Annotated in this window: 59 protein-coding genes (2 of these 59 cut by a window edge); 37 read left to right on the forward strand and 22 right to left on the reverse strand. The window is 72.4% G+C overall.

The window, feature by feature from the left end; all coding sequences use genetic code 11:
- Positions 1-226, forward strand: partial view of a leucyl aminopeptidase family protein gene (locus FFT21_RS07980; protein ID WP_137813118.1) — the end only. Its footprint begins 1277 nt before the window's first position; 226 of the gene's 1503 nt are visible here — the last part of the coding sequence; its start codon lies off the left edge, out of view; the stop codon is at positions 224-226.
- On the opposite strand, the gene FFT21_RS07985 is transcribed toward FFT21_RS07980, so the two are convergent.
- Positions 217-1143: a LysR family transcriptional regulator gene (locus FFT21_RS07985; RefSeq protein WP_225978197.1), complete on the reverse strand. Its 927-nt coding sequence runs from the start codon at positions 1141-1143 to the stop codon at positions 217-219. The two genes, FFT21_RS07980 and FFT21_RS07985, sit on opposite strands and share 10 nt — an antisense overlap.
- Positions 1144-1206: 63 nt before the next feature.
- On the opposite strand from FFT21_RS07985, the gene FFT21_RS07990 reads away from it, so the two are divergent.
- Positions 1207-2481: an MFS transporter gene (locus tag FFT21_RS07990; protein WP_225978198.1), complete on the forward strand. Its 1275-nt coding sequence runs from the start codon at positions 1207-1209 to the stop codon at positions 2479-2481.
- Here FFT21_RS07990 and glgA read toward each other — a convergent pair.
- A complete protein-coding gene (glgA, locus tag FFT21_RS07995) occupies positions 2430-3614 on the reverse strand; it encodes a glycogen synthase (protein WP_137813119.1) in 1185 nt (394 codons plus the stop codon). The two genes, FFT21_RS07990 and glgA, sit on opposite strands and share 52 nt — an antisense overlap.
- Positions 3615-3760: 146 nt before the next feature.
- Between glgA and glgC the strand changes: the two genes are divergently transcribed.
- Positions 3761-4978, forward strand: a complete 1218-nt coding sequence (gene glgC, locus FFT21_RS08000; RefSeq protein WP_137813120.1) for a glucose-1-phosphate adenylyltransferase — start codon at positions 3761-3763, stop codon at positions 4976-4978.
- A 7-nt stretch (positions 4979-4985) separates the two neighbouring features.
- On the opposite strand, the gene FFT21_RS08005 is transcribed toward glgC, so the two are convergent.
- Complete coding sequence (locus FFT21_RS08005; protein WP_225978199.1) at positions 4986-5636, reverse strand: O-methyltransferase; 651 nt, start codon at positions 5634-5636, stop codon at positions 4986-4988.
- A 248-nt stretch (positions 5637-5884) separates the two neighbouring features.
- On the opposite strand from FFT21_RS08005, the gene sigE reads away from it, so the two are divergent.
- The 4 genes from sigE (at position 5885) to tatB (ending at position 9833) form a co-directional block, all read left to right on the forward strand.
- Positions 5885-6490, forward strand: a complete 606-nt coding sequence (gene sigE / locus FFT21_RS08010) for an RNA polymerase sigma factor SigE (RefSeq protein ID WP_137813122.1) — start codon at positions 5885-5887, stop codon at positions 6488-6490.
- A 139-nt stretch (positions 6491-6629) separates the two neighbouring features.
- Positions 6630-7451, forward strand: a complete 822-nt coding sequence (locus FFT21_RS30510) for a zf-HC2 domain-containing protein (RefSeq protein ID WP_137813123.1) — start codon at positions 6630-6632, stop codon at positions 7449-7451.
- A gap of 264 nt (positions 7452-7715) precedes the next feature.
- Positions 7716-9341 carry a trypsin-like peptidase domain-containing protein gene (locus FFT21_RS08020; protein ID WP_137813124.1) on the forward strand — a complete coding sequence of 542 codons (1626 nt, stop codon included), beginning with the start codon at positions 7716-7718 and terminating at the stop codon, positions 9339-9341.
- Between the two features lie 78 nt (positions 9342-9419).
- The gene (gene tatB / locus FFT21_RS08025) at positions 9420-9833 is read left to right on the forward strand and encodes a Sec-independent protein translocase protein TatB (protein WP_137813125.1); all 414 of its coding nucleotides are present in this window, start codon (positions 9420-9422) and stop codon (positions 9831-9833) included.
- A gap of 135 nt (positions 9834-9968) precedes the next feature.
- Here the strand turns inward: tatB and FFT21_RS08030 are convergent, their stop codons facing one another.
- On the reverse strand, positions 9969-11102 hold the full coding sequence (locus tag FFT21_RS08030; RefSeq protein WP_137813126.1) for an Mrp/NBP35 family ATP-binding protein: 1134 nt from the start codon (positions 11100-11102) through the stop codon (positions 9969-9971).
- Positions 11103-11285: 183 nt separating this feature from the next.
- On the opposite strand from FFT21_RS08030, the gene FFT21_RS08035 reads away from it, so the two are divergent.
- Positions 11286-11777 (forward strand): MarR family winged helix-turn-helix transcriptional regulator, encoded by a 492-nt coding sequence (locus FFT21_RS08035; protein WP_225978200.1) that lies wholly within the window; start codon positions 11286-11288, stop codon positions 11775-11777.
- Between the two features lie 53 nt (positions 11778-11830).
- Here FFT21_RS08035 and FFT21_RS08040 read toward each other — a convergent pair whose 3' ends face one another.
- The 3 genes from FFT21_RS08040 to FFT21_RS08050 are packed head-to-tail and all read right to left on the reverse strand — an operon-like array spanning position 11831 to position 14191.
- Positions 11831-12403, reverse strand: coding sequence for a DUF1003 domain-containing protein (locus tag FFT21_RS08040; RefSeq protein ID WP_137813128.1), 573 nt, complete (start codon positions 12401-12403; stop codon positions 11831-11833).
- Between the two features lie 51 nt (positions 12404-12454).
- Positions 12455-13747, reverse strand: a complete 1293-nt coding sequence (locus tag FFT21_RS08045) for a magnesium transporter MgtE N-terminal domain-containing protein (RefSeq protein WP_137813129.1) — start codon at positions 13745-13747, stop codon at positions 12455-12457.
- 39 nt (positions 13748-13786) lie between these two features.
- A complete protein-coding gene (locus FFT21_RS08050) occupies positions 13787-14191 on the reverse strand; it encodes a hypothetical protein (RefSeq protein ID WP_192909425.1) in 405 nt (134 codons plus the stop codon).
- Positions 14192-14343: 152 nt separating this feature from the next.
- Here FFT21_RS08050 and FFT21_RS08055 point away from each other — a divergent pair, with 152 nt between their 5' ends.
- From FFT21_RS08055 to FFT21_RS08090, 9 genes are all read left to right on the forward strand, one after another.
- Complete coding sequence (locus tag FFT21_RS08055) at positions 14344-15309, forward strand: HpcH/HpaI aldolase/citrate lyase family protein (protein WP_225978201.1); 966 nt, start codon at positions 14344-14346, stop codon at positions 15307-15309.
- Positions 15310-15481: 172 nt separating this feature from the next.
- Positions 15482-15655: a hypothetical protein gene (locus FFT21_RS28810; protein ID WP_153816546.1), complete on the forward strand. Its 174-nt coding sequence runs from the start codon at positions 15482-15484 to the stop codon at positions 15653-15655.
- Positions 15656-15923: 268 nt separating this feature from the next.
- Complete coding sequence (locus FFT21_RS08060; protein WP_137813130.1) at positions 15924-17120, forward strand: acyl-CoA dehydrogenase family protein; 1197 nt, start codon at positions 15924-15926, stop codon at positions 17118-17120.
- A gap of 156 nt (positions 17121-17276) precedes the next feature.
- Complete coding sequence (locus tag FFT21_RS08065) at positions 17277-17810, forward strand: YflT domain-containing protein (RefSeq protein ID WP_192909433.1); 534 nt, start codon at positions 17277-17279, stop codon at positions 17808-17810.
- A gap of 211 nt (positions 17811-18021) precedes the next feature.
- Entirely contained in the window at positions 18022-19320 is a 1299-nt protein-coding gene (locus FFT21_RS08070; RefSeq protein ID WP_137813132.1) for an ABC transporter substrate-binding protein, read from the forward strand.
- Between the two features lie 111 nt (positions 19321-19431).
- A complete protein-coding gene (locus FFT21_RS08075; protein ID WP_137813133.1) occupies positions 19432-20391 on the forward strand; it encodes a carbohydrate ABC transporter permease in 960 nt (319 codons plus the stop codon).
- Positions 20391-21236 (forward strand): carbohydrate ABC transporter permease, encoded by an 846-nt coding sequence (locus FFT21_RS08080; protein WP_137813134.1) that lies wholly within the window; start codon positions 20391-20393, stop codon positions 21234-21236. Before FFT21_RS08075 ends, FFT21_RS08080 begins: the two co-directional genes overlap by 1 nt.
- A 6-nt stretch (positions 21237-21242) precedes the next feature.
- Positions 21243-22427, forward strand: coding sequence for an ABC transporter ATP-binding protein (locus tag FFT21_RS08085; RefSeq protein ID WP_137813135.1), 1185 nt, complete (start codon positions 21243-21245; stop codon positions 22425-22427).
- 330 nt (positions 22428-22757) lie between these two features.
- Complete coding sequence (locus FFT21_RS08090; RefSeq protein ID WP_225978202.1) at positions 22758-23843, forward strand: hypothetical protein; 1086 nt, start codon at positions 22758-22760, stop codon at positions 23841-23843.
- Between the two features lie 130 nt (positions 23844-23973).
- Here FFT21_RS08090 and FFT21_RS08095 read toward each other — a convergent pair whose 3' ends face one another.
- Genes FFT21_RS08095 through FFT21_RS08105 form a run of 3 tightly spaced genes read right to left on the reverse strand, consistent with a single transcriptional unit; the run spans position 23974 to position 25270 of the window.
- Positions 23974-24195 (reverse strand): hypothetical protein, encoded by a 222-nt coding sequence (locus FFT21_RS08095; protein WP_137813136.1) that lies wholly within the window; start codon positions 24193-24195, stop codon positions 23974-23976.
- Between the two features lie 45 nt (positions 24196-24240).
- Complete coding sequence (locus FFT21_RS08100) at positions 24241-24426, reverse strand: DUF397 domain-containing protein (RefSeq protein ID WP_137813137.1); 186 nt, start codon at positions 24424-24426, stop codon at positions 24241-24243.
- The gene (locus FFT21_RS08105) at positions 24359-25270 is read right to left on the reverse strand and encodes a helix-turn-helix domain-containing protein (RefSeq protein ID WP_192909426.1); all 912 of its coding nucleotides are present in this window, start codon (positions 25268-25270) and stop codon (positions 24359-24361) included. The genes FFT21_RS08100 and FFT21_RS08105 overlap by 68 nt, the downstream gene beginning before the upstream one ends.
- Before the next feature lie 56 nt (positions 25271-25326).
- Between FFT21_RS08105 and FFT21_RS08110 the strand changes: the two genes are divergently transcribed.
- A complete protein-coding gene (locus FFT21_RS08110) occupies positions 25327-25605 on the forward strand; it encodes a PDDEXK family nuclease (RefSeq protein ID WP_137813139.1) in 279 nt (92 codons plus the stop codon).
- Positions 25606-25626: 21 nt separating this feature from the next.
- Here FFT21_RS08110 and FFT21_RS08115 read toward each other — a convergent pair whose 3' ends face one another.
- The 5 genes from FFT21_RS08115 to corA form a co-directional block, all read right to left on the reverse strand.
- Positions 25627-26010, reverse strand: coding sequence for a type II toxin-antitoxin system VapC family toxin (locus FFT21_RS08115; protein ID WP_137813140.1), 384 nt, complete (start codon positions 26008-26010; stop codon positions 25627-25629).
- Positions 26007-26402, reverse strand: a complete 396-nt coding sequence (locus FFT21_RS08120; protein ID WP_137813141.1) for a type II toxin-antitoxin system Phd/YefM family antitoxin — start codon at positions 26400-26402, stop codon at positions 26007-26009. The genes FFT21_RS08115 and FFT21_RS08120 overlap by 4 nt, the downstream gene beginning before the upstream one ends.
- Positions 26403-26539: 137 nt before the next feature.
- Entirely contained in the window at positions 26540-27385 is an 846-nt protein-coding gene (locus FFT21_RS08125; protein ID WP_137813142.1) for a ParB N-terminal domain-containing protein, read from the reverse strand.
- A gap of 67 nt (positions 27386-27452) precedes the next feature.
- Positions 27453-28109: a metallophosphoesterase family protein gene (locus FFT21_RS08130; RefSeq protein WP_137813143.1), complete on the reverse strand. Its 657-nt coding sequence runs from the start codon at positions 28107-28109 to the stop codon at positions 27453-27455.
- A gap of 347 nt (positions 28110-28456) precedes the next feature.
- Positions 28457-29542, reverse strand: coding sequence for a magnesium/cobalt transporter CorA (corA, locus tag FFT21_RS08135; RefSeq protein WP_137813144.1), 1086 nt, complete (start codon positions 29540-29542; stop codon positions 28457-28459).
- A 470-nt stretch (positions 29543-30012) separates the two neighbouring features.
- Here corA and FFT21_RS08140 point away from each other — a divergent pair, with 470 nt between their 5' ends.
- Both FFT21_RS08140 and FFT21_RS08145 read left to right on the forward strand, forming a co-directional pair.
- Positions 30013-30522 (forward strand): MaoC family dehydratase, encoded by a 510-nt coding sequence (locus FFT21_RS08140; RefSeq protein ID WP_137813145.1) that lies wholly within the window; start codon positions 30013-30015, stop codon positions 30520-30522.
- Positions 30519-31640, forward strand: coding sequence for a DUF2332 domain-containing protein (locus FFT21_RS08145; protein WP_137813146.1), 1122 nt, complete (start codon positions 30519-30521; stop codon positions 31638-31640). Before FFT21_RS08140 ends, FFT21_RS08145 begins: the two co-directional genes overlap by 4 nt.
- 42 nt (positions 31641-31682) lie before the next feature.
- Here the strand turns inward: FFT21_RS08145 and FFT21_RS08150 are convergent, their stop codons facing one another.
- A complete protein-coding gene (locus tag FFT21_RS08150; protein WP_192909436.1) occupies positions 31683-32108 on the reverse strand; it encodes an NUDIX domain-containing protein in 426 nt (141 codons plus the stop codon).
- A 151-nt stretch (positions 32109-32259) separates the two neighbouring features.
- Here FFT21_RS08150 and FFT21_RS29110 point away from each other — a divergent pair, with 151 nt between their 5' ends.
- The 6 genes from FFT21_RS29110 (at position 32260) to FFT21_RS08175 (ending at position 36081) form a co-directional block, all read left to right on the forward strand.
- On the forward strand, positions 32260-32418 hold the full coding sequence (locus FFT21_RS29110) for a hypothetical protein (RefSeq protein WP_192909427.1): 159 nt from the start codon (positions 32260-32262) through the stop codon (positions 32416-32418).
- Positions 32419-32511: 93 nt separating this feature from the next.
- A complete protein-coding gene (locus FFT21_RS08155) occupies positions 32512-33072 on the forward strand; it encodes a PH domain-containing protein (RefSeq protein WP_137813147.1) in 561 nt (186 codons plus the stop codon).
- A gap of 178 nt (positions 33073-33250) precedes the next feature.
- A complete protein-coding gene (locus FFT21_RS08160; RefSeq protein ID WP_137813148.1) occupies positions 33251-34111 on the forward strand; it encodes a PHP domain-containing protein in 861 nt (286 codons plus the stop codon).
- Between the two features lie 5 nt (positions 34112-34116).
- Positions 34117-34737, forward strand: a complete 621-nt coding sequence (locus tag FFT21_RS08165) for a MarC family protein (RefSeq protein WP_137813215.1) — start codon at positions 34117-34119, stop codon at positions 34735-34737.
- 63 nt (positions 34738-34800) lie between these two features.
- Positions 34801-35634 (forward strand): RecB family exonuclease, encoded by an 834-nt coding sequence (locus tag FFT21_RS08170; protein ID WP_137813149.1) that lies wholly within the window; start codon positions 34801-34803, stop codon positions 35632-35634.
- Positions 35635-35658: 24 nt separating this feature from the next.
- Complete coding sequence (locus FFT21_RS08175) at positions 35659-36081, forward strand: hypothetical protein (RefSeq protein ID WP_137813150.1); 423 nt, start codon at positions 35659-35661, stop codon at positions 36079-36081.
- A 521-nt stretch (positions 36082-36602) separates the two neighbouring features.
- Here FFT21_RS08175 and FFT21_RS08180 read toward each other — a convergent pair.
- The 3 genes from FFT21_RS08180 to FFT21_RS08190 form a co-directional block, all read right to left on the reverse strand.
- Complete coding sequence (locus FFT21_RS08180) at positions 36603-37493, reverse strand: alpha/beta fold hydrolase (RefSeq protein ID WP_225978203.1); 891 nt, start codon at positions 37491-37493, stop codon at positions 36603-36605.
- Positions 37494-37579: 86 nt separating this feature from the next.
- Complete coding sequence (locus FFT21_RS08185) at positions 37580-38971, reverse strand: Rv3212 family protein (protein WP_137813151.1); 1392 nt, start codon at positions 38969-38971, stop codon at positions 37580-37582.
- An 82-nt stretch (positions 38972-39053) separates the two neighbouring features.
- The gene (locus FFT21_RS08190; RefSeq protein ID WP_371856743.1) at positions 39054-40811 is read right to left on the reverse strand and encodes a DEAD/DEAH box helicase; all 1758 of its coding nucleotides are present in this window, start codon (positions 40809-40811) and stop codon (positions 39054-39056) included.
- Between the two features lie 233 nt (positions 40812-41044).
- Here FFT21_RS08190 and FFT21_RS08195 point away from each other — a divergent pair, with 233 nt between their 5' ends.
- Together FFT21_RS08195 and FFT21_RS08200 are read left to right on the forward strand one after the other, a co-directional pair.
- Positions 41045-41728, forward strand: a complete 684-nt coding sequence (locus tag FFT21_RS08195; protein WP_192909428.1) for a ferritin-like fold-containing protein — start codon at positions 41045-41047, stop codon at positions 41726-41728.
- 130 nt (positions 41729-41858) lie between these two features.
- On the forward strand, positions 41859-42089 hold the full coding sequence (locus tag FFT21_RS08200) for a DUF3107 domain-containing protein (RefSeq protein ID WP_137813152.1): 231 nt from the start codon (positions 41859-41861) through the stop codon (positions 42087-42089).
- Between the two features lie 153 nt (positions 42090-42242).
- Here the strand turns inward: FFT21_RS08200 and FFT21_RS08205 are convergent, their stop codons facing one another.
- Together FFT21_RS08205 and FFT21_RS08210 are read right to left on the reverse strand one after the other, a co-directional pair.
- Entirely contained in the window at positions 42243-42575 is a 333-nt protein-coding gene (locus FFT21_RS08205) for a DUF4873 domain-containing protein (RefSeq protein ID WP_137813153.1), read from the reverse strand.
- 77 nt (positions 42576-42652) lie between these two features.
- The gene (locus FFT21_RS08210; RefSeq protein ID WP_225978204.1) at positions 42653-43432 is read right to left on the reverse strand and encodes a TetR/AcrR family transcriptional regulator; all 780 of its coding nucleotides are present in this window, start codon (positions 43430-43432) and stop codon (positions 42653-42655) included.
- A gap of 194 nt (positions 43433-43626) precedes the next feature.
- Between FFT21_RS08210 and FFT21_RS08215 the strand changes: the two genes are divergently transcribed.
- Together FFT21_RS08215 and FFT21_RS08220 are read left to right on the forward strand one after the other, a co-directional pair.
- On the forward strand, positions 43627-44550 hold the full coding sequence (locus FFT21_RS08215; RefSeq protein ID WP_225978205.1) for an alpha/beta fold hydrolase: 924 nt from the start codon (positions 43627-43629) through the stop codon (positions 44548-44550).
- Complete coding sequence (locus tag FFT21_RS08220; RefSeq protein WP_137813156.1) at positions 44547-45443, forward strand: AurF N-oxygenase family protein; 897 nt, start codon at positions 44547-44549, stop codon at positions 45441-45443. Before FFT21_RS08215 ends, FFT21_RS08220 begins: the two co-directional genes overlap by 4 nt.
- A gap of 49 nt (positions 45444-45492) precedes the next feature.
- Here FFT21_RS08220 and FFT21_RS08225 read toward each other — a convergent pair whose 3' ends face one another.
- Positions 45493-46128, reverse strand: coding sequence for a TetR/AcrR family transcriptional regulator (locus FFT21_RS08225; RefSeq protein ID WP_137813157.1), 636 nt, complete (start codon positions 46126-46128; stop codon positions 45493-45495).
- Between the two features lie 193 nt (positions 46129-46321).
- On the opposite strand from FFT21_RS08225, the gene FFT21_RS08230 reads away from it, so the two are divergent.
- From FFT21_RS08230 to FFT21_RS08260, 7 genes are all read left to right on the forward strand, one after another.
- Positions 46322-47335, forward strand: a complete 1014-nt coding sequence (locus tag FFT21_RS08230) for an alpha/beta fold hydrolase (RefSeq protein WP_137813158.1) — start codon at positions 46322-46324, stop codon at positions 47333-47335.
- Between the two features lie 259 nt (positions 47336-47594).
- Positions 47595-48641 carry a DUF3152 domain-containing protein gene (locus FFT21_RS08235; protein ID WP_225978206.1) on the forward strand — a complete coding sequence of 349 codons (1047 nt, stop codon included), beginning with the start codon at positions 47595-47597 and terminating at the stop codon, positions 48639-48641.
- Positions 48642-48840: 199 nt separating this feature from the next.
- Positions 48841-50007 (forward strand): adenylyltransferase/sulfurtransferase MoeZ, encoded by a 1167-nt coding sequence (gene moeZ, locus FFT21_RS08240; RefSeq protein WP_192909429.1) that lies wholly within the window; start codon positions 48841-48843, stop codon positions 50005-50007.
- Positions 50008-50105: 98 nt separating this feature from the next.
- Positions 50106-50903 (forward strand): TIGR02569 family protein, encoded by a 798-nt coding sequence (locus FFT21_RS08245; RefSeq protein WP_137813161.1) that lies wholly within the window; start codon positions 50106-50108, stop codon positions 50901-50903.
- A gap of 369 nt (positions 50904-51272) precedes the next feature.
- Positions 51273-53399 (forward strand): molybdopterin oxidoreductase family protein, encoded by a 2127-nt coding sequence (locus FFT21_RS08250; protein ID WP_225978207.1) that lies wholly within the window; start codon positions 51273-51275, stop codon positions 53397-53399.
- Entirely contained in the window at positions 53396-54865 is a 1470-nt protein-coding gene (locus FFT21_RS08255; protein ID WP_137813162.1) for an FAD-dependent oxidoreductase, read from the forward strand. The genes FFT21_RS08250 and FFT21_RS08255 overlap by 4 nt, the downstream gene beginning before the upstream one ends.
- Before the next feature lie 163 nt (positions 54866-55028).
- Positions 55029-55548, forward strand: partial view of a nitrate/nitrite transporter gene (locus tag FFT21_RS08260; RefSeq protein ID WP_137813163.1) — the beginning only. Its footprint extends 866 nt past the window's final position; the window shows 520 of its 1386 coding nt (coding positions 1-520); its start codon is at positions 55029-55031; the stop codon falls past the right edge of the window.

Genomic DNA, 55548 nt, shown 5'->3' on the forward strand with positions numbered 1-55548 from the left:
CGCCGACGACGTCCGCGGCGACCTCGCCGACGTGCGGCAGGCCCCGCCGGGACCGGGCGGCATCACCGCGGCGCTGTTCCTGCGCGAGTTCACCGCCGGGCTGCCCTGGGCGCACCTGGACATCGCCGGACCGGCCCGCGCCGACCGCCCGTACGACGAGGTGGTGCCGGTTGGCACCGGGTTCGCCGCGCGCACCCTGGTGGAGCTCGCCGCCTCCTACGCATGAGCCGCTCCGCCGGCCGGCCGGAGGGAGATCGCGAAGTCGCGGAACAGCCGGGCGGCCGGGGGCAACGGGCGGCCGCCGGCCCACACCAGGCCGACGGTGCGGGTCGCGGCGGGCCGCAGCGGCACCTCCGCCACCGCGTCCGGCGGCGCCGGCTCGGCGGCGGGCAGCAGGGCGACGCCGAGACCGGCGGCGACCAGGCCGCGCACCGTGTCCACCTCGTCTCCCTCGAATCCGAGGGCGGGCCGGAAACCCGCCGCGGCGCACAGCTCGTCGGTGATCTGCCGGAGGCCGTAGCCGGGCTTCATGCCGACCAGCGGTTCCCCGGCCAGCTCGGCGACGGCGACCCCGTCCCGGCCGGCCAGCTCGTGGTGCCGCGGCACGGCCAGCACCAGCGGCTGCCGGTAGAGCGGCGCGGCGCGCAGGTCCGGCTCGGCCGGCAACGGTGAGGTGAGCGCGAGGTCGGCCGCGCCGGCCCGGACCCGGCCGAGCATCTCCTCGTGCGCGGCCTGCATCAGGGTGAACCGCACTCCGGGGTGGCGCTTGCGGAAGGCGCGCAGCAGCTCCGGCACGTGCACTCCGCCCATGGTGTGCAGGAACGCGAACACCACCCGGCCGCGCTCCGGGTCCGCCTCCTCGGCCGCGCGCCGGCAGCCCGCCTCCACCGCCGCCATGGCTTCCTCGGCGGCGTCCGCGAGCAGTTCGCCGGCCCGGGTCAGCCGCACACCGCGGCCCACCCGGACCACCACCGGCGCACCCAGTTCCCGGCCCAGCTCGGCCAGCCACCGGCTGACCGTCGGCTGCGGCACGCCCAGCGCGTCCGCCGCCCGGGTGACGTGCTGCTCCCGGGCCAGCGCGCGGAGCGCGGCCAGCCGCGGCGCGATGGCCCTGGCCAGGGTTTCCGCCATCTCATGCGTCACAGTATGAATACTGCCAGAAAACCGTATTGGACGTATGGGTTCGGGTTTTCTAGCGTCGACCACGTGGCGATTACTTCGGCTACGCAACCATCGGCGCTGCCGCATGCCCGGCGCATGGTGGTCGGGGTCGCCGCCGCGGGGTTCGCGGTGTTCGCTCTGCTCTACGCCACCCAGCCGGTGCTGCCCCAGCTCGCCGCCGAGTTCCGGCTCGGGCCCGGCGGCGCGTCCATCGCCGTGGGGGCGGCGACCGGCGCGCTGGCGCTCGCGGTTGTTCCGGTGGCCATGCTCTCCGAGGTGGTCGGCCGGCGGCCGGTGATGGTCACGTCGGTGGTACTGGCCGCCCTGCTCGGCCTGGCGTTGCCCTTCGCGCCCGGCTTCGGCGTGCTGGTCCTGCTGCGGGTGGTGCAGGGCGTGGCCATCGCCGGGCTGCCCGCGGTGGCCATGGCCTACCTCGCCGAGCAGGTGGCGGCCGCCCGCGCTGGGGCGGGGGTGGGCGCGGCCATCGGTGCCATGGTGGCCGGCAACAGCGCGGGCGGCATGGCCGGCCGGCTGGTCGCGGGCATCGCCGCGGGTCCGCTCGGCTGGCGCGTTGCGGTGGGTCTGGTCGGGGTGTTCGGCGCGGTGTGCGCGGTCGTCGTGGTCCGCGCGCTGCCGCCGGACGCCGCGGCCCGGGCCGGCGGCACCCTGGGGGAGCATCTGCGGCGCACCGGGGCCGGCCTGCTCGCCGCGCTGTCCGACCGGGTGCTGCTGGCCCAGTACGCGATCGGCGCGCTGGCGATGAGTTCGTTCGTCGCGCTCTACAACGCGGCCGGGTTCCGGCTCACCGCGCCGCCGCTGGACCTGCCGCCCGCGGTGGCCTCACTGGTCTTCCTCGCCTACGCGATCGGCGGGGTCAGCTCCGCACTCGCCGGGCGGCTGGCCGACCGGTGCGGCCGGCCGGTGGTGCTGCTGGCCGCGCTGGCCGTCGCCGCGCTGGGCGCGGTGCTGACCGCGCCGGACCGGCTGCCCCCGCTCATGCTCGGGTTCGCGCTGGTCACCGCCGGTTTCTTCGCCGCGCACTCGGTGGCCGGCGGCTGGGTGGGCGCGCGGGCCCCGGAATCCGCCCGCGGCCAGGCGTCCGGCACCTACCTGGCCGCGTACTACCTGGGTAGCAGCGTCGGCGGCGGGCTGGGCACCCAGGCTTACCAGGCGTGGGGCTGGTTCGGCCTGGTCGGCCTCGTGTGCGCCTGGTTCGCGCTGGCCGCACTCGCCGTGCTGGCCGCCCGCGGTCCGGCCCGCGCGGCGGTTCAGCCCTGGTCCTCGCCGCGCAGCGAGTCCTTGCCCAGCAGCGAGCGGTAGACCGCGACGGTCCGCCCGGCCACCGAGGACCAGGAGAACTCCCGCTCGGCCCGCTCCCGGCCGGCCTCACCCATCACGGCGGCCCGGTCCGGGTCGGCCAGCAACTCGTTCACCGCGTCCGCGAGGCCGTCGCGGTAGGCGTCCGTGTCGTGCTCGTCGAGGTGCACCAGCAGCCCGGTCCTGCCGTCCTCGACCACCTCGGGAATCCCGCCCACGTCCGAGGCCACCACGGCGGTGCCGCAGGCCATCGCCTCCAGGTTGACGATGCCCAGCGGCTCGTACACCGAGGGGCAGACGAACACCGTGGCGTGGCTGAGCACCTGGCGCAGTTCCGCCGGCTGCAGCATGCGCTGGATCCAGAACACTCCGGGGCGGGCGGCGGCCAGTTCGGACACCGCCACCCGGGTCTCCTCGGCGATCTCCGGGGTGTCCGGGGCGCCCGCGCACAGCACCACCTGGGCGCGCGGGTCGATGCCGTGCGCGGCGGCGATCAGGTGACCGACGCCCTTCTGCCGGGTGATCCGGCCGACGAAGGCCACCGTGGGCCTGGCCGGGTCGATACCGAGCCGTTCCAGCGCGTCCGTCTCGGTGACCGGGTGGTAGGCGGCGGTGTCGATGCCGTTGCGCACCACGTGTACCCGGGCCGGATCTAGGGCGGGGTAGCAGTTCAGCACGTCGGCCCGCATGCCCTCGCTGACCGCGATGACCGCGTCGGCCGCCTCGTACGCGGTGCGCTCCACCCAGGATGACACCCGGTACCCGCCGCCGAGTTGCTCGGCCTTCCACGGCCGGCGCGGCTCCAGGGAGTGCGCGGTGACCACGTGCGGCACTCCGTACAGCAGCTTGGCCAGGTGCCCGGCCAAGTTCGCGTACCAGGTGTGCGAGTGGACCAGGTCGACGCCGGCCACGCCGGCCACCATGGACAGGTCCACGGACAGCGTGCTCAGCGCGGCGTTGGCCCGCTCCAACCCGGCCGCCGGGGCGTGCGAGTGCGCGTCGGTGCGGGGGCCGCCGAAGCAGTGCACGTCCACATCGACGAACTCGCGCAGGTGCGGGACGAGGAAACCGACGTGCACGCCGGCTCCGCCGTAGACCTCGGGCGGGTACTCGCGGGTGAGCAGTCCGATACGCACAACGCCGAACGGTAGCCGTGCGCCCGCCGTGACACATCCCGCCGGATCGGCGCGGCGCCGGCCGGCAGGTAAACACGGTGGCACCCCGCGGTTGGCGGGCGTGCGCCGGTGGCCCGAGCCGAATTCGCCGGATAGGGTCGAACATCGTGAAGGGCCTGCCACATGTCCTGGGGATCGTGCTCGCCGGTGGCGAAGGCAAGCGACTGTGGCCCCTGACCGCAGACCGCGCCAAGCCGGCCGTGCCGTTCGGCGGCAACTACCGGTTGATCGACTTCGTGCTGTCCAACCTGGTCAACGCCGGCTTCGTGCGGCTGTGCGTGCTCACCCAGTACAAGTCCCACTCGCTGGACCGGCACATCTCCACCACGTGGCGGCTGTCCAGCGTGCTCGGGCAGTACATCACCCCGGTGCCGGCCCAGCAGCGGCTCGGACCTCGCTGGTACACCGGCAGCGCGGACGCCATCTACCAGTCGCTGAACCTGGTGCACGACGAGAACCCGGACTACATCGTCGTGTTCGGCGCCGACCACGTGTACCGGATGGACCCGGCGCAGATGGTGGCCAGGCACATCGAGAGCGGCGCCGGGGTGACCGTCGCCGGTATCCGGGTGCCCCGCGCCGAGGCCAAGGCGTTCGGCTGCATCGACTCCGACACCTCCGGCCGGATCACCGGCTTCCTGGAGAAGCCCGCCGAGCCGCCGCATGTGCCGGACGACCCGGAGGTCACCTTCGCCTCCATGGGCAACTACGTGTTCAGCACCGACGTGCTGCTGGACGCGCTGCGGGCGGACGCGGCCAACCCGGACTCCGACCACGACATGGGCGGCGACATCATCCCCATGCTGGTCGAGCGGGGCGAGGCGGCGGTCTACGACTTCGACGACAACGACGTGCCCGGCGCCACCGAGCGGGACCGCGGCTACTGGCGCGACGTCGGGACCCTGGACGCCTACTACGAGGCGCATATGGACCTGGTGTCCGTGCACCCCGTGTTCAACCTCTACAACCAGGCGTGGCCGATCCGCACCGCCACGCCACCGCTGCCGCCGGCCAAGTTCGTCAACGGCGGCACCGCGGAGGACTCGATCGTCGGCCTCGGCTCGATCATCTCCGGTGCCACCGTGCACCAGTCGGTGGTGAGCGCGGACGTGGTGGTGGACAGCGGCGCGCGGGTGGAGGGCAGCGTGCTCATGCCGGGCGTGCGGATCGGCAAGGGCGCGGTGGTGCGGCACGCGATCCTGGACAAGAACGTGGTGGTCGCGGACGGCGGCAAGATCGGCATCGACCCGGAGGTCGACCGCGGCCGGTACACGGTGAGCGCCGGCGGCGTGGTCATCCTCGGCAAGAACGCCCGCGCCGCATGACCAGCCGCTAGGCCACCCTGGCGGCGACCAGCAGGCCGTCGCCCACCGGCAGCAGCGCCGGGGCCAGCCGGTCGTCCTCCCGGACCAGATGGGTCACCTCGCGCAGGGCCGCCGTGTCCGGGTCACGCACGCTCTGGTCAACCACCCGGCCGCTCCACAGCGCGTTGTCGAACGCGATCACGCCGCCTGGCCGCAGCAACCGCACGCCGTGCTCGGCGTAGCGCGGGTACTCGGTCTTCAGCGCGTCCACGAACACCAGGTCGTAGCCGCCGTCGGTGAGCCGGGGCAGCACGTCCAGCGCGCGGCCCATGATCAGCCGGGTGCGCCCGGCGCCGAACCCGGCCGCGGTGAATGCCTGCCGGGCCGCCCGCTGGTGCTCGGGCTGCACGTCGATCGAGGTGAGCACGCCGTCGGCGGCCATGCCGCGGAGCAGCCACAGCCCGCTCACCCCGGCCCCGGTTCCGACCTCCACCACGGCCCTGGCCTGCAAGGCGGCGGCCAGGAAGCGCAGCGCCGCGCCACCGGCGGGGCCGATCGGCGTGCAGCCCAGCTCCCGGCCCCTCGCCCGGGCCGCGCGCAGCACGTCGTCCTCGGCGAGGAAGCCCTCGACGTAGTCGCGAATCGCCGGCCCTGCCGCGATCGGCGTTTCAGGCGTCACGAACATGCAGGCTAACCGCGCGCCGGCGGAATCGGGGTGAACGCGTCGAAACGGTGACCCCGTGCCGGTGACCGGCCGCGCATGCGTTTCTCAGGGTGCTCTTAGCCGGCTCTCACCCTGGACATATCCGGGCGCAGCAGAGTAGGGGGCGTGGGCGTGGCCTTCGCTACCCGGGTGGGAAACCGGGAACAAGCCGGCCGCGCTCCGCGTTGAGGGGAAGACACCAGCCCAGGAGGTGGGTTACTCGGATGCGCACCCAGTCGACCTCGCCGGAGTCCATCGCGGCTGCCGCGAGCACGACGGTCGCCCCGATCGACGAGGCGGCGTGGTCGCCACCCTCGTGGGACGAGGTCGTGCGCGAGCATGCCGACCGCGTCTACCGGCTGGCGTTCCGACTCACCGGTAACCAGCACGACGCCGAGGACCTCACCCAGGAGACGTTCATCCGGGTGTTCCGATCGCTGGCGTCCTACAAGCCCGGCACCTTCGAGGGCTGGTTGCATCGGATCACCACGAACCTGTTCCTGGACATGGCCCGGCGCCGCTCCCGGCTGCGGATGGAGGGCCTCCCGGAGGACACCGACCGGCTGGCCGGCGACAATCCCAGCCCGGAGCAGGTCTACTCGGCCACCCACCTCGACCCCGACCTGCAGGCCGCGCTGGACGAGCTCCCTCCGGAGTTCCGCGCGGCCGTCGTCCTCTGCGACGTGGAGGGGCTGTCCTACGAGGAGATCGGCGCCACCCTGGGGGTCAAGCTGGGCACCGTGCGGAGCAGGATTCACCGGGGCCGGCAGGCCCTGCGGGCGGCCCTGGAGCGTCGGCAGCGGCAACGTGCGCGGGAGGAGTCCCCATGACGGTGTCATGTCGCGGCACGACCGCGGCCGCGCGTGGACTCGCGGAGGACTCGGTGGCCGTTCGGAGTCGCGGCCACCAGGGTGACCGTGGCGCGTGCTGGGGCCGTCAGGCCGCGCGGGAACTCGCGGAGGAAACCGCATGACCGAAGGGCGCGGTTTCAGCCTCGGCGAGCAGCACCTGCTGCCCGACGCGGTCGTGGCGTTCGTGGACGGCGAGTTGTCCCCGATCGCCCGGGAGCGGGCCGCGACGCACCTGATGCGGTGCCCGGCCTGCGCGGCGGAGGCCGCGGCGCAGCGGCAGGCGAGGTCCGCGGTGCGCAGCGCCGCCGTGCCCACCCTGCCCGCCGGCCTGCTCGCCAACCTGCGATCGATTCCCGAGCGGGTCGACCTGCCCGGCGGCCCGGACGAACTCGCGGTCAGCGACGACGGTCAACTGGTCATCGTGCAGCGGCCGGATCGCGTGGCCGGCCGCCCGAACCAGCGCGTGATCGGCTCCTCGCAGCCCTTGGGCAACGCGTCCACGGTGCTCGGTTACCGGCGCGGCGGCAGCGCTGGCCGGCGCGCCGTGCAGGGCGCCGGTGTCGTGGTGTCCGGCCTCGTCCTCGGCGCGCTGGCGCTGGTTACCCCGGCCAGCGCGCCCGCGTCGAACGCGGCGCCGGCCGGTGAGCCGGAGGAGCCCACCGTGGCGAGCACACCCGCCGCCCTGGGGACCGCGTCCGCCTTCGGCGCGGGCGGCATGGCCGTCGCCCCGGAGAGCCATCCAATCGGTGTGCCGGCACCCCGGGTGGCCGGTCTGCCGGTCGCCACCCGTCCCGGCCGGCCGTTCGCGGCGCAGCGTCACGCCGATCCCGCGGACCGGCATCTGGTGGGCCCGCCGGCGGCGCTGCGCCCGCTGCTCACCGACACCCCTGGCGCGACTCCCTCCGCGTTCTCCCCGGACACGCCCGGGACCGGAAACTAGCCGCCCGCCGGCGGCGGTCGGGGGCTCCGTCATGCGTGCGCGGGGTCGTGGGGCGGTGCCGTGCCGCAGGAGATGAGCCGGGCGCGTCTGGTACGCCATGGCGACGCGATCGCGGTCGCGCGAACTCGCGGAACTTCAGGCGAGGCGAGCGCTACGCCAACTTCACTAGTGAACCGGCAGGCTGGTCAGTCCCGGGGCCATGCGCCTCGCACCGGCCCCGTGCGGTGAGACCGCAACCATGACGCCACCGACCACCGGGGAGCGATGAGTCAGCAGCCGAACCGGAGCCCTGACCAGCCGGGACCGGACGCGAACGGCGCCGAGACGGGCGGCGACGCGACCAGCCGGCAGTGGCGCGACGCGGCGGCGGCGGGCGCGCCGGCCTCCGGCGGCGAGAACGGTCGTCCTCGGCTGGGGCCCCGCCCGCTGCACCGGCCGCCGGTCGACCCGGGCCAGGCCGCGGTGTTCGGCCGCCCGGACGGCGTGTCCGGGGCCTTCGCGCCCCGCACGGCGGAGCAGGACGCCGAGCGGCGTCACGGGCCGGTCGCACCGCCCCCGGCGGACGCGCTCGTCCAGGCGTTCGGCCGGCCGCCCGGCCAGGACGGCGTGGTGCTGCAGCGGCCGCCGGGCGGCCACGCCGAGGCGGAGGGAACCGAGCCGGCGTTCTGGACCGCCGACGACGGCCGGGACCCGTGGCGTGACCCGGGCGCGGGCGCGGTGCTCGGCCCGCCCGCGCTGGACGCGGAACGCGGCGAGCGGGCCAGCCCACCGGAGTCGCCCGGTCCGCTGCTGAGCGTGCCCGAACTGCTGTTCGGCCGGCGGGTGAAGCCGACCGCGCTGCTGGCGCTGTTCGCGGCGGCGTTGCTGGTCGGCGCGGTCGGCGGGCTGATCGGCTGGGGGATGACGAAGGCGGGCGGCGGGCTGACCGACTCGTCGGTGACCATCAACCAGGTGTCCTCGGCCAAGGACCGGCCGCCCGGTTCGGTGGCCGCGATCGCCAGGCAGGTGTCGCCCGCGGTGGTGTCCATCGAGGTGCGCGCCGGCCAGGGCGGGGACATCGGCTCAGGCGTGGTCATCGACGGCAAGGGCTACGTGCTCACCAACAACCACGTGCTGTCCGCCGCCGCCCGGGACCCGAACGCGTCCATCCAGGCGGTGTTCACCGACGGCACCCGGGCCCCGGCCGCGATCGTCGGCCGCGACCCCAAGACCGACCTCGCGGTGATCAAGGTGGCGGTAAGCAACCCGGTGGTCGTCAAGCTGGGCCGGTCCGCGGATCTCGCGGTGGGCGACACGGTGATCGCCATCGGCTCGCCGCTCGGGCTGGCCAGCACGGTCACCGAGGGCATCGTCAGCGCGGTCAACCGGCCGCTGATGGTGCCCGGCGAGGGCGGCGACCCACCGGTCGCCTACGACGCCATCCAGACCGACGCGGCGATCAACCCGGGTAACTCCGGTGGCGCGCTGGTGGACACCACGGGTGCGCTGGTCGGCATCAACTCGTTGATCAAGACCTTCAACAGCGGGGAGAGCGGCGGCGGCAGCATCGGCCTGGGCTTCGCCATCCCGGTGGACCAGGCCGCCAGGATCGCCCAGGGCCTGATCCGGGACGGCCAGGTGAAGCACGCCGACCTGGGCGTCAACGCCAAGTCGGTGTCGGCGAACACCTCCGACGGCGCCCAGGTGCAGAACGTCCAGGCGGGCGGCGCCGCGGCGCAGGCCGGCGTCGTGGAGGGCGACGTGATCACCAAGGTTGGTGACCGTCCGATCCGCAACGCCGAAGAACTGGTCGTGGTGGTGCGGGAGCACAACATCGGCGAGACGGTGCCGGTGCAGGTGGTCCGGCAGGGACGCCAGCTCACCCTGCAGGTGAGCCTGCACTCCGACTGATTCCGCGCCGGACGGCCTCACCGGGAGGCCGGTCGGCCCGCTAACCTGGTTGGTGCTGGCCAGCATGGAGGTGCCGCGGTGTTCGACATCAGTTGGGGAAACCTTCTCGTTCTCGCGGTGGCCGGCCTCTTCATCCTCGGCCCGGAGCGGTTGCCGGGAGCGGCCGCGTGGTTGGGCCGCACGGTCCGCCAGATCCGCCAGTACGCCAGCGGCGCCCAGCAGCAGCTCCGCTCCGAACTCGGCCCGGAGTTCGACGAGCTGCGCCGGCCCCTGGAGGACCTGCGCAGCCTGCGCGAGTTCCACCCGAGGCGGATGGTCACCTCGCAGCTGCTCGGGGACATCAACGATCTGCCCCGCGAGATCACGCTGACCAGGAACGGCACCAACGGCTACGGCGCGCCGCCGGCGCCGCCGGTGTCGACGCCCATGCCGGCCCCGCAGCGCCCGCTGCTGCCGGGGGAGCGGCCGCCGTTCGACCCCGACGCCACCTGACCCTGACCCTGACCCGCCACCCCGCATTCAGCCCGCTGAACGGGGATTTCGGCGCGTACGCCAACCCCGTTGAGCCCGCTGAATGCCGGGTTCGACGCGCCACAAAACGCCGTTGAGCGCGCCGAACTTCGGGGGTCAGCGGCCTGCCGGGCTGACCGAGAGCAGCCGGCCGGCCAGGCCGCGGGACCGGGTGGAAAGCCGCTCCGCCACCCCGCGCAGCACCTTGGCCGCCGGCGCGTCCGGTTCGGTCACCACCAGCGGAGTGCCGGAGTCGCCGGTCTCCCGCAGCCGCGAGTCCAGCGGCACCTGGCCGAGCAGCGGCACCTCGGCGCCCACCGACCGGGACAGCGACTCCGCCACGGTCTGCCCGCCGCCGGAGCCGAACAGCTCCATCCGGGTGCCGTCCGGCATCTCCAGCCAGGACATGTTCTCCACCACGCCGGCGACCCGCTGCCGGGTCTGCAGCGCGATCGCACCGGCCCGCTCGGCGACCTCGGCCGCGGCCTGCTGCGGCGTGGTGACCACCAGGATCTCCGCGTTCGGGATCAGCTGGGCCACCGAGATGGCGATGTCCCCGGTGCCCGGGGGCAGGTCCAGCAGCAGCACGTCCAGGTCGCCCCAGAAGACGTCGGCGAGGAACTGCTGCAGCGCCCGGTGCAGCATCGGCCCTCGCCACACCACCGGGGTGTTACCCGGGGTGAACATGCCGATCGAGATGACCTTCACGCCGTGCGCCTGCGGCGGCATGATCATCTGCTCGACCTTGGTCGGCTTGCCGGTGGCGCCGAGCATGCGCGGCACGGAGTGGCCGTAGATGTCGGCGTCGACCACCCCGACGGACAGCCCGCGCTCGGCCATCGCGGCGGCCAGGTTCACCGTCACGCTGGACTTGCCGACCCCGCCCTTGCCGGACGCGACCGCGTACACCCTGGTCAGCGAGCCGGGCTGGGCGAAGGGGATGATCGGCTCGGCCGCGTCACCACGCAGCTTGCGGCGTAGCTCGGTGCGCTGCTCGTCGCTCATCACGTCCAGCTCGACCCGGACGTTCCGCACGCCGGGCAGCGCGGACACGGCCGCGGCCACGTCATTGGTGATCTTGTCGCGGAGCGGGCAGCCGGCGACCGTGAGGTACACCTCGACCAGCACCGAGCCGTCCGGGGACACCGACACGTCCTTCACCATGTCCAGTTCGGTGATCGGCTTGTGGATCTCCGGGTCCTTGACGGTGGCCAGCGCCTTGTGCACGGCCTCTGCGGTGGGTGGGGTCATCGTGGTCACGGAATCGCGCTCCGAGGCGTCTCTGGGAACAGGGACCGGTCCTTGCTTGCCGCTCCCTCCACATGCTACGGCCGCACGCCGGACTGAAGGCTACTGGTCGGTTACCTCTCGATGGGTGGACGGTTTTGGGGGCGCTGCGCATCGGTATGGACGCGCTGCGTAACATCGGGACTCGTGCCGGACACGGGTACTGCACGACTGCCCACCCGGGCAGAGCTGGGCGTGTGGCGTTCCTTCCTGCGGGCCCACGCCCGACTCACCCGTACCCTCGAGTCGGAACTCGTCACCGAGCAACGGCTGTCCCTGGCCGCGTACGACGTGCTGGTCCAGCTCGAGGAGGCGCCCGAACGGCGGCTCCGGATGACCGAGTTGGCGGACGCGGTGCTGCTGTCCCGGTCCGGGGTGACCCGGCTGGTCGACCGCCTGGAGAAGGCCGGCCTGGTGACCAGGGAACGCGCCGACGGGGACGGCAGGGGAGTCGTTGCGGTCCTCACCGAGCAGGGGCTCGACCGGCTCCGCGAGGCGTCCGGCACGCACCTGGCCGGGATCGTCCGCCACTTCGTCGCCGCGCTGGACTCCGACGAGCTGAAACGGCTCGGTGAGACCTGTGAACGGCTCAGCGAGGGGCCGCCGATGCCGCGCCTCGAGTTCGACGCCGACGCCTGAGTCCCCCGATCAAGGCGCGGCAGCCCAGGCGACCACTGGGAGTGTCCGTCCGACTACCGGGACTCGGCGGGATGCGGCTCCGCGTCGTCCCAGCGCGCGTCCTCCCGGATCGTCTCCGCGCGTGGCCGCGACCCGCCCTTGCGCTTGCGCTTGCCGTTGGCCGCGCTGATGTCGCTGCGCAGCCGCTCCAGCTCGCTGCGCAGGTAGTCGCGGGTGGCCACCTCGCCGATGGCCAGCCGGAGGGCGGCCAGCTCGCGGGCCAGGAACTCGGTGTCCGCCTTGGTCTGCGCGGCCCGCTTGCGGTCCTCCTCCAGGGCGATCCGGTCCCGGTCGTCCTGCCGGTTCTGGGCCAGCAGGATCAGCGGGGCGGCGTACGCGGCCTGGGTGGAGAACAGCAGGTTGAGCAGGATGAACGGGTAGGGGTCCCAGTGGAAGCTGAACGCGGACAGGTTCACCGCGACCCACAGCAGCACCACCACGGTCTGCCAGAACAGGTACTTGCCGGTACCGAAGAACCTGGCCAGGCGCTCGGAGAACCGGCCGAACGACTCGGGGTCGTAGGTGACGGTCAGGCGGCGCGGCTGGCGCGGTTGGTCCAGCCGGCGGCGGTTCAGCAGCTCAGGCACGGCTAGCTCCTCCCCGCACGAAGGTGCGCTGGTCCTGCGGCTCGACGGACCTCATCCCGTTTCACCGCCGGCCTGGACGGTGATCTCCTCGACCTCCCGCAGCCCGCCTTCCCGCCAGTCCTCCGGCAGCAGGTGGTCCAGCAGGTCGTCCACGGTGACCGCGCCGAGCAGGTGGTCGCCCTCGTCCACCACCGGCGCGCACACCAGGTTGTAGGCGGCGAAGTAGCGGGTGACCTCGGACAGCGACGCGGTCGGCGGCAGCCGGGCGAGGTCCACGTCCAGCGCCCCGGCGACCAGGTCCGACGGTGGCTCCCGGAGTAGCCGCTGCAGGTGCACGCAGCCCAGGTAGCGGCCGGTGGGAGTGGCCGAGGGCGGCCGGCAGACGAACACCATGCTGGACAGCGCCGGGGTGAGGTCGGCATTGCGCACCCGGGCCAGCGCCTCGGCGATGGTGGCGTCCGGGGTGAGCACCACCGGCTCCGGGGTCATCAGCCCGCCCGCGGTGTCGTAGGAGTAGGCCAGCAGCCGCTTCACCGGGGCCGACTCCTCCGGCTCCATCAGCTCCAGCAGCCGGGACTTCTCCCCTTCGGGCAGCTCGGCCAGCAGGTCGGCGGCGTCGTCCGGGTTCATCGCCTCGAGGATGTCCGCGGCACGGTCCTCGCCAAGGTGGCCCAGCAGGTCCTTCTGGTCGTCCTCGGGCAGCTCCTCGATCACGTCCGCCAGCCGCTCGTCGTCCAGCGCGTCGACCACCTCGTAGCGCCGCTTGCTGGGCAGTTCCCGCAGCGCGGCGGCGACGTCCACCGCGCGCATCGTGTCGAACACGGTGAGCAGCTGCTGCGCGCCCTGCGGCTGGCCGGACAGCTCGGCGAGGCCGAGGCCGGTGATCTCGTCCCAGTCCAGCACCTGCACCGGGCCTCGGCGGGCCAGCCGCCGGGTGCGCTCCCGGACGGCGACCCGGCTGACCACCCAGTCCCGGGTGCGGTTCTGCTCCATCGCGACGTCCACCAGCACCGCGCTCGCCCCGGTCGCCACGATCTCCACCCGGGCGTCCAGCAACTGGCCGACCACCAGGATCTCGGTTGGGCGCTGGTGGAACTGCCGGAGGTTCACCGAGCCCGTGGCCAGCGCCACGGCGTTCGGCTCGATCGAGGTGATCCGCAGCATCGGCACGAAGATCCGGCGCCGGGTCACCAACTCGACGACGATGCCGAAGACACGTGGCGGCTGCCGGCCCAGGCGCAGCCCGGCGACCACGTCGCGGACCTTGCCGATCGGCTCGCCGTCCGGCCCGAAGACCGGCAGCCCGGCGAGCTGTGCGGCAAAGACCCGGTTCGCGGCGCCCACAGCGGTCAGGCTAGCCCCGCCGGCGTACGTCCACCGTCCCTACCCAAGGTTCGCGTCGCGGCTGTCGTCCACCGGCCGATCGGCGGCCACGTCCAGGCGGTACACCGTGGCCGCCGCCCAGCGCCGGCCGGCGTCGGCGGGCGCGTTCAGCCGGGCGGCGGCGAGCGCGGCGAGCGCGGCCTCCCGCTCCGGGCCCGGCGGCACCACGTGCGCCACCGCCCGCGCCGCCAGCAGCCGGGAATGCGTCGAGGGGGAGCGCAGCACCACGGTGCACGTCACGCCGCCGGCGAGCCCGGGAACCTGCTGCTCGCCCGGCGCGGTGAGCAGCCACAGCGCCCGGTCCCGCCACACGGTCCAGACCAGCCGAGCGGGGTGTTCGGGCACGGACACCCACACCGCGCCGGCCTTGCGCAGCGCGGCGTCGAACACCCGGGCGATCTCCACGGCGCCAAGCCTGCCACGGTGCCCGGTGCCGCCTCCGCGGGAGAGGGCATGGGCACGTGCTGTGAAGGTGGCCTCAGCGCATAGCAGGCCGGCCGGCAGCGTGCCAGCATCCCTACAACAGCTCAGTTACTCTCCGGTACGAGGAGGTACCCGTGGCCGTCGCCGAGCGCCAGCGCCCCCGTCGTTCCTGCCTGGCCGTTCCCGGGTCCAGCCAGAAGATGATTGACAAGGCCCGCGGGCTGCCCGCCGACCAGGTGTTCCTCGACCTGGAGGACGCGTGCGCGCCGCTGGCCAAGCCAGACGCGCGCAAGACCATCGTCGCCGCCCTCAACGAGGGCGGATGGGGCGACAAGACCCGGGTGGTCCGGGTGAACGACCTGACCACCGAGTGGACCTACCGGGACGTCGTCGAGGTGGTCGAGGGAGCCGGCGCCAACCTCGACTGCATCATGCTGCCGAAGGTGCAGACGGCCGAGCAGGTCGCCTGGCTGGACCTCACCCTCACCCAGATCGAGAAGACCATGGGATACGAGGTTGGCCGGATCGGCATCGAGGCGCAGATCGAGAACGCCAGGGGCCTGGTCAACGTGGACGCCATCGCCGAGGCGTCGCCCCGGGTGGAGACGATCATCTTCGGTCCGGCCGACTTCATGGCGTCGATCAACATGAAGTCGCTGGTGGTCGGTGAGCAGCCGCCCGGCTACGACGTGGGCGACGCCTACCACTACATCCTGATGCGCATCCTGATGGCGGCGCGAGCCAACGACCTGCAGGCCATCGACGGCCCGTACCTGCAGATCCGTGACGTGGACGGGTTCCGCCGGGTGGCCGGCCGGGCGGCCGCCCTGGGCTTCGACGGCAAGTGGGTGCTGCACCCCGGCCAGCTCGACGCGTGCAACGAGACGTTCAGCCCGAAGCAGGAGGACTACGACCACGCGGAGAACATCCTCGACGCGTACGAGTACTTCACCTCCGAGGCGGGCGGCAAGCGCGGCGCGGCCATGCTCGGTGACGAGATGATCGACGAGGCGTCCCGGAAGATGGCGCTGGTGATCGCGAACAAGGGCCGTGCGGCGGGCATGCGGCGCACCGACCGTTGGACCCCGCCGGAGGACTGACCCCACGGGCACGCACGGCCGGGCCGCGACGGGTTGTCGCCGCGGCCCGGCCGCCGCGCGTTCTCGCGCCCCTCGCCAGGGTGCGCCGGCGCGTTAGCAGCGGGTGAGAAGGTCCACAGCCAGCCCTGGTCAACTTGCGATAACAGGGTGGTGAACGGTCAGGCTGCGAGGCATGGCCAAACATCGCCTGGAGGAGAGACGGGGCTTCCCCTGGTTCGGTCGGCGGCGCAGGGACGATCTGCTGGAGCGGGCGCTGCGCGCGTGTGACGGCTGCGGCGAGCGGGTACACGTGTGGGCCGACGCGTGCCGGCACTGCGGCACCGAACTCGAACTGCTGGCCGGCTGACCGCCACCGGACCGGAGAAAGGCCGGTCCAGCCGGCGCCGGGGCGCGGCACCCGCGATCGCGGCGGCGGGGCGTTCGAGCAGGACCGGCATGGTGTCCAGGGGAGCCCCGGCGATGCGATCGCGGCGCGGGTTCGAGGACGACACAGTGGCGGTGAGCACCTTCCTTGCGCAAACGGTCGTTAACGGGGCCATACTCGCCGGTAACCCAATGCCGGGCCGGCTGCCGCACGGTCCGGGCGCACGGATTTGCGACGAAAGGGGAGCGCGATGGCCCGGCTCGCCCAGACCGCCGGTCTGACCGACGTCCAGCAGGAGATTCTCTCGACGGTCCGGGACTTCGTGGACAAGGAGATCATCCCGCACGCCCAGACCCTCGAGCACGGCGACACCTATCCGACCGACATCGTCGAGGGCATGAAGGAGATGGGGCTGTTCGGCCTCACCGTGCCCGAGGAGTACGGCGGCCTCGGCGAGTCGCTGCTCACCTACGCGCTGGTCGTGGAGGAGATCGCGCGCGGGTGGATGAGCGTCTCCGGCGTGATCAACACCCACTTCATCGTCGCGCACATGCTCAAGTACCACGGCACCCCGGAGCAGAAGCAGCGCCTGCTGCCCCGGATGGCCACCGGCGAGGTGCGTGGCGCGTTCTCCATGTCCGAGCCGGAACTGGGCTCGGACGTCGCCGCGATCAAGACGCGGGCGAAGCGCGAGGGCGACGAGTACGTCATCGACGGCGCGAAGATGTGGCTGACCAACGGCGGCACCTCCAACCTGGTCGCCGTGCTGGTGCGCACCGACGAGGGCGCGGAGAAGCCGCACCAGAACCTCACCACGTTCCTGGTGGAGAAGCCGGAGGGCTTCGGCGAGGTGATGCCCGGCCTGTCCATCCCCGGCAAGATCGACAAGATGGGCTACAAGGGCGTCGACACCACCGAGCTGGTCTTCGATGGCTTCCGTATCGGCGCGGAGGCGATCCTCGGTGGCGAGCCCGGCAAGGGCTTCCGGCACATGATGGACGGCATCGAGGTGGGCCGGGTCAACGTGGCCGCGCGGGCCTGCGGCATCGCCATCCGCGCCTTCGAACTGGCTGTCGAGTACGCCCAGCAGCGCCGCACCTTCGGCAAGCCGATCGCCGAGCACCAGGCGATCGCGTTCAAGCTGGCCGAGATGGCCACCAAGGTGGAGGCCGCGCACCTGATGATGGTCAACGCGGCGAAGCTGAAGGACTCCGGAGAGCGCAACGACGTGCAGGCCGGCATGGCCAAGCTGATCGCCTCCGAGTACTGCGCCGAGGTGACCCAGGAGGCGTTCCGCATCCACGGCGGCTACGGCTACTCCAAGGAGTACGAGATCGAGCGCCTGATGCGGGAGGCGCCGTTCCTGCTGATCGGCGAGGGCACCAGCGAGATCCAGAAGACCATCATCAGCCGCGGCCTGCTTCGCGAGTACCGCTCCCGCGGCTGACCGGATCCGCGTTCAGCGGGCTGGACGGGCTTCGGAGCGCCGGGAACCCCGTTCAGCCCGCTCGACGCGGAGAAGGAGACGCGGCGTTCGGGGTGTCCCGATCGCGTGGTTCCTCATCACTTGGCAGGATGGGACGTAACCGTCCGCGAAGAGGTGATGATGGTGTCCAGCCCTTTCACCGGTCCGCAACGGCCGGGCGCGGGCCTGCCTCGGCTGCCCACGCCGCCGAGCGGCTGGCCGATCGGTTCGTACTCCACCTACGAGGAGGCCCAGCGGGCGGTCGACTTCCTCGCCGACAGCCAGTTTCCCGTCCAGGACGTCACGATCGTCGGCGTCGACCTGATGCTCGTCGAGCGCGTCATCGCGCGGCTCACCTGGGGCAAGGTGGTCGGCACCGGCGCCGCGTCCGGAGCGTGGTTCGGCCTGTTCGTGGGCGTGCTGCTGAGCCTGTTCAACACCACGGGCTCGGCGTTCGGACCGATCCTGGTCGGCCTCGTCACCGGCGTCGTCTTCGGCGTCGTGTTCGCCGCGGCCGGCTACGCGTCCACCCGGGGCAGCAGGGACTTCTCCTCGGCCAGCCAACTCGTCGCCGGCCGCTACGACGTGCTCTGCCAACCGCGGCACGCCGAGCAGGGCAGGGACCTGCTCGCCAAGCTCGCCATGAAGCCGGGCGAGTCGCAGCCGGAGTAACCGGCCGGCTACCGGTTTCTGAATCGTTGTGTCGAGGCACTTGCGTGTCCTGATCAGCCGGGCCTAGGTTCTTTTCACCAGTCGAGCGGTGTACCACCTCACACGCTCGGCGGCGATGGCACGACGAGGTGCCGGGCGGCGTTGCCGACTCCTGGCGATCGGCGTAGGCGGCCTGGTTCCTCCCGTGGTTCGGTGGAAGGAGACAGGGCCGATGAGGGGTGCACACCCCGGCGTCGTTCCCGGCCGGCGCGGCCGTTCCCGGCGGTACCGGGCGGCCGCCGCGCTGGGTGCCGCGTTTCTCGCCGCGCCGATGGTCGCGGCGTGCGGGTCGGGCGGCGGTGGTGGGACGACCATCAACGTCTACTACGGACCCGAGGAGAACTTCCAGAACGTCGTCGAGGCGTGCAACGCCAAGGCGGCCGGCCGGTATCGGATCGTCTACAACACCCTGCCGCGCGAGGCGGACGGGCAGCGCGAGCAGATGGTGCGGCGGCTCGCCGCCGGCGACCCGGGCATGGACGTCCTCGGTCTGGACGTCACCTGGACGCCCGAGTTCGCCGAGGCGGGCTGGATCGAGGAGTGGGCCGGCCAGAACAGGGCGGACGTGGAGAGCGGCACGCTGCCTGGTCCACTGAAGACGGCCACGTACCACGGCAAGCTGTACGCGGCGCCGAAGAACACCAACGTGCAGCTGCTGTGGTACCGCGACGATCTCGTCCCCAACCCGCCGCAGACCTGGGACGAGATGCTCTCCATGGCCGAGCAGCTCAAGCAGCAGGGCAAGCCGAACGAGGTGCTGGTCACCGGTGCCCAGTACGAGGGCCTGGTGGCGACGTACAACACGTTGGTCGCCTCCTCCGGCGGGCACATCATCTCCGACGACGGCACCAGGGCCGTGATGGACGCCGGTGCCGTGCACGCGCTGGACGAGCTGCGGAAGCTGGCCACCTCGCCGGTGGCCGACCCGTCGCTGTCCAACGACAAGGAGGACAGCATCCGGCACACCATGGAGGACGGCCGGGCCGCGTTCGAGCTGAACTGGCCGTTCGTCTACGCCTCCATGCGGAAGGACCGTCCGGAGCTGGCGGCCCACTTCAAGTGGGCGCCGTATCCCGGCACCCTGCCTGGCATGCCGGGCAAGGCCGCCATCGGTGGCTTCAACCTCGCGGTGAGCACCTACTCGCGGCACAAGCCGGAGGCGTTCGAGGCGGCCAAGTGCCTGCGCAGCGCGGAGAGCCAGAAGTACTCGGCGATCAACTCCGGGGTGCCGCCGACCATCGAGGCCGTCTACGCCGACCCGGACATGACCCAGAAGTACCCGATGAAGGACGCGATCCTGCAGGAACTGACGGACCCGGCGGTGCGGCCGATCACTCCGGCGTACCAGAACGCCTCGACGGTCATCTCGACGGTGCTGTCCCCGCCGTCCGGCATCGACCCGCAGCGCACCGCGGACCGGCTGCGTAAGGAGTTGCAGGACGCGCTGGACTCGAAGGGAGTCCTCCCGTGAGCGCCGACGTGTTTCGCGCCGAAGCACGCTTTCCCGCTGAGGCGCCGTCGATACAGCCCTCAGAGGCGCGGTCATGCGCGCCGACGTACTCCCCTCCTCGGAGGCGCAGTCATGAGTGAGCAGCTCGCCACGGCGGTCGCCAGCACGGCGACGACCACCAAGGCACCCGAGAAGGGCAAGGCCGTGCTGAGCGAGGGCAAGCGGGCCGAGCGGCGGCTGGGCTGGCTGCTCTGCGCGCCCGCGGCGATCGTGATGCTGGCGGTCACCGGCTATCCGATCGTCTACTCGTTCTGGCTGTCGTTGCAGCGGTTCGACCTGAGGTTCCCGGCTCGGCGGGAGTTCATCGGGCTGGACAACTACGTCACCGTGCTCACCAGCGGGTACTGGTGGACGGCGTTCGGGGTGACCGCGGTGATCACGGTGATCTCGGTGGCCATCGAGCTGGTGCTCGGCATGATCCTCGCGCTGATCATGCACCGGGCGCTGGTCGGCCGCGGCCTGGTCCGCACGGTCAGCCTGATCCCGTACGGGATCGTCACCGTGGTCGCCGCGTTCTCCTGGCGCTACGCCTGGACACCCAAGACCGGCTACCTGGCCGACCTGGTCAGCCCGGGCGGTGCACCGCTCACCGAGCGGCTGCCCTCGCTGGCCATCATCATCCTGGCCGAGGTGTGGAAGACCACGCCGTTCATGGCGTTGCTGCTGATGGCCGGCCTGGCGCTGGTGCCGGACGACCTGCTCAAGGCGGCGGCGATGGACGGCGCGTCGGCCTGGCAGCGGTTCGTCAAGGTGACCCTGCCGGTGATGAAGCCGGCGATCCTGGTCGCCCTGCTGTTCCGCACCCTGGACGCGTTCCGCGTGTTCGACAACATCTTCATCCTGACCAACGGGGCGCAGCAGACGTCGTCGGTGTCCATCCAGGCCTACGACAACCTCATCAAGGGGCTGAACCTCGGCATCGGCTCGACCATGTCGATCCTCATCTTCCTCACGGTCGCGGTGATCGCCTTCCTCTTCGTCAAGGGGTTCGGCACCGCGGCCCCCGGTAGCGACCAGGGTGGGAGGCGCTGATGGCGATCATCGGTGGCACCGAGACCACCGGGCGGAAGGTGCGCTGGGCGCTCCTGGACGTCGTCGTGGTGGTCTACGCGCTGGTGCCGGTACTGTGGATCGTGTCGCTGTCGTTCAAGACCACCGACACGCTCACCGACGGGAACTTCATCCCGCGCAAGTGGACGCTGGACAACTACCGGACGATCTTCACCACCACCGAGTTCGTCCGCGCGCTGGGCAACTCCATCGGCATCGCGCTGATCTCCACGGCGATCGCCGTGGTGCTCGGCACGATGGCGGCGTACGCGATCGCCCGGCTGGACTTCCCCGGTAAGCGCGCGCTGATCGGGGTGTCCCTGCTGATCGCGATGTTCCCGCAGGTGTCCCTGGTCTCCCCGCTGTTCGAGACGGAACGCACCCTCGGGCTGTTCAACACCTGGCCCGGGCTGATCCTGCCGTACATCACCTTCGCGTTGCCGCTGTCCATCTACACGCTGTCCGCCTTCTTCCGGGAGATCCCGTGGGAGCTGGAGAAGGCGGCGAAGATGGACGGGGCCACGCCCGGCCAGGCGTTCCGCAGGGTGATCGCGCCGCTGGCCGCGCCGGGCGTGTTCACCACCGCGATCCTGGTGTTCATCTTCTGCTGGAACGACTTCGTCTTCGCCATCTCCCTCACGTCGACGAGCGCGTCCCGCACGGTGCCGGCGGCGCTGTCGTTCTTCACCGGGTCCTCCCAGTTCGAGGACCCGGCCGGGTCGATCTCCGCGGCCGCCGTGGTGATCACCGTTCCGATCATCGTGTTCGTGCTGTTCTTCCAGCGCCGAATCGTCGCGGGCCTGACGTCCGGCGCCGTCAAGGGGTGATCTGACGTGGCCGACATCGTCCTGGACAAGGTTTCCAAGCGGTACCCGGACGGCGCGCTCGCAGTGTCCGATGTGGACATCGAGATCGCCGACGGCGAGTTCATCATCCTGGTCGGGCCATCCGGATGCGGAAAGTCCACGACGCTCAACATGATCGCCGGTCTGGAGGACATCACCGCCGGCGAGCTGCGCATCGGCGGGGCGCGGATGAACGAGCGGGCGCCGAAGGACCGGGACATCGCCATGGTGTTCCAGTCCTACGCGCTCTACCCGCACATGACCGTGCGGGAGAACATGGCCTTTCCGCTGCGGCTGGCCAAGGTGGACAACGCGACGGTGGAGCGGAAGGTCAACGAGGCGGCGAAGATCCTCGACCTCACCCAGCACCTGGACCGCAAGCCGGCCAACCTCTCCGGCGGCCAGCGGCAGCGGGTCGCCATGGGCCGGGCGATCGTGCGCAACCCCAAGGCGTTCCTGATGGACGAGCCACTGTCCAATCTGGACGCCAAGCTGCGGGTGCAGATGCGCACCTCGGTGTCCCGGCTGCAGAAGCAGCTCGGCACCACCACGGTGTACGTCACGCACGACCAGACGGAGGCGATGACGCTGGGCGACCGGGTGGTGGTGATGCGCGGCGGCGTGGTGCAGCAGATCGGCGCGCCGCAGTACCTCTACGACCACCCGGCCAACCTGTTCGTCGCCGGGTTCATCGGCTCACCGGCGATGAACTTCGTGCCGGCCACCGTGGAGGAAGGCAGGCTCCGCTGTGCCCTCGGCGATCTGACCCTGCCGGACGCCACCCGGCGCAGGCTGGAGGCGGCGGACGCGCCCCGCGAGGTGATCATGGGCGTGCGCCCGGAGCACTTCGAGGACGCCGCGCTGCTTGACGAGGCCGCCCGGTCGCGGGGCGCGCTGTTCAGCGGCCAGGTGGACGTGCTGGAGTCGATGGGCTCCGACAAGTACGCCTACTTCACCCTCGCCGCCGAGCGGGCCAGCACCGCGGAACTGGAGGAACTGGCCGCCGACGCGGGCACGGCCGACGTGCCGTCCGCCGGCTCGCAGCTAATCACCCGGATCTCCGCGGCGTCGGCCGCGAGGGAGGGCGAGAAGCTGCAGGTCTGGTTCGACGTGGCGAACGCCCAGGTGTTCGACCCGGCCAGCGGCCGCAACCTCACGTTCTCCGGCGACTGAAGCCCCGTCCCGCCGGGGCCGGTCCGCATTCCGGACCGGCCCCCGGGCACCGGCCGTGCCCACGACGGGCGCCCACCCGCCGGTCCGGCGCGTCGGGTGCCGTCCGCCGGGTGAACCTGCTCCGCCGAAGGGTCATGTTCGCGCCGCTGAGCTTGAGGGCGGCGCAGGGCTCGCAGCGGCGGGCGCCCACCGTGCCGGGCGGCACCGGGTTGGTCACCGCGACTTCACCTGGTCGGGGGAGCGCCGGGTGGCTGGTCGCCCCTGTTCGGGCGCTGTCGTTGTCGGGGACCGGTGCGACGATCGATCACACCGGGTTCGGGGGTGGTCGTCATGGCCGACAGGGACGTGTCCGAGCGGAAGAGCGCGCCGGGGCAGGCGCCGCGGGTGAGCGACCTGCGGGTCACCCTCGAACCGCGGGCCGAGCAGAGCCCGCCCAGCGCGGGCTGGGGCCGGCCGAGGGTCACCGACTGGCAGCTTGCCGTCGAGTCCCGGGCCCGGCGGATCCACGGTGAGCTGGCCGCGCTGGAGGACGTGCCCGGCACCGAGGTGGAGCGGGCCACCGCGGCCCGCGCGCTCGACGTGGTGGACCGCATCCTGCAGGAGCGGCGGCGGTGGTGGCAGTCGGTGGCCGCGTGGTGGTCCGGCTGGCACATCGAGCGCGCGTGGCGGGCACTGCACGAGGCTGAGGTCGCCGTCGTCTCCACCGATCCGCACCTGGCCGCGCATCTGCCCGCGCTGCGCGAGCGGGTGGCCACCTACGTGCACGACGACGACCGGCGCCGGAGGGCGCTGGAGGAGCTGCGGCCCGCCGAGCCACCCAGCCGGGCCGACCGGGTCGTGGTGGCGGACGCGCTGTGCGCCACCTTCGACGCCTCGGACGACGCCCACGCCGGCGCGCGGGCGCTGCGCAACAAGCTGGTCATCACGGCCGCCGCGCTGGTCGTGCTGAACACCGTGCTGGGCGTGGCCGGGATCGTCCGGCCGGGCATGGTGCCCATGTGCGTGCAGGTGCAGCAGACCCAGCGGGTAATCTGCCCGGCCGGCCCGGCGCCCGGCCCGGTGGACGTCTGGCTGGTGCAGATGCTCGGCGCGTTCGGCGCGCTGGTCGCCGGGGTGATCCTGCTGATCCGCCGGCGGCCCAGCCTGTCGCCGTACGTGCTGATCGGCTACCAGGCGCTGATCAAGGTGCTGCTCGGCGCCGGCCTCGCCGTGGTCGGCGTGCTCGGCCTCGGCGCCGGCGTCACCGACGGGCTGATCTGCGTGACCAGCCAGGCGGGCCTGCTGCTGTGGTCGGTGCTGCTGGGCTACTCCCAGCAGGTCGGCACCCGGTTACTCGACAACTATGCGGACCAGGTGATGGACCAGGTCCGCCCGCTGCCGGACACCTCCGCCGCCGCCCCGGGCACGGTCCGGTGATGGTCGGCGTCGAGATGCGCCGGAGCGAACAGCGCATGCCCTGCGGCCAGGCGCCTCGCGACCGCATCGCGGCGGGGGTCATCGGCGGCGTAGAACGCGACGAGCACCGACGCGTCGACAACGGCCAGGCTCACGTGGCTTCCCGGGCTTCGCGCACCGCCGCCGCCGCGTCGTCTACGGTCACCCGGGTCCCTTTGGGCGGGGGGTAGGAGGCGACGTAGCCCGCCAGCCGCGTCACCTGGGCGACCTCGGTCAACCGGTCGACGACGAAGGCGTTCAACGGCTGGCGGTTGGCCTCGGCCGCTTCGGCGAGCGTGGTGTACACCTCGTCAGGCACGTCCCGGAGATTCATCCGCCTCATGGTGCCGTGAGGCGCGGGTGGCGAGCCGTGCCAGTGTCAGGAGCCGGTGAACGCGCCGATGAACGCGGTCCACGCGGCCGGGGAGAAGACCAGAACCGGCCCAGCGGTGTTCTTCGAATCCCGGACGGCGACCAGCTTCGGCAGCCAAGCGACCTCAACGCAGTTCCCGCCTCCGGCCTGGGAGCGGCTGCTCCTGCGCCACACGGCCCGGCTCAGGTCCACGGTGCACCCCTTCCGCTCCGTCCGTGGCGAGCGCGGCCAGCAACGCCGCCGACTCGTGCTCGCTGAGCGCGATAGTACTCAGCTCCCGGAAATTCCTGTTGAGCTGCGCGACCTGATCCGGCGTGCTGATCTGCAGTTGCCCGGCGGGGTGCTCGTGGTAGCCGAGATCGGCGATCGTGTCCGGCGGGAAGCGCAGGACACAGAAGCTGCCAGCCAGCCCAGCGTGTGGCCCGACATCGGCCGGCAACACCTGGATGGTCACGTGCGGCAGGCCGGCCATGTCAACCAGGTGTCGGGCCTGCTCGCGCAGCACCGCCGCGTCGACAACGCCGGGCGTGAGTGCCCACCGGTGGATGATCGCGTGCAGTACGAGCGGGTTCGCGCCGGTGAGACGTTCGCGCCGCCTCATCCGGATTCTCAGGTGCTTGTCCCGTAGCCGAGGTGTGTAGTCGGCGAACAACGCCCGTGCGTAGCCTTCCGTCTGCAGCAGGCCCGGGATGACCGCCAGCTCGAAGTTCCGTAACCGGACGGCTTCCGCCTCCAGACCGACGTAGCTGGTGGCCGTGACGCCCTCGATGTGCCACCACTTCTTCTTGACCGCCTCGCGGGCGAGTTCGAGGACTGCGTCCCAGTCGTCCACGGACACCCGGTACAGCTCCAGCATGGCGCGCACGTACAGCGGGTGGGCGGGCTGCTGGCCGTTCTCGATCCGGCTGAGCGAGCTGTCCGACAGTTCCAGGTCGGCCGCGGCCTGCTCCTGGGTGAGACCGGCCTTCTCACGGAGTTCCTTGAGCAGCCGGCCGAGTTGGAGCCGGCGGATGGCCGGAATGCTGTGCTGTGCCACGTCGGGACCTCCGGAGGCGGGACAACCGCAGCAACGATCATGGCGGGAAAGTCGGCATGGGAACCCGGAAATCAACACGGTCGGGTGATCGTTCGCCGCCACGACACGGTCCGCTGACCGGCGGGCTCGGCGGCGACCGGGTGATCAAGCGCGGCGAGTACGCGGACGCGGGCATTCCCTACTACTGGATCATCGACCTGGACCCGCCGGTCTCGCTCATCGCGCACCACCTGGCCGGCGAGTTCGGCTACGCCGACGACGGCGAGCACACCGGCACCCATACCGCGCGCGACCCGTGGCCGCTCACCATCGACCTCGCCGGCCTGCTGCCCTGACCGGTGATGGTGCCGTGGCGGCTACGGGCTCACCACCGTGATGCCTTCGGCCTCGGCCGCCCTGCCGAGTGTGTGGTCGTACGTGACGAACGCTGTGGCGTGCATATCCACGGCGGTGGCCAGGTGTAGCGCGGCCAGGCTGCCGAGGTGACGGTGTGGGAACCGCGCGGCAGCGACCAACACTGGAGAAAGCGGCAGCAGTGTGATGTCCGCCAGGAGGCTGCCTGCGAGTTCGTGGTCTTCGTTCGGCCGACCGTGTTTGATCAGCGTCCGATGTATCTCCACGTGCAGCAGCTCGCTGCTGACCAACGCCTGGTCAGTGACCTCGAGGTAGGCGGCGAACTCTGCGCTACCTGGCTCCGGAATGATCAGCTTGATGACGGCGCTGGAATCCAGGTAGATCAACGGTGCCTGTCCCGGTCCGCGATGATCGAAGCGGAACCGGTCGGCTCGCCGGGCGGCTGAGACCGTGCCGGAATCGTGCGTAGCCTGTCGCGAAGGCGCCGCTGCCTGTCACGCCAGTCGGCTGGGACATGCCCACCTGCGGCAAGCTCGTCGAGTTTGATCTCGTCCTGGTCCGGTGGCCCTATCACGGCAACCACCCGACCATGCCGGGTGATCTGGACCCGATGCCCGGCCTCCACCAGACCCAACACCCGGCGGCTGTTGTGGATGAGCTCGCCTACCGGCACCCGCTCCGGGGGTTCCTCGGGACGGTCGGCGTGGGCCGCGGGCACCGGTCCTCCCAGCCTACGGATCAGGGATTGAGTCAGCGACCGCTCGATGACGACGGCCATGACCTCAGTCACCAGGATTGCCGAGTTGTCAGAACCTGCGCCACGAGAGTTACCGATGGAGGAAGCTCGGTGACCGACATGCCTCTCGTGGTTACATCGGGCGGCGATCGGTATGGCGGCCCTCGGCTCTCGTTCGGTCACCGTGGACGTCGATGGCGTAGCTCGTTGAGCACGGCGTCGTCCCAGCGGTGGGTGCGGATCAGCCGGTACCGCTCGCGGATCACCCACAGGTACGCCTCGGCCTCGGTGCGGTCGCCGAGCAGATCGGCCTGCCGGATCATCCGCACCACGGGAACGAACTCCTCCGTATACCAACGGCTGGCCACCGTGGCGCGGTCCAGGAAGCGGCCCTCGTCCTGCATCAGCCGGAAGCCCCACGCCTCGACGGCCTCGCCAAGTTCGGCGTAGTCCCACGGATCGGCGACCACGATCGCCGCGCGGGCCTCGCCGGTCAGCGGCACGCGTTCCAGGAACACCCTGCGGTAGTCCTTGACGATCAGGTCGCCGCGGTAGCGGATGCCCGTCGCGGACAGCTTGGTGCGCACCGCGGTGACGTAGGCGTCGATGGTGGACAGTCCGAGCGCGTGCGCCACCGACACCCGGTGGTGGCCGTCCCGGACGAAGTGCAGTTCGCCCACCCGGTAGACGTCGATCGGCGGGATCGACTCGCCGCGCCGCTGCGCCATGGCCAGCCGTTCCCAGCGCTGCCGCACCCGCGCCGAGGTCGGCCGGAACCGGCGGTCGAAGTCCCGGTTGCGGTCCACGCTGCCGACGATGGAGTCCAGCGGGATCACCTGCAGCCCGAGGCGCCGCTCGCCCAACACTCCGAGCGCCGCGGTGACCTCCTCGAAGGGCAGCATGATGTTGACGTCGTCCGGTTCCCGGCGCAGCCATGCGGCCAGCCGGGACAGCACCTGGGCCCGGCGGGCACGCAGGAAGTCGCTCTCCGCGTCGGCCCGGGGAAAGCCGGTGTCACGGGGCATCCCGCACCTCCTCGCCGGCCGCCGCGCCGGGGTCACCGGCCGCGCGGCGGCCGGGTGCTGCATAACCTCACTGCCTGGGAATGTCCAGCACCCGGTACCCGACCACGTTGACGACCCGGGTGCCGCCGAGCGAACGGTCCGGAACTTTTTCGCCGTGCGGGTGGATGTGGCCGTGCACCAGCAGCGGCGGGTTCAGCCGCCGGACCGCGTCGTGCAGGCAGGCGAAGCCGCGGTGCGGCGGATCGTCCCGATCCCCGCAGTCCCTTGGTGGGGAGTGGGTGAGCAGCACGTCCACGCCCTGCCCGTCGCGCAGCCGCCGCCAGCCGGCGAGCCGGGCCATCCGGCGCATCCGCCTGGCCTGCTGCCGCTCCGTCCACTGGTTCGGCCCACGGTTGTACCGGATGGACCCGCCCAGCCCGGCGATGCGCAGCCCGGCGGCGTCGACCACGCGGCCGTCGGCGTTGACCGCCCCGCCCGGCCCCGGCCACCGCGCCGGCAGGCCGTCCCGGGTCCACAGGCCCCGCACGTTGGCGTAGCCGGAAAGGTCGGGGTCGTGGTTCCCGGGCACGAACACGCAGGGCTTGTCCAGCGCGGTGACCAGGTACTCCAGGTAGTCGAACGGTAGGTCGCCGGCCGCGAGCACGAGGTCGACGGCGTGCGCTCGGACCTGCTCGGTCCACAGCTTCTCGACCACCTCGTCGGCTACCGCGAGCACCCGTGGCATGCCGCCAAGGTTACGTGCGGACCCCGCATTCAGCGGGCTCAGTGCGGTTCTCGCCAGTGGGGAGGAACCGCATTCAGCCCGCTGAACGCGAGGTCGGCCGGGACCGGTCTATGGCCGCTCATGGCTGCGTGGCGATGACCACGGTCACCGTGGCGACCCAGGCCACGGATGCCATGAACACCCAGAACAGTGCGTTGTGCAGAACGCGGGCCATCGTCTGACCTCCCCTCCTGACCAGATACCAACCGCTCTCGGAACGGGTCGGGGCACCGAGGCCCCATGGGGCACGTCGCCCCGACGTGGGCGATCCGTTACCGGACCGCCGAGATCAACTGTGTTCGGCTCGGTCAGAGCCAGTGCTTTTGTCGGAATATTCGGTAAAGCACGAAACAGGTGACGAGGATGACGCCGAGCACCATGGGGTAGCCGTACTTCAGGTGCAACTCGGGCATGTTCTCGAAGTTCATCCCGTAGATGCCCGCCACCATGGTCGGCACCGAGATGATCGCCGCCCACGCGGTGATCTTGCGCATGTCGGTGTTCTGCTGCAGCGAGATCTTGGCCAGCGCCGCGTCGATCAGCGTGGTCAGCATCTCGTCGAAGCCGGCGACCCGCTCGGTCACCGTGGCCAGGTGGTCGTCGACGTCGCGGAAGTACGACCGCACCTGCTCGGGCACTAACGGGCTGTACCCCTCGGTCAGCCGGCGCATCGGCGTGGCCAGCGGCATGATCGCTCGCCGCAGCTCCATCACCTCGCGCTTCATCAGGTAGATCTGCTCCGCGTCCACCGGGGACCGCGGCTCGAAGACCTGCGCCTCCATCACGTCGATGTCGTCCTCAATGGACTCGGCGACGGCGAGGTAGCTGTCCACGGCGTGATCGGCGATCGCGTGCAGCACGGTGGCCGGGCCGTAGCCCAGCTGTTCCGGGTCGTCCTCCAGTTGCCTGCGCACCATGCCCAGCCCGGAGTGGTTGCCGTGCCGGACGGTGACCACGAAGTCCCGGCCCAGAAACACCATCAGCTCGCCGGTCTCGACGATCTCGTTGGCGGTGGTCGGCGACTCGTGCGCCACGTACCGGACCGTCTTGAGCACCATGAACAGCGTCTCGTCGTAGCGCTCCAGCTTGGGCCGCTGGTGCGCCTGCACGGCGTCCTCCACGGCGAGTTCGTGCAGTCCGAAGGTGTCCGCGACGCCCTGGATCTGCTCCTCGTCCGGTTCGTGCAGGCCGATCCAGACGAAACCCTCGCCACGGCGACGCACCTCGTCCACCGCCTCGGTGTGCGTCCACCGGCCGGGCAGCCGCTTTCCGCGCACGTATACCGCGCAGTCCACGACGTACGCGGACAGCGGAACGGGAATGCGCTGGCGCTGGGCGGCCTCGCGGGACGCGCGGCCGCCGCGGCGGCCACCGAGCGAGGGCAGGGCGGGCATCAGGACCTCCAGCGTTGACGTCGAGGGCGTGCAACACCGGAGCGGCCGCCCACTCCGGTGCTGGAGCGTCCCGGCCGGACCGCCAGGGCCTACCTCGGGTGGCCGACCCTTCCGACGGGGACGCAGGTGGTACTGGAGGGAAGTGAGCCATCTGAGCTACTCATGTCCCACCTCCTTTCCCGCGAGTCCGCGCGCCACCGCGTCCCTGAACTCCGTCACCCGGTCCAGGGTCGGCATGGTCGCGAGCGGTGGATTCGCTCACAGACCGGTTGTCAAGGGTACTCCTTCCGGGTTCAGACTGTGGCCCCGGCCAGTGAGCGTCGTTCAGCACCGGCCCAGCGACCACGGGCCGTCAGGCCCGTGCGAGGGCCGGTGTGGTGACGGGCGTGGCGTCCGCACGAGCCTCGCCGGATGACGCGAACTTCTGAACAGGGCACAGTGCGGGCCGGGTCACCCCTTGGAGGAACCAGGTGCAGTTCGGGCGGTATTACGAGGAGTTCGAGGTCGGCGCGGTGTACAAGCACTGGCCGGGCAAGACGGTGACCGAGTACGACGATCACCTGTTCTGCCTGCTCACCATGAACCACCACCCGCTGCACATGGACGCGCACTACGCGGCGGAGACCACCGACTTCGGCAAGAACGTGGTGGTGGGCAACTACATCTACTCGCTGCTGCTGGGCATGTCCGTGCCGGACATCTCCGGCAAGGCGATCGCCAACCTTGAGGTCGAGTCGCTGCGGCACATCGCGCCGACCTTCCACGGTGACACCATCTACGGTGAGACCGAGGTGCTCGACAAGCGCGAGTCGAAGTCCAAGCCGGACCGCGGGGTGGTCGCCGTGGAGACCCGTGGCTACAAGCAGGACGGCACCGTGGTGTGCACCTTCCGCCGCCGGGTGATGGTGCCGAAGGTGTCCTACGGCGAGGCCCGCGGCGGTGAGCAGCCCGGACGTCCGGAACCGAAGATTGACGCATGACCCGTTCCTCCGGTGAGGCGCTGCGGCTGGCCCAGGACCGGCTCCGGCGCTTCGCCGAGCAGGAGGCGGCCGGGGTGTCGCCGCTGTACGCGCACCTGGCCGCCCGTGCCGCCGAGGATCCCGAGGTGGCCGGCCTGCTCACCGCGGCGCCCCCGGAGTTCGCCACCCCCACCCTGCTGCTGGCCGCCGCGCACCGGGTGCTGCACACCGAGCCGTGGAGCGAGCTGACGAACTACTACCCGTCGCTGGGCGGCACTTACGGCGTGGACGGCGACACCTGGCCGCGCTTCCGCGAGTTCGTGCTGCGTCGCGCCGACGACGTGCGCGCGGTGGTGGCCACGCACACCACGCAGACCAACGAGGTGCGCCGGGCGGCCCTGCTGTTTCCCGCGGTCGCCGCGGCGGCCCGCGCGGCCGGCGGGAAGATCGGGCTGGTCGAGGTCGGCGCGAGCGCCGGGCTGCTGCTCGGCCTCGGCCGCTTCGGCTACCGCTACCAGACCGAGCAGGCCGGCCAGCTCGTCGCCGGGCCGGCGAAGCCGAGCCTGGTGCTGCACTGCGCGCTGGAACTGGCCGAGGGCGCCGACTTCCCGCACCTGCCGAAGCGGCTGGACGTGGCGGCCCGGATCGGGCTGGACCGCCGGCCGGTGGATGTCGCCGACCCGGAGCAACTGGCGTGGCTGGAGGCGTGCGTGTGGGCCGACCAGCCGGAGCGGCTGCGGCTGCTGAACATGGCCGCGGCCGCGCAGCGCGCCGACCCGCCGGAGCTGGTGACCGGGGACGCGGTGGACGACCTGCCCGGCACACTTGACCGGCTGCCGGGCGGGCTGCCCGCCGTGGTGCTGACCAGCAACGTGCTGCCGTACCTGGCGGACGCGCGGCGGACCGCGTTCGTGGCCGCGCTGCGCGAGGTGGCCCGGCACCGGCCGGTGTGGTGGGTCAGCCACGAGCCCCACCGGGCCGGGCTCGACCGGGTGCTGCCCGACACCCCTGCGCTGCACGCGCCGGACGGCCGGGCGGTCACCGTGCTCGGCCTGGTCCGCTTCGACGGCGGGACCACCGACGCCCGCGCACTGGCCCGCTGCGACCCGCACGGCCAGCGCCTGGTGTGGTTGCCCTAGCCGCCCCTCCCGCGCCTGCCGTGGCGCGTCTCACCCGCCGTGTCACACCCTGGGCAGCGCGTCCCAGCCCTCGAGTGCCTGGGCCAGGCCGTCGACGAGCATGCCGTCCCGGTGCAGTGTGGTGAACATCTCCCGGTCGAACCACTCCGCGGCGTCGGCGTCGTCCCCGGCGCGGAGATCACCGTCAACGACCTGGCAGAGGTAGTCGTGGATCTCGAACGTGCCGTGCGGGGCGGGCCGCAGCACCGAGCCGAGCAGCGGGCCGACGGTTACGGAGAGTCGCGTCTCCTCGTACACCTCACGGACTACCGCCTCGGCGTCCGACTCGCCCTGCCGCACTCGGCCACCCGGCACCGACCACCGGCCGCGACCTGGCTCATGTGCTCGCCGCACGAGGAGAAGCAGCCCGGCCGCGTCCCGGATCACGGCGCCGACGCAGCGGACGATCGGCAGGCCAAGCTCGGTCACGGGCACGAAGCGTAGCCGACATTCGGGTGAGTTCGGCACCACTGGCCCAAGTGCGGGACAAAGCTCCCTTACCGCCGCCGAGTGCGGTACAACCTTGACGACAGGCGCAGTGGATCGAAGTGGATGCCGTACGGGGACGGGGTTGGTCGTCGTGAACCTGAAGAAGCTCCTGACGTGGGCTGGGGTCGCGTTGCTGCTGTTCCTTCTGATCACGCAGCCGGTTGGCGCCGCCAACATGGTCACGAACATCCTCAACTCGCTGCGCGAGGCTGCCGAAGCCCTCATCACTTTCGTACGCTCGTTGTTCTAGCCACCGCGGGGCCGAGGCAGCTTCAATGATCGTGGCTGGCCGCAGCGGGCGGGCCACGGCGGAAGCCAGGTCGCGGAACAGGAGGGACCGGCGATGTTCGCACCCAGGGATCCGGACGAGTACCTGCTCGGCACCGAGCGCCGGGTCATCCGGGTGCGGCGGCACTGGGCCTGCATGGGGTGGCAGATCTACGAGACGATCGCCCTGCTGATCTCCGCGCTGATGATCTCGTACGTGCTGCCGCCGACGTTCTGGCTGGCGCAGAACGCGCTCTGGTACGTGGCGCTGTTCGTGCTGCTGCGGCTGGTGTACTTCGTCATCGAGTGGTGGGTCGAGCGCATCGTGGTGACCGACAAGCGGTTCATGATCACTGGCGGGGTGTTCACCACCCGGGTGGCCATGATGCCGGTGTCCAAGGTCACCGACCTCACCTACGAGCGCCCGTGGGACGGCCGGATGATGGGCTACGGCACGCTGATCGTCGAGTCCGCCGGGCAGATCCAGGCGCTGAACCGCATCGAGTTCCTGCCCGACCCGGAGCGGGTCTTCGACGCCATCTCCGAGTTGGTGTTCGGCGACAAGAAGGCGCAGCAGGAGCGGTTCTCGATGATCAAGGCGCAGCGCGCCATCCGCGGCAAGAAGGTGGTGCTCTGACAGCCTGTTCCGGAAAGTGGACTGACCTGCGATGCTGATTTCGGGCACGCGGCGCGCGTTCAGGAACAGACCCTGACTCGTCGGGTGCGGACCGGGCCGCCAGCCGGCCCGGTGGCCCGGTGACTCACCCGCCAGGGTGGTGGCGTGCCGGGCGAGGCGGTCCTCCACACTTGACGGCGTGCGCATCGACCTGCACACCCATTCGACGGAGTCCGACGGCACCGACACGCCGGCCGAACTGGTCGCGGCGGCGGCCGAGGCCGGCCTGGACGCGGTCGCGCTGACTGACCACGACACCGCGGCCGGCTGGGACGAGGCCGGCAAGGCGTTACCGCCCGGGTTACGCCTGATCCCGGGCGCGGAGCTGTCCTGCTGCGCGCCCGACGGCCGGGGCGGCACGGTGACCGTGCACCTGCTGGCCTATCTCTTCGACGCGGAATCCCCCGCCCTGGCGGCCGAGCAGACCCGGCTGCGCGCGGAGCGGCGTGCCCGGCTGTACCGGATGGCGCAGCTCATGGCCGAGGACGGCTACCCGGTGGACCCGGACGAGCTGCTCGCCGCCCTCCCTCCGGACTCCCCGGCCGGCCGCCCGCACCTGGCCGCGGCGTTGCGCGACGCCGGCATCGTGTCCAGCGTGGACGAGGCCTTCGCCAGGTTGCTGCGCACCCGGGGCCCCTACCACGTGCCGCACCGCAACACCCCGGTGCGGCGGGCCATCGAGATGATCGACGAGGCCGGCGGCGTCACCGTGCTGGCCCACGCCTTCGCCAGGGCGCGTGGCCCGATCGTGACCGCCGAGGTGATCGCCGAGCTGGCCGGTTACGGGCTGACCGGGCTGGAGGTCGACCACCCGGACCACGACCCGGCCACCCGGGACGAGCTGCGCGGTATCGCCGCCGAGCTGGACCTGCTGGTCACCGGCTCCAGCGACTACCACGGCAGTAACAAGACCGTCCGGCTCGGCCAGGAGACCACCGACCCCGAGGTGCTGGACGCCCTCGCCGACCGGGCCACCGGCGCCCACGTGCTGGTCGGGTGAGCGGCATGGACGCCTACTTCGACGGCGCCATGTTCGCGTCCGCCACCATCACGCTGCTGGTCATCATGGACCCGACGGGCACCATCCCGGTGTTCCTCAGCCTGGTCGGCCGCAAGTCCCGGGAGGCCCGGCTGCGCGCCGCGCAGCAGGCCGTGCTGGTCTCCCTCGCGGTGATCTCGGTGTTCGCCGTGGGTGGTGAGGCGATCCTGGACTACCTGGGCATCGGTATCCCCGCGCTGCAGGGCGCGGGCGGGCTGCTGTTGCTGCTCGTCGCACTGGACCTGCTGACCGGAAGGCACAGCGCCGAGCCGGAGACGGTGGAGGACGTCAACGTGGCGCTGGTGCCGCTGGGCACCCCGCTGCTGGCCGGACCCGGCGCGATCGCGGCGACCATCGTGTTCGTCCGGCAGGCGGGCGGTCACCCGCCGGCCTACCTGGCGCTCGCGGCGGCGATCCTGCTGGTGCACCTGCTGCTGTACGTGTGCCTGCGCTACTCGGGCGCGGTGATCCGGCTGCTCCGGGAGAGCGGGATCACCCTGCTGGCCAAGATCGCCGGCCTGCTGCTCGCGGCCATCGCGGTGCAGCTCGTGGCCAATTCGGTGCGCGGCTTCGTCACCGGAGGCTGACCGGACCGGGTGGAAAGATCGGGTGCCGCGCGGCACGCCCGCCGGGCTGCGTACGGTGGGAGCGTGCAGGGTCAGCTCGGTTTCGACAGCATGCCGAAGAGGCTCGTCCGGATCACCCCGGCTCGCCTGGCCACCTGGCTGGACTGCCCGCGCCGGTACCGGATGGCCTACCTGGACCGGCCGGCGCCGCCGCGCGGCGGGGCGTGGGCGCACAACACCCTCGGCGCGGTGGTCCACAACGCGCTGCGGGCGCTGTTCGAGCTGCCGGTGCCGAGGCGGACGCCGGAGGCGGCCAGCGCACTGGTCGGGAAGTTCTGGAGCAGCGAGGGTTTCCGGGACGCCGAGCAGGTGGCCGACTACCGGGAGCGCGCCAAGGGCTGGGTCGCCGACTACGTGGCCGGGCTGGACACCTCGGTCGACCCGGTGGGTCTGGAGCGCTGGGTGTCCGCGCCGACCGCGCGGATCGTCGCCGAGGGCCGGGTGGACCGGATCGATCAGCGCGGCGGCGAACTGGTCGTGGTCGACTACAAGACCGGCCGGCATGCGCTGACCGTGGACGACGCCCGGGGGTCGCAGGCGCTGGCCCTGTACGCGCTGGCCGCCCGGCGGACGCTGCGCCGGCCGTGCCGTCGGGTCGAGCTGCACCATCTGCCGACCGGGGAGATCGCCGCCTGGGAGCACACCGAGGAGTCGCTGGCCCGGCATGTGCGGCGGGCCGAGGAGGCGGCGGACGACCTCCAGGTCGCGGCGGAGGCGCTGGCCGCCGGCGGTGACCGGGAGGCGCTGTTCCCTCCGGTGCCCGGTCGGCGCTGCTCGTGGTGCGACTTCCGGCGGAACTGCCCGGAGGGGCAGGCTGCGGCGCCCGAGATGGAGCCGTGGGCGCTGCTGGCGCCGTGACGCGGAGTGGGAGGGAGATCCGGCGTGCGGAACAGGCGGCAGCCACGCGGACCGCGTACCGAGCCGCTCGCGCTGGGTGCGGTGGCCGCCGCCGAGCGGCGCGGCAGGTCGAGGACGTGGGACGGCGCGGAACGTGGTACGCGTGATGGCGTGGACACGGGTTCGCGAGGTGGCGCGTTCCGCCGGGCGCTGCGCGGCTGCACCGGCGCGATCGCCGGTGGCCTGCTGGTGCTGGTGTTGGCCCTGGTCGGCGCGCAGCTCTACGCCGCACAGCACGCCACGCCCGGTCCCGGCGCGGCGATGATCGGCGGCAACGCCGCGGCCGCCGTGCTCGCAGTGGCCTGCCAGTGGTTCGCCGACCGCTCCCGCGGCTCCCGCGCCGCCGCCGCCCAACTCGCCGTCCTCGCCATCGCCGCCGCCGCCCTCTGGTTCTCCTGGTGGCGCTGACGGGTCGACGGCCGAGTTCGTGCGCCCAGGTGCGGAGACGTTCTCTCAGTGCATGCACCTGGCTCAGGGTCAGTCCGTGGCTTTCGAACGCCTCGTCCGGCAAGCGGTCCACGGCGAGCAACGCCTGGACGAACATTGCCTGGTCAAACCCGGGATCGGCGTTCCGCGCCAACCTGAGCAGGTCAGCACTGCTGTAGCGGCCGCTACGACACAGCGGTGTCTCGTTGGGACAGCGGTCCAAGTCGCGCACGTCCACGGCTTCCCGAATGCCCGTCTCGTACAGCAGCCCAAAGTTGCCGCTCGTCGTCCAACCCGTACGCACGCGGACCGGATCACGCCAGGTGGGTCGGCAGTTCCACAACGCCCGTCGCCGGACCGACCAGTTCGCCCAGCGAGTCGGGCATCACGTAGGGACCCGTGTCCGCGTACCGCAAGCGACCGCTCACACGTGCATTGTGCCTGCTCACGTCTGCGGACTCCGCGGCAGCCTGCCCGGCGACGGGGGCCGCCGGCCCAGCGGGTCAACTGATCCACGACCGCCAGGTCGGGAGCAGGGTGGCCAGGAGCTCTGCGGGGGACTCGGTGTTGGGGGAGTGCCCCGCGCCGGGCAGCACGGCGAAGTCCGCGTCCAGCCGGTCGGCCATGTCTCGCTGGGTGGCCACCGACCAGGCGTCGTCGTTCTCCCCGCAGATGACCAGGCACGACGCCCGTGCCGCGCGCAGCGCACCGGCCAGCCGGACGACCAGGTCCGGCTCGTAGCGCAGCCCGTCGGCCATGCCGAGCAGACCGACCGGCGAGGACCGGAGGAAGCGGGTGCGCAGGAACTGCTTCAGCTCATCGGGCCAGGCCGGCCAGTACGGGTCGAGCGCGTCCCTGGCCTCACGCAGCCGCAGCGCCGCCTCCATACCCTGCTCGCGCAGGATCGCCGAGCCCACGTCGAGGGCGGTCCTGCGGTCGCCGACCGGCAACTCGCCGGGTCCGCTGTCCAGCAGGGTCAGTCCGACGATGGGGGCGCCGACGAGCACCGCGGCGCGGGCCACCAGCCCGCCGTAGGAGTGGCCGAGCAGCAGTACCCGCCGGCCCTCGGCGGCCAGTTTCTCCACCAGGTCGGCCAGGGCCACGCCGAGCGGGGCCGGGCGGTAGTCGGCCTCGCGCTCGGGGCCGGGTGACTCGTACTGGCCGGGCAGGTCGATGGCGACCACCTCGAACCCGGCGTCGGCGATCGGGTCGACCAGCGGCGCGAAGTCCTCCTTGGAACCGGTGTAGCCGGGCACCAGGAGCGCGGTGACGCCAAGGTCGGGACCGTTCCCGCCGGCCGTCGCGCGCAGCGCCGCCACCGGCCCCCACCGGCCCGCCAGGTCGATGCGGACGGCGCGGTGGGGGCTGATCTGGGAGGCCGGCGGTGTCGTCACAGCAGACCAGTTTGCCGCATGCGCGGGTGGTATGTGCGACGGCAACGGGACCGGTATGCCCGTTTGGCCGGTATGCCGCGGCCCGATCAGCGCAGCGCGACCAGGGTGCCGCCGCGCTGCTCGAGCACCACCGGGCCGAGGAAACCCAACTCGATCGGTCCCCGGTAGCCCTGCCGGTCCACCCGGATCGCGCCGATCTTGGCGCCGTTGCCGGGATCGAGCACGAGCAGCCCCTCGGGCACGGGCAGCAGCAGCCGGCCGGCGAACACGGTGCCGGCGCCGAGCGTGTTCGGCAGCACCCACTGCGGGCGGAGGTCGGTGGCGGACAGCGCGATCGTGCGGGAACCGGTGAACCAGTAGATCGACCCCGGGCCGGTGGCGGTGGGCACCACGCCGCCGGCCGGGTCGCCGGTGAGGTCGCCGTTCGGCAGGTCGAGCGGCTGGGTGAGAAGCTCGGCACCGCTGCTGGTGTCCAGCACGATCAGCCGGTTCGGGTTGGGCACCGCCACCGCGACCCGGTCCGCGGTGACCGCCACCACCCGGGCGCCCCTGCCGCCGATCACCGAGCTGATCAGCACGTTCGGCTGGTCGGAGTCGCTTTCCTTGGCGTCCGGCGACAGCACGGTCACCCGGTCGCCCGGGTCGTCCGGGCAGCGTTCGACCACCGCCACCCGGCCGGTGGTCACCGCCTCCGAGCCGTAGACGCAGCCGGTGCGCGGCTGCTTGCCCGGGTTCACGATCGCCGGCACGGTGCCGTATTCCTGGGTGCGTACCAGGTCCGACCGCCAGGTCTCGATCAGCTTGCGGCCGGTGGCGGTCATGTGCACGCCGTCGTAGAGCAGCCGGGTGCCCATCTCGGCGTCACCGTTGCGCTGCGGGCCACGCCGGCCGGTCGCCCCGTCCAGCGCGGTGACCTCGCTGCAGTTGCGGGACTTGTGGTAGACGGCGACCGCGTACCCCCAGCCGGGGGCAACCGTGCACAGCGGCAGGTTCCGCCGGTACACCCAGCGCACCTGGCCGCTGAACGGGTCACGGCCGTCCACCTCGCCGCCGTCGCCGGTCACCACGTTCGGGCCGACGGCGACCGGCTGCTGGGTTCCGGCGCTGGGTGCCCGCCACACCTCGGCCAGGGTGGGCGGCATGGCGGCCGGTGCCTCGGGCACCGCGGCGACCACCGGGGTGGGCCGGGAGGTGGTGTGCCGCTCGTCGCTGAACCACCACACCACCAGGCCGGCGGCCAGGGAGACGACCAGCAGCACGGCCACCGCCGCGTAGTCCGCCGGCCGCCGCCAGCGCCGCCCGGAGCGGCGCCGCCGCGACGCGGCCGGTTGGGGCTCCATGCCGGAGCCGGCGTGGGCGGGCGCGGAGCCGTTCGCGGGTTCGCCGGCCTCGTCGGCCGGCTCGCCGGGCGGATCGGGACGCTCCGCCCGGCCGGTGTCCGCGACCCAGTCGTGCTCCGGTCCCTCCGGTCGTTCCACGTCCTCGCTCCCGATCGGCCCCGCGCGTCGGTCTGATCAAACACCATGAGCGCGGGGAAGGTGCCCCGCGCTCATGGCGTGTTCACTCCGCCGTGCCGCCGCTCTCCGCGGTGGCCTGGTCACCGGAGCGGCGCCGGCGACGGCGGCGCCGGGCCGGTCGCTCGGCACCCTCGGCGGGCACGGCGTCCTGCTTGGCCTCGGCCGCCGCGCCGGGGTGCTCGCCACCGCCGGTGCCCCGGCGACGGCGCCGCCGGCGTGGCCGGGTGCCGCTGCCCTCGCCGTCCTCGGCGGTGTCCGACTCGGCGGCCGGCTGGTCGGCCTGCCCGCGCTTGCGGCCGCGGGTGCGGGTGCGGTTCCGCCGGCGCGCCGGCTTGTCCTCGTTGGGTTCCGCGGCCAGGCCAGCCCTGGTGCGCTTGGCCAGCGGCAGCCGGCCGTCGGTCTCCGGCGGGATGCCCAGATCGGTGTAGAGGTGCTCGGAGGTGGAGTAGGTCTCCACCGGCTCCGGGATGCCGAGGTTGAGCGCGTCGCTGATCAGCTTCCAGCGCGGTTCCTCGTCCCAGTCCACCAGGGTGATCGCCACGCCGGTGCGCCCGGCCCGGCCGGTGCGGCCGATCCGGTGCACGTAGGCGTTCTCGTCCTCCGGGCACTGGTAGTTGATCACGTGCGTGATGCCCTCGACGTCGATGCCTCGCGCCGCGACGTCGGTGGCCACCAGCACGTCCACCTTGCCGGAGCGGAACGCCCGCAGCGCCTGCTCGCGGGCGCCCTGGCCGAGGTCGCCGTGCACCGCGCCGGCGGCGAAGCCGCGCTCGGTCAACTCGTCGGCGATCTTCTGCGCGGTCCGCTTGGTCCGGCTGAAGATCAGCGCGAGGCCGCGGTCCTCGGCCTGCAGCGCGCGGGCCACGATCTCGATCTTGTCCAGCGCGTGCGCCCGGTAGACGAACTGCCGGGTGCGCTCGTGGATCGCCCCGGCGTGCGCCTCCTCGGCCCGGATGTGAGTGGGCCGGTGCAGGAACGTGCGCGCCAGGGTGATGATCGGCCCCGGCATGGTGGCGGAGAACAGCATCGTCTGCCGCTGCTCCGGCACCATCCGCAGGATGCGCTCGACGTCCGGCAGGAAGCCCAGGTCGAGCATCTCGTCCGCCTCGTCCAGCACCAGCGCGCCGACCTTGCCGAGCACCAGGTGCCGCTGCTCGGCCAGGTCGAGCAGCCGGCCCGGGGTGCCGACCACGATGTCCACGCCCCGGCGCAGCGCGGCGATCTGCGGTTCGTACGGCCGGCCGCCGTACACCGCGAGCATCCGCACGCCGAGGTACTTGCCCGCGTCGGTGAGGTCGTGCGTGACCTGCAGGCAGAGCTCGCGGGTGGGCACCACGACCAGCGCCTGCGGCACGTCGCTGCCGCGCGGCTCAATGCGCTGCAGCAGCGGCACGCCGAAGCCCAGCGTCTTGCCGGTGCCGGTGCGGGCCTGGCCGATCACGTCCTCACCGGCCAGCGCCAGCGGCAGGGTCAGTTCCTGGATGGCGAAGGTGCGTTCGATGCCGGCCTCGGCCAGCGCCCTGACCACCTCGTCGCGCACGCCGAACTCGGCGAACGTGGGGGAGTCGGGCCGCACCGGAGCACCCGCCTGCAGCGGGTGCGAGGTGTCGGTTTCGGGAAGCCCGGCCTCGCTGTGCTCCAGCGCGACCGGGTCGACGGTGGTTTCCGTGCTTACCGGGATGTCCGTGTCCTCAGGGTTGTCGGCGGTCTCCGCCGAAGGGTTGTGCTCGTTGACGGTCAGGGTGATCGCCTCTCTCGTACCAGCGCGCACCGCCCTGGCCGGGCCCCTCGACCGGGCCACCCGCACCGGCCGTCACAACCGGCCCGCGTGGTGGCGCGGGAGAGCCGAGGCGTGCGCGCACCCTCCTCACGTCGGCAAACATGCCGCGGTCTCACGCCGTGTGCGGCGATCGCCGCCGGCGGGACGCCGGCGGCACACCAGCATCAGGCCGCGGCGTGCACCGCGCGTCGCCGGCGAGTCTACCTGCCCCGACGTCCCGCCGGGGGTATCTCCGGCGGCTACGCTCCATCCCCATGAGCGAGTTGGACCAGCGGTCGGCGGGCGACGGGGTGACGGACGAGGTTTCGGAGGGCGTGGTCGACCTGCTGGGCGTGCTCGCCTACGGCGAGTTGTCCGCGTTCGACCGGCTGGCCGAGGACGCGCGGCGAGCGCCGACCCTCTCCGGGCGGGCGGCGCTGGCCAGCATGGCCGCCGCGGAGATCGGCCACTTCCGCATGCTGGAGCAGTACCTGGCCGAGCGGGGTGTCGCGGTGGATGACGCGATGGCGCCGTTCGTCTCCGCGATCGACGCGTTCCACGCCTCCACCGCGCCGAAGTCCTGGCTGGAGTCGCTGGTCAAGGCGTATGTCGGGGACGCGCTCGCCGCCGACTTCTACCGCGAGGTGGCCGAGTGGCTGGACGCGCCCACCCGGCAACTGGTGCTGGACGTGCTGGCCGACACCGGGCACTCCGCGTTCGCCGAGCGGGAGGTGCGCACGGCCAGCGAGGCGGACCGCAAGCTGCGCGACCGGCTCACCCTGTGGGGCCGCCGACTGCTCGGCGAGGCGGTGACCCAGGCCCAGCACGTGGTCGCCGAGCGGGACGGGCTGGCGGAACTGATCGTCCGCGGCTCGGGCGACCTGTCCGGTATCGCCGCGCTGTTCCGCCGGATCCAGCAGAACCACGGCCGGCGGATGACCGCCCTCGGCCTTGGCTGACCCGGGCGCGCGATCGCGAAGCGTGTTCGCGACGGGCGCTCCGCGCCGGGCCACACCCGGTCGGGTGCGCGCCGGCCACCGGCACCGTCTAGCCTGGTGATCGGTCGTCAAGCACTCGATGGAGGTCAGCGTGGAGGTCAAGATCGGCGTCGCGGACAGCCCGCGTGAGCTCGTCGTGTCGAGCACCCTGTCGCCCGGCGAGGTCGAAGCGCTGGTCTCCGACTCGTTGCAGAGCAGCCGTGGGGTGCTCGCGCTGGTCGACGACAAGGGCCGCCGCTACCTGGTGCCGACGTCGCGGATCGCCTACGTGGAGATCGGACCGGCCGACTCCCGCCGGGTCGGCTTCACCGTAGGAACCTGACAGCCTGTTTCGGCACCGGCCGGACCCGCGATGACCAGCCGGTGAACGCGCCGGGGTGAAGCCCCCGCGATCGTGGATGCGGGGCGCTCGGGAGGGCGGACAGGGGCGTGCCATGCCAGCTCCGAGCCCCGGCGACGCGATCGCGGCGCGCGTTCAGAAACCAGCGGGGCCTTCGGCTGGTTCCTCCGGTGGCGCACTGGCCACCGGGAACGGGGGCGTGCTCGTGCCGCTGATCCGGTAGCGGCCCCAGAAGTCCCGGTCGGAGAGCGTGCCCTCGGCCACTCCCTCCGGCGTGCGTAGCCGCACCCGTCCGCGCCCGACCTCGGCGAAGCCGGCGACCTCGCCGTCCGCGGCGACTCGGCCGTACCAGTGGTAGCGGCCGTCGATCGGCTCGAAGTACCCGCGCAGCTCCACCCGCACGGCGAGTTCCCGCTCGCCGTCGGAGAGCACCGCGTCGCCGGTGTAGCCGTCCTCGTCGTGCGCCATTGCCTGCCCTTCCGTCACGGTTACTCGGCGGCTCGCCGCACCGCGGTGCCGCCACGGCGCCGTTCTCGATGCTCGGGTTATTCAGCGAGCCTGTGCGGTCCGCCTGCCCGGTCACCACCCCGGCCACTCCCACGGGCCGGAATAACCCTCACGGGTCGTAGCTCTCCCACCGTTCCCAGCGGCTGGTGCGGGTCGATGGTGATGCCGCTCTCCCGCAGCGCGCCGTCCAACGCGTGCCAGATCAGCCTGGTCAGGTAGTCGGTGAGGCTCTGCCGGCTCATCGACCGGCGTTCCAGCCACCAGTCCCCGGCGCTGTGCACCATGCCGACGATCGCGTGCGCCCACGGCTCGGCGCCGCCGGAGTCGACGCCGAAGGCGCGCAGGTGGTCGCCGAGCAGCGCGGCGAGCTGCGCGGCGATCATGGTCTTGTCCTCGGCGACCGGGTCCTCGCTGACCGGCCGGTCGGCGAAGGAGCGCCGCACCACGAACCGGTACAGGTCGGGGTAGTCGTCGATGGTGCCGAGGTAGGCGTCCACCGAGCGGCGGATCCACTCGTACGGCGTGCCGCATCCGGTCAGCGCCGGCACGACCCGGGACATCAGTAGCTCGGTGGCCCGCCGGCCGACCGCCACGTAGAGGTCGGCCTTGTCGGTGAAGTGCCGGTAGAGCACCGGCTTGCTCACGCCGGCCTCGGCGGCGATCTCGTCCATGCCAACGTCCGGTCCGTGCCTGGCCACCGCCCGGACCGTCGCCTCGACGAACTCCGCGCGCCTGGCCTCCCGGTGCGCCCGCCAGCGCTCCCGCCGGCCGTCCGGACCGCGGGGCTCGGGCTCCCTGCCGGACCGACCCACGCTCACCACCTCAGCCTTCCGCGACGTCCCGAGGCACGTGCGCCGTGTTCGCCACGGACCCGCCTCGAGCGATCGTCGCAGCTCCTCCTGGCGGCCCTTGACAGCTCGCCGTGGTCTTCACCATGCTACCTCAAGTAACAGTTACCTCTGGTAACACCTATGGAGGCATGGTGGACGTCCGGCTGGCGACGAGGCAAGAGGTGCGGACCTCGGACGGGGTTCGGCTGCACGTGGTGGAGTCCGGGGACCCCGGTGCCGAGCTGACCGTGCTGCTGCTGCACGGCTGGACGCTGGACCACACCACGTGGACGCCGGTGGCCGAGGCGCTGCCGGCGGCCTGCGACCGGCCGGTCCGGGTGCTGCGCTACGACCACCGCGGGCACGGCGCCTCCGACCCGGCGCCGTCCGGTACCGCCACCATCGAGCGCATCGCCGACGACGTGGTCGAGCTGCTGGACGCGCTGGCGCCCAGCGGCCCGGTGCTGCTGGCCGGGCACTCCATGGGCGGCATGACGATCATGGCGCTGGCCGAGCGGCACCCGGAGCTGTTCGTCGAACGGGTGGCCGGCGTGGCGCTGGTGGCCACCTCCTCCGGCGGGTTATCCCGGCTCACCTTCGGCCTGCCCCGGCCGCTGGCCGGCCTGATGCTCGCCGGGGAGGCCGCGGCCAACCGGAGGCTCGCGCGGATGGGTCGGCGGAAGCTGACCGGCTGGCCGCCCGCGCTGGAGCCGTTCCTCCGCTGGCTGCTGTTCGGCCCTCGCGCCCCACGGGCCCTGGTGGCGGACGCCGCGGTTCAGGTGGCCCGCTGCCACCCGGAGAGCATGGTCGGCTTCCGCGCCTCGCTCAACGCGCACGAGCGCCGCGCGGCGCTGGCGGTGCTGCGCGACCTCCCGGTGGTGGTGCTCGCCGGCGGCGCCGACCGGCTGTGCCCGCTGCCGCATGCTCGGGTGATCGCCGAGGAGCTACCGGCCGCGGACCTGGCCGTCTATCCCGGCGCGGGCCACATGCTGCCCGTGGAACGCGCCGAGGAGGTCACCGAATGGATCGTCCGGCTGGTGCGGGCCGGGGCGGCGCGCACGCCGGCCGCGCCCGAACTCGCGGAGAACAGGGAGGGCCTGACATGACCGAGACCGTGCGGGCGGCGCGGGAGGCGACGGCCGAGCGGCTGCTGAACTCCTCGGCGCGCAACTCCTACGACCCCGAGGTGGACATCGACTGGTCGGCGCCGCTGGCCGACGGGATGTACTTCCTGCCGCCGGAGCGGCTGTCGCTGTACGGCACGGACTTGTGGCGGGAGATGACCGAGGAGCAGCGCGTCGAGCTGTCCCGGCACGAGGTGTGCAGCATCGCCAGCGTCGGGATCTGGTTCGAGGTGATCCTGATGGAGCTGCTCAGCCGCTACGTCTACGACCGGGACCCGGTGCTGCGGCACACCCAGTACGCCCTGGTGGAGATCGCCGACGAGTGCCGGCACTCGCTGATGTTCGCCCGCATGATCGAGAAGATCGGCTGCCCCGCGTACGGCGTCACGCCCGGCGTGCACCGGCTGGGCCGGCTGTTCAAGCGGATGTCCTTCGGGCCGTCGATGTTCGGCACCATCCTGGTCGCCGAGGAGGTGCTGGACACCGTGCAGCGCGAGGCCATGCGCGACGAGCGGGTGCAGCCGCTGGTGCGCATGGTCAACCGCATCCACGTGCTGGAGGAGGCCAGGCACGTCCGGTACGCCCGGGAGGAGGTGCGGCGGCAGGTGCGCCGGCTGTCCCGACCCGAGCTGACCTACCACCGGTTCGTGCTGGCCAGGGCGGCGTACATGGTGGTGCGCAGCCTGATCCACCCGGACGTCTACGCCGCCGTCGGGCTGGACCCGAAGCGGGCACGCGCCACCGCCCTGGCCAACCCGCACCACCAGGAGACCGTGCGCTGGGCGGGCGCCAAGCTGGTGAGCTTCCTGACCGAGGCCGGGCTGATCGGCGGCCCCAGCCGCCGACTGTGGCGCGCGGCGTCGCTGGTCGCTTGACCCTCGAGGCCGTGCCCCGGCAGCCCGCCCCCGCCCGGGGCGGCCAGGATCAGGGGTGCTGCAGCGGGAAGCCGCCGCCGATGCCGCGCCAGGCCAGCGTGGAGATCAGCGAGATGGCCTCGTCCTTGGGCACCGCGCGCTCGGTCTCCAGCCAGTAGCGCGCGGTCACCTGGCTCACCCCGACCAGCCCGACGGCGAGCAGCCGCGCGCGCTGCGCGTCCAGCCCGGCGTCCGCCATGATCGTCTCGGTGATCGCGTCCACGCAGGCCGACGTGGCGCGTTCCACGGCGTCCTGCACCGCGGGCTCGCTGCGCAGGTCGGACTCGAACACCATGCGGAACGCCTGCCCCTCGCCGTCGACGAAGTCGAAGTAGGCGGCGACCGCCGCGCGCACCCGCTGCTTGTTGTCCGTGGTCGAGTCCAGCGCGCCGTGCACCCGCCGCACCAGTTCCTCGGTGTGCGTCTCCAGCAGCGCCATGTACAGCTCAAGCTTGCCGGGAAAGTGCTGGTAAAGCACGGGCTTGCTGACGCCGGCCCGCTCCGCGATCTCGTCCATCGCGGCGGCGTGGTAGCCGTTGGCCACGAACACGTGCTGCGCCGCGGCGAGCAGCTGGGCGCGCCGGGCGTTGCGGGGCAACCGCACGCCGCGTGCCGCCGCCGTGCTCTGCTGCGCCGTTTCGGTCATTACAGTCCTCCAGCGAGATCCCGGTCCCGGAGGGACGGAGGTCGGTCCGCTCCCCCAAGTGACACGACCTTACTCGCCGGTAGGCGTGTTCCGGGTAACCCGGCCGGCCACGCGGGCGAGATGACCCGGTTGGGGGAGGGCAGCTGACCAGCATACGGGCAGGAGTCGGTCGTCCGGGCGCATCCTTGATGATGTGACCGAGACCCGCTCGCAACCCCAAGCCGAACCGATCGTTCCCGCCCGCCCCTCGCTGACCCGGGTACCCCTTTCGGACGGTCCGCTCCCACCGCTGGACAACACGATTCCGCCGTGGCCGGGCCGGCAGGTGGACGTCGCCGGCACCCGGCTGCACGTCCGCGAGACGCCGAACACCGCGTCGGACGGATCGACCGCGGTGTACGTGCACGGGCTGGGCGGCTCGTCGACGAACTGGACCGATCTGGCCGGCCTGCTCTCCGGGCACGCCCGGGGCCTCGCCCCGGACCTGCCCGGCTTCGGCCGGTCCGAGCCACCGGACGGCTACGACTACTCCCTGCCGTCGCACGCCGGCACGCTGGCCCGGTTCATCGAGGGGCTGCACCGCGGCCCGGTGCACCTGTTCGGGAACTCCTTCGGCGGAGCGATCGCCCTGGTGCTCGCCGCGCACCGGCCGGAACTCGTGCGCAGCCTCACACTCATCTCGCCGGCCGTGCCCGACCTGCGGCCGGACGTGCGGCGGCTGTCCGATCCCCGGCTGCCGCTGGCGTTGCTGCCGGTGGTCGGGCGCCGGGTCCGCCGCGCGCTCGCCGCGCTCACCCCGCGCGAGCGGATCGAGCAGATGCTGCGGCTGTGCTTCGCCGACCCATCGGTGGTCCCCGAGCACCGGATCGAGGAGGCCGCCAGGGAGGCCGCCGAGCGGGCCACGCAGCCGTGGACCGGGCTGGCCCTCGGCAGGACCACGGTCGGGCTGGTCCGGACCTGGTTCGCGCCCAGGGCGCAGTCGCTGTGGACCCTGGCCCCGCGGGTGACCGTGCCGGCGCTGGTGGTCTGGGGCGCGGACGACCGGGTGGTCAGCGTGCGGAAGGCGCCGCGCACCGCGGAACTGCTGCCCCGCGGGCGGCTGCTGGTGCTGCCCCGCACCGGGCACTGCGCGCAGATGGAGCGGCCGCTGTCGGTGGCCAGGGCGGTACTCGGCATGTGGCAGGCCGCCGATCAGGGCACCTGGTGACGGGGCGACGAGCAACCCACGGTGTGCCACCCCGATCGGGTGGTGTGGCACTCTGGAGACCTTCCCCGTGGGCCTGCCCGGTCCGCGCGAGCGGTCGGCGTGACGACGTCCCTGGCAGCCTGCGTCCGTCGCCGGCCGGCGCGAACGCCCGAACAGCACGGTTCGATCACGGCCACGGGGGCCGCCGGGCAGTGCGACCGGCGCGGGCGACCCGAGCACATGAACGGCACAGTGCGGCGACGAAGGAGGCCGGAGGATCGTGGTCGAGCGGTCACCGTCCGGGTCCAGACGTTCGCTCTCCACCCAGGCCGAAGACTCCGCCCCCGGTTGGGACGCGGCACCGGCCGAGACGCGCTACGTGCGGGGCCGCCGGCGCACCTCCGCGGAGCCGCTCGCGGCGGCGTGGAACCTTGAGGCCGCCGCCGAGGACGAGGCGCCGCGCCGCGGTGGGTTAGGAGCGCTGCTCGCCGCCTACGGCTGGCGGATCTACGCCGTCCCGGTGCTGGTCGCGCTGACCGCGCTGGTGGTCTTCGACGCCGCACGGCCGGGCGGCGGCACCGCCGGGGCGTTCGGCCTCGCCGGGGGTTCGCCCGCGGTCACCGAGGCGCCCGCCGGGCCGGTGAACCTGAACATCCCCACCGCCGAACTGCCCGGCGGCGGCGCCTTCACCCAGGCCGGGGCCGGCACCTGGCGGATCCTCCCGGGCAACGGCCCCCGGGTGGGCACCGGCCCGAAGCTGTTCACCTACACCGTCGAGATCGAGGACGGCATCAACCCGGCCGAGTACGGCGGCGACGACGCGTTCGCGCATCTGGTGGACCAGACCCTGGCGGACCCGCGAAGCTGGGTCGGCCAGCGCACCATCGCGCTGCAGCGGGTCGACGCGGGCACCCCGAACCCCAGTTTCCGGGTGAGCCTGACCACGCCGAACACCGACCACCGGCCGGACATGTGCGGCTTCCAGATCACCTACGAGACGTCCTGCTACAACGCCGGCAACCGGCGGGTAGTGATCAACCTGGCGCGCTGGGTGCGCGGCGCCATGGCCTTCGGCGGCGACCTGCTCACCTACCGTCAGTACGCGATCAACCACGAGGTGGGGCACGCCTTCGGCAACGGGCACGTGGGTTGCGAGAGCGACGGCGGGCTGGCGCCGGTGATGATGCAGCAGACCTTCGGCGTGGCGGACAACTACGTGGCCCAGCTCAACCAGGTCGATCCGTACAACAAGAAGGCGGTGGCCACGGACGGGAAGACCTGCCGGCCCAACGCCTGGCCGGTGCCGGAGGCCAAGCCGAGCGGGTAGCCGGGCCGCTGCCGAGGGGCCGGCCCGCCGGTTAGGTCCCCGCCCGCCTGGCGGGAGCCCGGCTGGCATACCGTCGGGGAAGCATGCTGCGCCGTGTCCACGCTCTGGGACGGCTTCCGTTGCTGGAAGACACCGCGCAACGCTGGCGTTAACACCGGCGTAGGGATGGCAGTCCCTCGTCACCTGCCCGTGTAGGAGGATGCAGATGCCGCTTCCGCCGCTCGTGGAGCCCGCCGCGGAGCTGACCAAGGAAGAGGTGGCACGTTACAGCCGACACCTGATCATCCCGGACGTCGGGGTGGAGGGCCAGAAGCGGCTGAAGAACGCCAAGGTGCTCGTGGTCGGCGCGGGCGGTCTGGGCAGCCCCGCGCTGCTGTACCTGGCCGCGGCCGGGGTGGGCACGCTCGGCATCGTCGAGTTCGACGTGGTCGACGAGTCCAACCTGCAGCGCCAGATCATCCACGGTCAGTCGGATCTCGGCCGGCCCAAGGCGGAGTCCGCCAGGGACGCCATCGCCGAGGTGAACCCGTTCGTCAAGGTCAACCTGCACCAGGTGCACCTGTCCTCGGAGAACGCCCTCGACATCTTCGCCGACTATGACCTGATCCTGGACGGCACGGACAACTTCGCCACCCGCTACCTGGTCAACGACGCGGCCGTGCTGCTGGGCAAGCCGTACGTGTGGGGCTCGATCTTCCGGTTCGAGGGCCAGGTCAGCGTGTTCTGGGCGGAGCACGGCCCGCAGTACCGCGACCTCTACCCGGAGCCGCCGCCACCGGGCATGGTGCCCTCCTGCGCCGAGGGCGGCGTGCTCGGCGTGCTGTGCGCGTCCATCGGGTCCGTCATGGTCACCGAAGCGATCAAGCTGATCACCGGCATCGGCGAGACGCTGCTCGGCCGGCTGATGGTCTACGACGCGCTGGAGATGAGCTACCGGACCATCAAGATCCGCAAGGACCCGGACGCGGAGCCGGTGGAGAAGCTGATCGACTACGAGGCCTTCTGCGGCGTGGTGTCCGACGACGCGCAGCAGGCCGCGGCCGGGCACACCATCACTCCGCTGGAGCTGAAGCAGAAGATCGACCGGGGCGACGACTTCCTGCTGGTCGACGTGCGGGAGCCGCACGAGTACGAGATCGTCAGGATCCCGGGTTCCAAGCTGATCCCCAAGGACCGGATCCTCTCCGGCGAGGCGCTGGCCGAACTGCCGCAGGACAAGCAACTCGTGCTGCACTGCAAGTCCGGGGCCCGCTCCGCAGAGGCGCTGGCCGCGCTGCACAAGGCCGGCTTCGCGGACGCGGTGCACGTCGGCGGCGGGGTGCTCGCCTGGGCCCGCGAGGTCGACCCGAGCCTGCCCACGTACTGACCGCCGTGCCCGCGGGCCGGCCGAAGATCACTCCCGGCCGGCCCGCAGGCCCGCGCCGTTCCACCACATCGGCGTTGGTTCGCGATAGCGTCGCGCCCGTGACAACCATCCCGGAACCGCCGCCGCTGCACGTTCGTGCGGCCTTCGGTGCCCGCGACGTGGAACCGGAACTGATCGACGGCGGGCCGGTGTGGCGGTGCGGCGAGGTGGCGCTCAGACCGTCCGCGAGCCCGGCCGAGGCGGCGTGGGTGGCCAAGACGCTGGACGGCCTGCGGGTGCCGAACGTGCGGCTGGGCCAGCCGTTGCGATCCACCGACGGCCGCTGGGTGGTCGGTGGCTGGGCGGCCACCCGCTGGCTGCCCGGGCGCGCCGAGCCGAGGCACGACGAGGTCGTGGCGGTGTCCATCCGGCTGCACCAGGCCACCGCCGGGCTGCCCCGGCCGCGGTTCCTGGACGCCCGCAAGGACCTGTTCGCCCAGGCCGACCGGGCCGCGTGGGGCGAGGAGGAGATCGAACTCGACCAGGACCGCGGCGGCCGGCTGTTCGATCTGTTCGCCTGCTCCCGCCGGCCGATCGAGCTCACGTCGCAGGTGGTGCACGGCGACCTGTTCGGCAACGTGCTGTTCGACGGCGACGAGCCACCGGCGATCATCGATTTCACCCCGTACTGGCGGCCGGCCGAGTGGGCCGCCGCCGTGGTCGTGGTGGACGCGCTGGCCTGGGGCGGGGCGGACAGCGGCATGGCGAAGCGCTGGGCGCACCTCGCCGAGTGGCCGCAGGCGCTGCTGCGCGCCCTGCTGTTCCGGCTGGCCGTGCACGCGCTGCACCCCCGGTCCACCGAGCAGTCGCTGCGCGGCCTGGAGCGGGCCGCGCATCAGGTCACCGAGTTGCTGTGAACCGGGATCCACGATTGTGAAATGGCCCACTCGCCGGCCGAATTCGTTTGCCCGCGTGGCCCGGCTAACCGCCCCTTTTCCGCCGCCTGACCGCACATTCCGCGCGCGCCGGCGCCCGTCGCGGCCACCGTTTCACCGTCACATCAGCGCTGCTGAGCGAGCAAGTTCGCACGCCTGAAACACAACGCCACCCTGGGGTAACAGGCGCTGCATAGCGTCATTGGCAAGCGCGGCGATTACCGAAAGTCAGTCTCCGACTCCGTGGCGAACCGGCGTAACGGAGCCGGATCGTGCTGCCCGGACGGCGATATCGGGGACCGTCGCGGTCCTCGCCCGCGCCGAGCAGATGATCGAGGGAGGTGCAGGCCATTGGGGGCGACCCCGACGGGGGCGGCGACGCACTGCCCGTACTGCGCCCTGCAGTGCGGGATGACGGTCGGCCCGGGGGACGGCGCTGCCGCGCCCCGGGTGTCACCCAGGGACTTCCCGACCAACCGGGGCGGGCTGTGCCAGAAGGGATGGACCTCGGCGGAGCTGTTGGTCTCGCCGGCACGCCTGACCACCCCGCTGGTCCGGGACGGCGGTGAGCTTCGCCCGGCGAGCTGGGAGGAGGCGCTGGACCTGGTCGCCAGGCGGATCATCGAACTGCAGGCCGCGCACGGCCGGGACGCGGTGGCCGTCTTCGGCGGCGGCGGGCTGACCAACGAGAAGGCCTACCTGCTCGGCAAGTTCGCCCGGGTGGCGCTGCGCACCTCGCAGATCGACTACAACGGCCGGTTCTGCATGTCGTCGGCGGCGGCGGCGGGCGGGAAGGCGTTCGGCGTGGACCGGGGCCTGCCGTTCCCGGTGACCGACCTGGACGGCGCCGACGCGGTGCTGCTGGTCGGCGCCAACCCGGCGGAGACCATGCCGCCGTTCACCCAGCACCTGCGCAGGGCCGCCGACGCGGGCGGGCTGATCGTGGTGGACCCGCGGCGCACCCCGACCGCCGAACTGGCCGCGCTGCACCTGCAACCCGCGCCGGGCACCGACCTGGCCCTGGCCCTGGGCCTGCTGCACGCCGCGGTCGCCGACGGCCTGGTGGACGAGGGCTACGTGGCCGAGCGCACCAGCGGGTTCGAGGCGGCGTGGCGGCTGGCCGCGCGATGGTGGCCGGAGCGGGTGGAGCGGGTCACCGGGGTGTCCGCCACCGACCAGCGCACCGCCGCCCGGCTGCTGGCCCGGGCGGAGAGCGCCTACGTGCTCACCGCGCGCGGCACCGAGCAGCACGCCAGCGGCGTGGACACCGCATCAGCGTGGATCAACCTGGCGCTGGCGCTCGGCCTGCCCGGCCGGCCCGGCGCCGGCTGGGGTTGCCTGACCGGCCAGGGCAACGGGCAGGGCGGCCGCGAGCACGGGCAGAAGGCCGACCAGCTCCCCGGCTACCGGAAGATCGACGACCCGGCGGCCCGCGCGCACGTCGCCGCCGTCTGGGGCGTCGACCCGGACGACCTGCCCGGGCCGGGCCGCTCCGCGTACGAACTGCTGGACGCGCTGGGCACCGAGCAGGGTCCCAGGGCGCTGCTGCTGTTCGGCAGCAACCCGGTGGTGTCCGCGCCGCGTGCCGGGCACGTCGCCGACCGGCTGGCCGCGCTCGACCTGCTGGTGGTCGCCGACCTGGTGCTCTCCGAAACGGCGGCCGGCGCGGACGTGGTCCTCCCGGTCACGCAGTGGGCCGAGGAGGACGGCACCATGACCAACCTGGAGGGTCGGGTGCTGCTCCGCCGCCGGGCACTGCACCCGCCTGAGGGGGTGCGCACCGACCTCGAGGTGCTGCACGGCTTGGCCCGCCGGCTCGGCCAGCCGGCGCACGCGTTCCCCACCGACGCCGAGACGGTGTTCGACGAGCTACGCCGAGCCTCCGCCGGCGGCCCCTCGGACTACTCCGGCGTCACCTACCAGCGGCTGGCCGGCGGCGAGGCGCTGCACTGGCCGGTGCCCTCGGTGGACCACCCGGGCACCCCGCGGCTGTTCCTGGACGCCTTCGCGCACCCGGACGGCCGCGCCCGGTTCGTCCCGGTGGACCACCGCGGCCCGGAGGAGGCGCCAGACGAGGACTACCCGCTGGTCGCCACCACCGGGCGGGTGCTGCAGCACTACCAGTCCGGCGCGCAGACCCGGCTGGTGCCCGAACTGGCCGCCGCGGTGCCGGAGAACTTCGTCGAGGTGCATCCGGACACGGCGGCCCGCGCCGGCCTCGCCGACGGCGCCATGGCCACGGTCACCTCCCGGCGCGGCGAGGTGCTGGCGCGGGTGCGCTGCGTGCCCTCGCTGCGCCCGGACACCGTGTTCCTGCCGTTCCACTTTCCCGGCGCGCAGCGCGCCAACCTGCTGACCAACCCGGCGCTGGACCCGACCAGCCGGATGCCCGAGTTCAAGGTCTGCGCGGTGAAGCTCGCCCCCGTGCCGGAAGCCGTGCAGACGCCCGTATTCGCCACAACCGGAGGCGTCCGATGAGCCCTCGCCAGGTCGTCGTCATCGGCTACGGCATGGCCGGCGCCAGGCTGGCCGAGGAGATCCGCCGCCGCGACCCGCACGGCGACAACGTGGCGCTGACCGTGGTCGGCGCGGAGCCGCAGCACGCCTACAACCGGGTGCTGCTCTCCGCCGTGCTCGCCGGCTCGATGTCCGTGGAGTCGGTGCGGCTGCACGACTCCGACTGGGCCGAGCGGTACGGCGTCGACCTGCGGCTGGGGGTCTCGGTGACCGGCATCGACCGGGCCGCCCGGCGGGTCGTGCTGCACGACGGGTCCGAGCTGGACTACGACGCGCTGGTGCTGGCCACCGGCAGCAACGCATGGGTGCCGCCGACCGAGGGGCTGCTCGCCGAGGACGGTTCGCTGGCCCCGGGCGTGGTGACGTTTCGCACCCTGGCGGACTGCGAGCGGATCATCGCCGCGGCCCGGCCGGGCGCGCCGGTCGCGGTGCTCGGCGGCGGGCTGCTCGGCCTGGAGGCGGCGCGCGGCCTGGCCGGCCGGGGCAACCTGGTCACCGTGGTGCATCCGGTGGGGCACCTGATGGAGCGGCAACTCGACCCCTCGGCCGGGCGGGTGCTCGCCCGCACTCTCGGCGAGCTGGGCATCGAGTGCCGGCTCGGGGTGCTGGCCGAGCGGTACCTGCCCGGCGACGGGCTCAAGCTGGCCGACGGCGGCCACGTGCCGGCCGACCTGGTGGTGGTCTCCGCCGGGGTGCGCGCGGAGACCACCCTCGCCGCGGGCGCGCTGCTGGACGTGGATCGCGGCATCGTGGTGGACGACGCGCTGCGCACCAGCGACCCGCGGATTCACGCCATCGGCGACTGCGCGCAGCACCCGGGCACGGTGTCCGGCCTGGTCCAGCCGGCCTGGGAGCAGGCAGCGGTGCTGGCCGACCGGCTCACCGGTGCCGACCCGTCCGCCCGGTACCGGGGCACTCCGGTGGTCACCCGGCTCAAGGCCCGCGACGTCGACCTGGCCGCGCTCGGCGAGGTGCACGTCGACGTGGACTGCGAGGACGCCGAGGTGGTCCGGGTGGAGGACCCGGCCCGGGGCCGCTACGCCAAGCTGGTGCTGCGCGACGAGAAGGTCGCCGGAGCGATCCTGGTCGGTGCCCCGGACGCGGCCGCCACCATCACCCAGCTCTACGACCGGGGCATCCCGGCGCCCAGCGACCGGCTGGCGTTGCTGCTCGGCCGCACGCTGCCCTCGGCGGCGGTACCGGCGGCCAGCCCGGCCGACCTGCCGGCCAGCTCGGTGGTCTGCCGCTGCAACACGGTGACCAAGGGGCAGCTGGTGACCGCGTTCCGTGCCGGGAACCGCACCGCGGCGGCGCTCGCCTCGGCCACCCGGGCCAGCACCGGGTGCGGTAGCTGCCGGGAGGCGGTGTGCGGCATCGCCGAGTGGCTGTCCGAGGCGGACCCGGAAGAGCCGGCCGCCGCGTCGTGAAACGTGTACCAGAAACGCGCCGTGGCGTCTCACACGAGCGCGGGTGTGGTGTGCGGGGGAATTGCCAGCGGCGTCACGAACGGCCACGCCGGGGTAACCGCGGCCGCATAGCTTCGGCAGGACCGGAAAAGGGGTCGCGCGTACCCGCGACGAAGGAGGACCGATGAGCACTGCGGTTGGTGAGCAGGCCCCGAAGGTCGGGCAGGCCAGGGGCCGGTACTGGATCGACCACTGGGATCCGGAGGACCAGGGTTTCTGGGAGCGCAGCGGAAAGCGGATCGCCGTCCGGAACCTGTTCTTCTCCATTTTCGCCGAGCACATCGGGTTCTCCGTCTGGACGATGTGGTCGGTGCTGGTGCTGTTCCTCGGCAAGAACTACGGGTTCAGCGTGGCGGACAAGTTCCTGCTCACCACCACGCCGACGCTCGTCGGATCGTGCCTGCGCATCCCATACACCTTCGCGGTGGCCCGGTTCGGCGGGCGGAACTGGACCGTCTTCAGCGCCGCCCTGCTGCTCGTGCCGTGCGTACTGCTCGGTGCGCTGCTCAAGCCGGGCGTCTCGCTGGGCACGCTGCTCGTCGTCGCGGCGATCGGCGGCGTCGGCGGCGGCAACTTCGCCTCGTCCATGACGAACATCAACGCGTTCTACCCGGAGCGGCTGAAGGGCTGGGCGCTCGGCCTGA

It is taken from the genome of Gandjariella thermophila, from assembly GCF_005405885.1.
GTDB lineage: Bacteria > Actinomycetota > Actinomycetes > Mycobacteriales > Pseudonocardiaceae > Gandjariella > Gandjariella thermophila.

Excerpts from the sequence above, each read along its gene's own strand:
- moeZ (WP_192909429.1), top strand. The coding sequence starts at position 48,841 with ATGCAGATGCCGCTTCCGCCGCTCGTGGAGCCCGCCGCGGAGCTGACC.
- FFT21_RS08020 (WP_137813124.1), top strand. The coding sequence starts at position 7,716 with ATGAGTCAGCAGCCGAACCGGAGCCCTGACCAGCCGGGACCGGACGCG.
- sigE (WP_137813122.1), top strand. The coding sequence starts at position 5,885 with ATGCGCACCCAGTCGACCTCGCCGGAGTCCATCGCGGCTGCCGCGAGC.
- FFT21_RS28810 (WP_153816546.1), top strand. The coding sequence starts at position 15,482 with ATGGCCAAACATCGCCTGGAGGAGAGACGGGGCTTCCCCTGGTTCGGT.
- FFT21_RS08080 (WP_137813134.1), top strand. The coding sequence starts at position 20,391 with ATGGCGATCATCGGTGGCACCGAGACCACCGGGCGGAAGGTGCGCTGG.
- FFT21_RS30510 (WP_137813123.1), top strand. The coding sequence starts at position 6,630 with ATGACCGAAGGGCGCGGTTTCAGCCTCGGCGAGCAGCACCTGCTGCCC.
- FFT21_RS08110 (WP_137813139.1), top strand. The coding sequence starts at position 25,327 with ATGGGAACCCGGAAATCAACACGGTCGGGTGATCGTTCGCCGCCACGA.
- FFT21_RS08065 (WP_192909433.1), top strand. The coding sequence starts at position 17,277 with ATGATGGTGTCCAGCCCTTTCACCGGTCCGCAACGGCCGGGCGCGGGC.
- FFT21_RS08130 (WP_137813143.1), bottom strand. The coding sequence starts at position 28,109 with ATGCCACGGGTGCTCGCGGTAGCCGACGAGGTGGTCGAGAAGCTGTGG.
- FFT21_RS08030 (WP_137813126.1), bottom strand. The coding sequence starts at position 11,102 with ATGACCCCACCCACCGCAGAGGCCGTGCACAAGGCGCTGGCCACCGTC.
- FFT21_RS08070 (WP_137813132.1), top strand. The coding sequence starts at position 18,022 with ATGAGGGGTGCACACCCCGGCGTCGTTCCCGGCCGGCGCGGCCGTTCC.
- FFT21_RS08205 (WP_137813153.1), bottom strand. The coding sequence starts at position 42,575 with ATGGCGCACGACGAGGACGGCTACACCGGCGACGCGGTGCTCTCCGAC.
- FFT21_RS08155 (WP_137813147.1), top strand. The coding sequence starts at position 32,512 with ATGTTCGCACCCAGGGATCCGGACGAGTACCTGCTCGGCACCGAGCGC.
- FFT21_RS08165 (WP_137813215.1), top strand. The coding sequence starts at position 34,117 with ATGGACGCCTACTTCGACGGCGCCATGTTCGCGTCCGCCACCATCACG.
- corA (WP_137813144.1), bottom strand. The coding sequence starts at position 29,542 with ATGCCCGCCCTGCCCTCGCTCGGTGGCCGCCGCGGCGGCCGCGCGTCC.
- FFT21_RS08125 (WP_137813142.1), bottom strand. The coding sequence starts at position 27,385 with ATGCCCCGTGACACCGGCTTTCCCCGGGCCGACGCGGAGAGCGACTTC.
- FFT21_RS08225 (WP_137813157.1), bottom strand. The coding sequence starts at position 46,128 with ATGACCGAAACGGCGCAGCAGAGCACGGCGGCGGCACGCGGCGTGCGG.
- FFT21_RS08195 (WP_192909428.1), top strand. The coding sequence starts at position 41,045 with ATGAGCGAGTTGGACCAGCGGTCGGCGGGCGACGGGGTGACGGACGAG.
- FFT21_RS08220 (WP_137813156.1), top strand. The coding sequence starts at position 44,547 with ATGACCGAGACCGTGCGGGCGGCGCGGGAGGCGACGGCCGAGCGGCTG.
- FFT21_RS08060 (WP_137813130.1), top strand. The coding sequence starts at position 15,924 with ATGGCCCGGCTCGCCCAGACCGCCGGTCTGACCGACGTCCAGCAGGAG.
- FFT21_RS08255 (WP_137813162.1), top strand. The coding sequence starts at position 53,396 with ATGAGCCCTCGCCAGGTCGTCGTCATCGGCTACGGCATGGCCGGCGCC.
- FFT21_RS08075 (WP_137813133.1), top strand. The coding sequence starts at position 19,432 with ATGAGTGAGCAGCTCGCCACGGCGGTCGCCAGCACGGCGACGACCACC.
- FFT21_RS08120 (WP_137813141.1), bottom strand. The coding sequence starts at position 26,402 with ATGGCCGTCGTCATCGAGCGGTCGCTGACTCAATCCCTGATCCGTAGG.
- FFT21_RS08095 (WP_137813136.1), bottom strand. The coding sequence starts at position 24,195 with ATGAATCTCCGGGACGTGCCTGACGAGGTGTACACCACGCTCGCCGAA.
- FFT21_RS08145 (WP_137813146.1), top strand. The coding sequence starts at position 30,519 with ATGACCCGTTCCTCCGGTGAGGCGCTGCGGCTGGCCCAGGACCGGCTC.
- FFT21_RS08090 (WP_225978202.1), top strand. The coding sequence starts at position 22,758 with ATGGCCGACAGGGACGTGTCCGAGCGGAAGAGCGCGCCGGGGCAGGCG.